The following is a 57671-nucleotide window of genomic DNA, read 5'->3' on the forward strand; positions in this document are numbered from 1 at the left end:
GAGAGGACGCTCCCAGTCCACCTTGGCGATTACTATCGTATAGTGCTTCCAGTGTCTGATCTATGCGTAGCTCATTTTCTGCGAGTTTGCATCCTGTACCATCGTGTTGATTGCCGCCAAGAATCAGGCGCCATCTTTTCAGTTCCTTTTCGTTACTCATGGATTACTTGATTTACTGTTTGACCATAGCCTAACAACTGCATGATGACAGGGATGCCTAGTTGTCCGCGTGTATCCTCCGTGCCTGCGAGTGCTTTATTGCTGGTAGATACATTATCACCTTTTTTGATTTTCTCCCCGATCTGGCGGCGCTCTGGACTGGAGAAGGCCGCAAAGGTGCGTCGGAGTAACGGTAACAATTGTATGAAGATGTCGTCTCCCAAATCATTGACCCAGTTCTGCAATAGGTGCAATAAGGTATTATCCACCAGTAGGAGGGAACCGCTGCCTCTAAGAAACCCTTCTAGCCAAGCTGCTGCATCGGCAGGATTGTTTCCTACGGACATGGCTACACTAAAAGTTGTGACCAATTCTTCATTGCCCAATACCCGCGCATCGCTGAGCAGCCTGGTCGCATAGCCAGCCAAGGATCTGGCGGCATGGGTATTCCGACAAATAATATGTAGCGCATGCTGCCAGGATGCGGTAATCTCTTCCTGCTGGAGGGTCTGTATAGCGTCGTTCATGTTGTACAGTTGGTCCAGCATAACGGAGGCAGCATCTTCTGCAACCCCAGTACAAGCGGGTGGCAACTGTATACAGATCCTGGTGATCATACTTTCTAGGATGGCCAGTACCATCCCTGCATCTGTTTTACGTACGTTACCATAGCGGGTAATAGCGACCAATGGCGGTAATACTTCAATCAACTGCAAAACGTCGCTGCTGGCGGCGGCCATATTATTGACACGGTTGATCAGCATATCCGTGGCTTCCGGTAATTCCGCTGGGATGGTGTCTTCCAATAACCGACAAACCTCACGAATAGTATTACTACGTGTAGCCATATCCGTTACATAACTAGCGGCAGCGGTAGCGACAGTGTTTCCCCAGCAGCTTTTATCGATGATGTCGACAGCCAGTTCTGGCGCCCACTGCAATCTCCACTGTTCGCGGAAGGTGCCTTTACCATCCGCGCGGTGTTGCTCGCCCCAGTTGATATCCAGCAGGTGCAGGCGATGTAGGAATATGCTACGCTGCAAATCATTTGGCTGACGAAGATCCAGTTGATAGTCCTTGAAATCAGCGGTAGCCTGCAAGCGCAGTTTTTTCTGTTGCTTTTCAATATCAGCTTGCAACGGTGCTTTCGGCACATCTTCCGGTACGCTACCGATGCGATTACTGATGATCAGTTCTTTTTCTATCAGTTGCATCGGAATTGTATCACCGTTGCATAGGATCGCGATGGTGGCTTCATTGAGTTCATCCAGTGCGGGTGCGGGCAACTGGCGCATAGCGGCCAACGCATTGCTGAGGCGTACTGCTTCCAATACATGTGCAGTGGAGATATCCATTTGTTTCTCGCGGAAAAGTCTGGCTACATTGGTGAGCCAGCGGGTGCCATCATCGGTAGGATGTTCCCATTTATGTTGGTACCATCCGGGTGATTTGATGCCGGCGCGGTATCCACTTTGAAAGCTGAGCCGATGAAATGTCCAGGGTGTCCAGCTACAGGCAACTTTCACTTTAGGAAGGCCTTTCAGTAGTTCATTGTCTACTTTGGCAGCCGGCATATCCTGTAATGCCGGGGCATGCCATGCGCCGCAGATAACGGCAATCTCAGGATACATTTCCTTTTCTGCCTGGCGGATCATTTTACGCATCCAGGCTTCGCGGAGTTCATTGCGCTCATCTTTATGTGCAGCGAGCTCTTGCCGCAGGGTTTGCATGGCTTCCATGATAGCTTCAAATACCTGCTCATTTTGTTGGCGATATTCGAACATGTGGTCCCACCAAGCTTCGCCATCCGTATAGCCGTCTGCGGTAGCGAGCAAAGCGATCGGATCGAAGGTCTCTGGCGCTTCTTCGGGAACAGCAGCGGCATTATTCAGGGTAGGATCTGTTTCGGCGGTAGTTTGATCTGTTTCAGCAGCGGCTTGTTGTTTTTCCTTATCCAGTGCGAAAACATGTATCAGTGGTAGATCCATGAACCGTACAGGGATACGGTGTTCCCGGGCATAGGAGATCGCCTGCCATTCTGGGGAATAGGCCGCAAAAGGATAGAAGGCGCTATGATGGGGCGCATCTGGCTCGTACGCCAAGATGGCGATGGGCGGTTGCAATTGTTCATTGCCTACCCATTCCAGGAGGCTATCTGCTTCCGGAGGGCCTTCTACCAGTATAATGTCGGGCTTCAGTTCTTCCAGGCGGGCCCGCACGTTACGTGCGGAGCCGGGGCCATGGTGCCTGATACCCATGATATGTGTAGCCATTGGGCAATCAGTTTAGGGTTATATGCCGAGGTCGCGGCAGGCACGGTAAATATCTTTCCAGTCTTCTCTTGGTTTCACTACTGTTTCCAGGTATTCCTGCCATACTAGTTTATCCTGCACAGGATCTTTAATCACTGCGCCAATGATGCCTGCTGCCAAATCATCTGCTTTCAGTTGGCCATCACCGAAGTAGGCTGCCAATGCCAGACCGTTGTTGACAACAGAGATCGCCTCTGCGGTGCTGAGTGTACCGGTAGGGGATTTAACTTTCGTTTTACCATCGGTGGTGATACCGCTGCGCAATTCTCTGAAGATGGTAACAATGCGGCGGATTTCCTGTAATGCTGGCTTTTCTGCTGGCAGTTCCATTACTTTTTCAAAGCTTTCCACTCTTCTTTTAACGATATCAATTTCTTCTTGCTCTGAAGTAGGTACCGGCAGAATAACGGTATTGAACCTACGTTTTAAAGCGCTGGAAAGATCATTCACGCCTTTGTCGCGGTTATTGGCGGTAGCGATGATATTAAAGCCCCTAGTGGCTTGTACGGATGTATTCAACTCTGGAATAGGCAATGATTTTTCAGAGAGAATCGTAATCAGGGTATCTTGTACATCGGCGCCGATTCTTGTCAGCTCTTCGATGCGGGCAATCTTACCATCGCGCATGGCACGCATTACAGGTGTTTCAACAATGGCATTAGGGCTAGGGCCTTCGGCCAGGAGGCGGGCATAGTTCCAGCCATAGCGGATACTTTCTTCACTGGTACCGGCAGTACCCTGTACAATCATGGTAGAATCTCCACTGATAGCGGCTGCCAGGTGTTCGCTTACCCAGCTTTTGGCCGTGCCTGGGAGGCCGTACAAGAGCAGCGCTCTGTCGGTAGCCAGTGTGGCTACTGCTATCTCCATCAACCGACGATTACCAATGTATTTAGGACTTACTTCAAAACCATTTTTCAGGGTACCGCCCACCAGGTAGGTCACAACAGATTGTGGGGACATTACCCAGTTATGCGGGCGTTTGTCGTTATCTTGTTTTTTAAGCTCTTCCAGTTCTGTGGCATAAAGGATTTCAGCATGCTGACGAAGAATAGTAGACATATAAATGAGTTTTTATTGTTGAGTGGTGATTTGAAATTGTTGAAGTATAGTTGCTTTGCAACGGATGAGCTCAAAGAGTTTATCTCTCAGGTTTTTCCATGCTTGTTGATTATAGAGGATATCGCCGAAGTAGGATTTCTCATCTACCTCTAAAATGGCTACCGGCAACAGATGCGCCAGCTCCAAGAAAAAGTTCATGTTATAGCTGTAAGGGTGCATGGCCACAAAGCGAAACACTTGTCCGGTGAAGGTGAGTCCCCACTCTTCTTTGGCGGCTCCCATGCGCAAAATAACACTACTGCCTTCTTTCTCTACAAATCGCAGGGCATAGGCTTCCAATACTTTTGCTGGTGCATGGTGAAATACATCCGGATAGAAAGTGTTTGTATTTTCCAGTATCGCGATGATCCATGCTTCTTCTTCAAAGCGAATGGCGGCTGTTAGCAGCGATTCTTCAAAACCGGCGGCAGTGAGCCATTGCAGACAGGTAGGCATATCCTCTTCCAGGTAAGTGGTAAAAAAGGAGCATGGAACATGTGCGACCAGTTGTTGGAGCTGGTAGGTTTCGTCCGTCATTTTAATGGCAGAAGGAGGGAGTTTATCTATGCCGGACTGATATACTTCCGCTGGCAGGGGTAACGTCAGGTCACTGGTAATAAGCTGTCCATTTACAGCTTGTATTGCTGTTTTGATCAGTTGCCAATAGGTTTGTACGATATCGCTTAGCGGAAGTCTGCGCAACAGTTTCCATGCTTTCTCTTTTACTTTCAAACTTTTTTCCGTCGTAGCTTCTTGTAGCCAGGCTATATCTGCTGCGGATAATCCGGTACGGAGACAGTCCATCAATTCCGCTTTGGTAGCGGCATTTTCCTGCTTCCATGTATCGATGAGTAGTTGGCGGCCTTCTTCTGGATGGGTTTCCCGCACTTTTGTCAGCACCTCACAACGTTGCGGTAAAGTTCCGGTGGTCCATGCATCTTCGGCGATGCTGGCGGTATCTGTGGGGAGCATGGCGTGCCAGTCGGCATTCAGGTTGGCGAGCCATTGTCCTCTGTTGCCATAGCAGGCTATCAGCGGTTCCCGGAGTTTCCTATTGCCTTTGGCTTCTTCCAGGAGGGTGGGTAATACCCTGGCTGGTACGATGCATCCTGCGTTGGCACAGTGTTCCATCCAATAGCGGGTGAGGGCGATGGAACCATGTGTGAGTGCCTGTGTGAGTGGGGGCACTGCATCAGGATGGCAGTAAGGTTTTGTTTCAGGGAGACACGCAGTCATCGTTGCTTCCGGCAGTACAATAGGCATCATACCTGCCTGACGAAAATTGAGGAGCAATGCGCCTGTTTTCAATAGTACCTCTTCTCGGTCATTTTCATTATCCTGTCGGATATGCAGGAGGGCATCGTAGAGGGCAGCAGTGGTTTGCAGCTCAGGCAATGCCTGTCTACCAGTACCCAATAGGGCTGTATTGATAAGTTGTTGCCAGCTTTCCATCAGCTATAAAGATTAATGATTAAAGCAATTGATAATGTTGATGATCCCAAACGCCGAGTGGCTCATACTGTTGCATACTGCCGGTGATGGCCATTGTCATGGGTTGGCCGCCGGTTACTGCCAGTAACTTCCATAGTTTGTTGAAGCCAGGTTTCAGGAGCATCAGGTTATTTTGATGATCGGCGAGGTACCAGCGGTCTTGAAATTGTACTGGTAAGAGTTGCTCTACGATGTATAATTGATCCGGGAATACCGGCAGTTCCTGACTGATAGCTGTTTGTGCATGTACTACCTCCATCCAAGAAGGCATGGCTTTCGCATGCATCGGCGACCAGGTTTGCTTATGCTCTTTTATCACCGCTCGCAGGGGATGAGCTGAAGGATACCAGGCCAATTCCCCTTTGATAGCGGTACCTGGCGAAAGGGTTAACACAGGTGTGGTGACCTGTTTGGTATAGAACTGCAATATGAGCGCAGTACGATGGGTACTTTCTCCGTATAGCCAGTACCGTTCGGTAGTCAGTTTATCTTGCTCAGACACTTGTTTTCCTAGGATCAACCAGTTGTCCTGTACACCGGGCAATGATCGCAAATAATCCTGGCTAATGGTGAATCCGCAAAGCTGGCGGATATCTTCCTGCAAGGGCTCTGGCAGTTGTTCCAGGTGATTATATCCTTCTGCTGTCACGTATAGGCGTAACAGTTGATGCATGAAATCCTGCTGCCATCCATCTGTGAAAAAGCTGGTTTCGCCGAGGTTACGTACCATGGCGGCGAGGCCAGGGGCTTGGGCATCTATCAAACGGCGACTGGTATTATCCCAGTAGGCACTCTTTTTTTCTGGTAGTTGTAGTAAGCCATTGCGAATCATGTCTTTCATCCATTTGTGCAGATCAGCAATGCCTTCACTGACTTTGGATTCACGAGCGGCCGTATTTTTCCTGGCAGTCACGTTGCCGGAAGCAATGGCCGCTTCCACCTTTTCCGCTTTCTTCTCTGCCGTAGACAGGCGTTTTGAAAGCCATTCGTTTACCCATTCCGGTGAGGACTCCTGAGGGATGGCTTGGGGTTGTCGGGAATAGATCAGTAATAGTCCCAGCCCATGTTTGCAAGGGAATTTTCTACTGGGACAGCTACATTTAAAAGCCAGTTGCTGCAGATCCACCTGGGTTTGATAAGGCTTGGAACCACTGCCTTTACAAGCGCCCCAGAGGGCCGTTTCACTGCGGCCTGTGCTCACCCATTTCTGTAAATTGGCCAGGTCCCGGCCGGATTTCCGGGAGGCATCATCGGGCGCAGATGCCAATACCTGTTCTTCCGTCATACTAATGGGCATAAGTGATAGAATATTGAGATTAGGTTATTTGTTGGACAAATGTCGGACTTCACTGCGCATTGTATATGTTAAATGAAAAATATTTTTCACTTAGGCGCGGAAAAATTGCTTCGGATGTAATAAGGTATGGTAGCTGGTTTGGAGAGATGAAAAGTGATATTTATTTTATCTAGTTATAAAATATATTTGTAAATATTGAAATCTGTTCTCATCTTTGCATCGTTAAAAAATTAAATCAAACAATCGTGATCCGCTATCAATACATATCAAAACAACTGATGGTCCTCTGGGGAGGCAATCATGGTGGCGGGGCATGTTATACGCTGAATTAGACTAATTATAAATCGTATTATAACAAGGCCTTCGCAGTGTACGCGAAGGCTTTTTTTTATACCATGATGTACAGCCTTTTTGATTTACATGCAATTATAATACTACTGCCAGGTGGCGGCAAACCTGCCGTGTGCCTAAGTTTGAGTAGTATATATAACGTTAATAGATATACGGAGTGATGATATATTCTTCAAGAATATAGCAGCGCCCTCCGTCACTACGGGGGGCTTTTTTGTATAAGGGGAATGGTGTCTCCCTAAAATAATATGCAGGTTCGATTCCTGCCTTATACACGAAGCAAGACGAGGATACAGTCTTAGGTCAGGGATTCAAAAATCCCGGCAGTACAGTGGCCGTAGCTGATTGTATACTGCTGTAGTCTGCGCTTGTTTTCAACAGGTTCGATTCCTGAAACAGATATTGAAAATCTGTTGCTGGTAGCCTAGGTGATACTTGTCATATCACGCTTAGCATCTACAAGGCTCATAATCTTGTAAAAACGAAGAACGCCACTTCGTAAAAAAATCGGTGAACACAGGCATACAGGCATATATGTAGTTGTATTATCAAAAGGATAAACAACAATCGGTGCCCTGCCAGCAGTTGTTGCCGCAACGGTAACTGATGGTCATATCATACAGCTCTTCCGCCCTGTACTGATATACGCAGTAAGACGGCCGCTACGACTCCGCAATGTAAAGATGCATCCGTCTGTTGCTTGTGAATTGTTGAACCCCATAAAAATCAATTATAAAAAATGAAAAGGATTGTAGTAGCCAGACATCAAGTAGGTCTGGTACTGAGAAATGGAGATTACAAACGTACAGTAGGTCCTGGTACCTACTGGTTCTTCAGCAATGAAAATGTGGTCATCTATGATGTTAACCAGACCTTCGTCGCGCCAGCAAAAATCCCTGTAGCTACTTTACTGGAAGATCCTGATTTCCTGGCGAGAGTCCAGGTATTGAAAGTGAAAGAGAATGAAGTAGCCATTATGTTGGAAGACGACGTTATCCTGGGTGCTTTGTCTGCCGGTATCCACGTGTTCTGGAAAAGCTTGCGTAACCTGCAGTTTATCCGTCAGGATATTAGCTCTTCCGAGATGATCAGGCACCTGGGCCGCGACATTCTGCATCACAAAGCATTGGCACACCTGTTTTGTACCTACATGGTGGATCATCATGAGAAAGCCGTGCTATTGGTGGATGGCCAATTTGAAGCCGTGTTGAGCGGTGGCGTATATACTTTCTGGAATAACAATTCTATTATTGAAATCAGGAAAGTGGATATGCGCATGAAGCATTTGGAAATCAGTGGGCAGGAGATGTTGACCAGCGATAAAGCCACCTTGCGTATGAATGCGCAGGCATGGTACAAAGTGACAGAAATTGATAAAGCCCTGTTGCTCAACCGCGAAGCGGAAAAGCAATTATATGTACAGGTGCAGATGGGATTGAGAGAATACATAGGTACGTTGACGTTTGATGAACTTTTGGAAAAGAAAGGAGATATTGGTCGCTTTGTACTGGAACAGTCCGCTGCCGGCGCAGCCGCACTGGGTATTCAATTGCTAGGATTTGGGGTGAAAGATATTATCCTCCCTGGCGATGTGAAAGAGATCATGAATCAAGTGCTGGTAGCGGAGAAGAAAGCGCAAGCGCAGATTATTATGAGAAGAGAGGAGACAGCCAGTACACGCAGCCTGTTGAATACCGCCAGATTGATGGAAGAGAATCCCATGCTCTACAAATTGAAGGAAATGGAATATGTGGAACGTATTGCAGAGAAAGTAGGACATATCTCCATCGGTAATGGCAGCGCATTTCCGGAACAAATGAAACAGTTGTTTGCCGTTAAATAAACAAATAGCAAGTCTGATTGTAATTAGATAGCAGTGCCAACAGATCGGCACTGCTTTTTTGTTACATGTCGCCGAATATGATAATTATCAGTGGGAAATAAATCAAGGATAGGTAAATTTGTTCTACCGGTAGAAACAATCAAGTTGCATGTGACTATTTATTTTACACACTAAAAAGCAATGACAATGGAACAATTGTTTAATGGAAAAGTAGCGCTCGTAACTGGCGCTGGATCAGGGATTGGAGAGAAAGTAGCTATGCTGTACGCAGCAGGTGGCGCTAAAGTAATTGTGAGTGATGTAAATGACCTGCATGGCGAACAAACCGTATCCGATATTAGGAAGAGTGGAGGAGAGGCCGCTTATGTAAAATGTGATGTAGGCAATCCGGAGGACTGCCGCATGCTAGTGGAAAAGACCATTGAACACTACGGTCGATTAGATATTGCTTGCAACAATGCTGGTATTGGGGGAGAAGCAAAATTCACCGCGGATTATTCCGTTGAAACGTATCAGAAAGTAATTGCCATTAACCTCAATGGCGTATTTTATTGTATGAAATACCAGTTGCCCGCTATGTTGAAAAATGGTGGTGGCGCAATAGTGAATATGGCCTCCATATTAGGGGTAGTAGGCACGCCTACCGCAGCCGCCTATGTAGCGGCCAAACATGGCGTTATTGGACTCACAGAAACCGCAGCAGCAGAATATTCCGCCAAAGGCATCCGAGTAAATGCCGTATGCCCCGGATATATCAATACCCCTTTGCTGGATGCAATGGATGCCAATACCAAAGCCGCATTGGTGGGAATGCATCCCATCGGGCGATTAGGGAAGCCTGAAGAAGTGGCCGAACTCGTCATCTGGCTCAGTTCTGACAAAGCCTCCTTCGTAACTGGTAGCAAATACCTTATAGATGGCGCCTATACCGCAGTCTGACCCAAACGTTGGATACAAGTAATTAAAGAAGATTTATCAAAAGGTGATGTTGGGCAGTCATGCATCAATATCGCCCAAAGGGAATGTCGCAAAACGCTGCTGTCTGTTGTCCCTGCCCGCAGGGCAGGGACAACGAAAAAATAAAAACTGAAATGGACGTCGACAGACGTCCATTTCAGTTTTTCGATACAGCTTTTTTATGCTGAATATTCGGAAATTTAGTATTTTAGCGTAGATTTTTTCCTTAATAACTATACGAATCCCAACCCGAATGCAAAATTTGTTTCCCATGGAAGTTAACCGCATAAAATCGTTTTTCTTTCCAGACCCCCAGAGTAAAAGGTATGTTACTCTTACCTATATTACTATTTCATTACTAGCATTGCTGGCAGTGGGCGTTACTTTCGTCTGGTTTCAAGTGCCGGATATTATTCCCATTCATTTCTCGCTAGGAGGCAAGCCCGATGTATATGGTAGCAAAAAGCATTTATGGGAACTGATGCTAGTGCCCTTCATTATATTCATCGTTATCTCCGCCATCCTGCAAAGTAATCTCATCAAAAAGACCTTTCGACATACCTACCCAGATGGTAGCCCCAATGAAAGATCCTACACAGAAGAAAGCAAACTGACACTATATATCCTGCGCGTTGGCGTAGTGCTGATATTCTGCGCTGTTACTGCTACTGCTTACTTCCAAAGTATCTGATCCCCCTGTCCCTTCTCTTTTTAATGCAAACGGTTTCCCTGCAAGCGTTTTAGGCCGCTAAAACGTGTTAGTATCTCGCTTTTTACGCAAAGGTTATGTGAATATAGTATCTGAATTTATTAATAAAATATCATCTATTATCTAGTATTTTCTATTGCTTTGTGATAGTACTGCAAACGATTGCAATAAAAGCAGCGAGCGTAGTATTTGTAACAACCAAAATGCGATATTACCCATTAACGGCGACCTATACACGTTAATGCGTAAGTAGAAGTTAGATAAATAGTAGCACTAACGACCCTTGTAGAAGAGGAACAATGAAACGGTTCTGTATTTTTTAACCACGTTTTGTACATCTGGCAGAAAGCGACTGTAGATAGATTAGCAGCATTGTACCGAATGTAATACCACGTATTTGAAATGGAATAACAAATTCCGTTAATGACTCCTTATTGTCCTGTATGCACAGCATTAACAGTCACGCAACCAGTTGGCGTCACTGAAGGGCATGCTGTTGCCATCCGCCAAATAAAAATTGCTATACCAACGTATAAACGGATCGTCCTGCCGTAAACTTTTCGCAAAACCAAAAGCTAAATCAGCATTCCATGATTAAATCGCTATGCAAACATGCTTACGTGTTGCTACTACTTGCGCCTCTACCGGCTGCCGCCGGGAATAAGGCCCACAAGTATGGCAGCATTCCTTCCCATCTTACGCCACCTATCCATTATGGTGTATCACGGGAACGAATACACGAAGACTTTTCTGTACTGAATAAGGAAATTAAAGGCCTTGTGACAGATTCCTCCGGTACGCCCATTCCTGGCGTCACCATCGTGGTGAAAAATAAAACTTCTACAGGTACGGTGACGGACATCAACGGTAGATATATTCTCGTAGTGCCAGATAACGCTACCATCGTATTTTCTATGATGGGATTCGAAGCCCGTGAAGTACTGGTGACCACACAATCCACCATCAATATGGTGATGAAACCAGCTACCAACACGCTCGGAGAAACAGTGGTAGTGGCCTATGGCACCCAAAAGAAAAAAGAAGTAGTAGGCTCCGTGACCTCTATTAATGTGGCAGATCTGAAAGTGCCCTCCAGTAACCTTACCACTGCCCTCGCGGGAAGAGCCGCAGGACTCATCGCCTTCCAACGCAGCGGCGAACCAGGCGCAGATAATGCCGACTTCTTCGTCCGCGGTGTAACCACTTTTGGCTATAAGAAAGATCCACTGATCTTAATCGATGGGGTGGAACTCTCCACAGAAGACCTGGCCCGCTTACGCCCGGATGATATCGAGAGTTTTTCCATCATGAAAGATGCAACGTCTACTGCTTTATATGGCGCCCGCGGCGCAAACGGAGTGATTCTCGTCACTACCAGGCATGGTAAAGAAGGCCCGGCAAAAGTAAATATCCGCGTAGAAAACTCTTTCTCACAAGCTACTAAGAATCTGCAATTCGCTGATCCGGTTACCTATATGAAATTAGGAAATGAAGCGGTGAAAACCCGCAACCCTAAGATTAACGAACCTTATAGCGAAGATAAAATTCGTGGTACCATCGCCGGTGAAGATCCGCTGCTATACCCAGCAAACGATTGGCAGCAACAACTGATGAAGAACTGGGCTACCAATCAACGCGCTAACCTAAACGTGAGCGGTGGAGGGAATATCGCGCGCTATTTTGTGTCGGGTTCCTATACGAATGATAACGGGGTATTAAAAGTAGACCAACAGAATAACTTCAATAGCAATGTAAAAATCAAACGTTATACCATCCGTGCCAATGTGGACGTGGATCTCACCAAATCTACTTTATTAACGGTGCGTACTTCGGGCAACTTCGATGATTATAAAGGTCCGATAGGTAGTGGCGCTACGACCGGCGGCGCTTGGATGTACCGCATGATCATGCATGCCAACCCAGTGCGATTCCCCGCTTATTATCCTAAAGATTCCGCGCATGAATACGTGAATCACATCCTCTTTGGCAACAATAACCAGGATGGCTCCCTCTATGTCAATCCTTATGCTGCGCTGATGATGGGGTATAAAGAGGAATCGAGGTCATTTATGTCGGCCCAAATGGAGCTGAAACAAAAGCTGGACGGCATTATCCCAGGTCTCTCTTTCCGTACCATGGTGAACGTGAACCGTACGTCCAACTTCTATGTATGGCGATACTATAATCCGTTCTTCTATATGGCTACCGGTTATAATTCGTATGATAAATCGTACCAACTGGTACCCCTAAACGAAAGCACTGGTACGGAATACCTGAACTTTGTCAATAACATTCCAGATATGAAGAAAGTGAACGCAGTCTTCTACTGGGAATCTTCTCTCAGCTACGGTCACTCTTTTGGCAAACATAATGTCAATGGGATGTTGATTAATATCATGCGTAGCACGGCCAACCCATCCGGTGAAACGCTGATGGCTACACTGCCCGGCAGAAACTCCGGTATATCCGGTCGCGTTACCTATAACTACGATAGCCGCTATTTTGGTGAATTTAACTTTGGCTATAATGGTTCGGAGCGTTTCTATAAAACGAACCGCTTCGGCTTCTTTCCATCCGCAGGCGTGGCCTGGACGATCTCCAACGAAAATTTCTTCAAATCCAGTAATGTCGCCCATTTCATTACGAACCTGAAACTGAGATCTACTTACGGGCTAGTAGGTAATGATGCCATTGGTAAAGAGGATGAACGCTTCTTCTATCTTTCTACTACTAACCCTAACGATGCTACGAAAGGTGCTTACTTCGGAACAGACAGGATCTACTATCAGCCTGGTTATTCTGTAAGTCGGTATTCCAACCCAGATATTACCTGGGAGAAATCCTATCAGGCCAATGCAGCGATAGAATTGAGTATCAAAGATAAACTGAACTTCACCGGGGAAGTATACAAATACCGCCGCACGAATATCCTCATGGGTAGAACCTATATCCCATCTACTATGGGATTGACGAATACGCCTAAAGCCAATATTGGCGAAGCGGAAAGCAAAGGGGTCGACTTATCCCTGGATTACAACCAACACTATAAAAATAGCTGGTTCCAGGTGATGGCCAATTTCACGTATGCGCGAGGTATCTATACGAAGTTTGAAGAACCGGAATACTTACCGAATGAGTCCTACCGATACCGCGTAGGGAAGCCTATCACGGCGCAATTCGGACTGCTGGCGGAAAGATTATTTGTGGATGATAAGGAAGCCATGAATGCGCCAAAACAAAATTTCGGTCCATATGCAGGCGGCGATCTCAAATACCTGGATGTAAACGGCGATGGCCAGATTACAGATGCGGATATGGTGAATATAGGTTATCCTACTACGCCTGAAATCGTGTATGGCTTTGGGTTTTCGGCGGGTTATAAAAACTGGGACCTCTCTGCGTTCTTCCAAGGGGTAGGCCGCGAGTCCTTCTGGATCGATGCGGATTCTACTGCGCCTTTTGTCAATGAAACACAATTGCTGAAAGCCTATGCGGATAACCACTGGTCTGAAGAAAACCAAGATGTATATGCGCTTTGGCCTCGCCTTAGCAATACTATGATGCAGAATAATACCCAGCGTAGTACCTGGTGGATGCGCAACGGCGCGTTCTTGCGACTTAAACAATTGGAACTCGGTTACACGCTTCCAAAATCCGTTCAGAAACGTTTGCACACGTCTACCTTCAGAATCTACGCCAATGCTACCAATCTCTTCTGCTTGTCGAAGTTCGATCTATGGGATGTGGAGATGGGAGGCAATGGGTTGAAATATCCTGTCCAACGGGTGTTTAACATAGGATTCAACCTCACTTTTAACTAGGCTAAACGAAGACAGATGAAACTAAAGAAATCCTTATTATATATCGTGATGGCGGGACTGATAGGTTCTGGGATGAGTGCCTGCAAAAAATACCTGGACGTAATTCCGGATAACGTGGCAACGATTGAAAATGCTTTCGCTATGCGCAAGGAGGCAGAGAAATACCTATTCACTTGCTATAGCTACCTGCCGTCTCACGGGACCATCAATGGTAATGTGGCGTTGGCTGCGGGAGACGAATGGTCCTTGATCTGGCCATTTGTATCCAGCGCTGCACAGCCGCAAGGCTACAACATCGCACAAGGCTTGCAAAATATGAATGAGCCTTATGTGAATTTTTGGGATGGCGCCACAGGTGCTAAAAGTATGTTCCAGGCATTGCGCGACTGCAATATCTTCTTGGAGAATATCAACCGGGTACCGGATATGGACCCTAGTGAAAAAGCCCGCTGGACGGGGGAAGTGAAATTCCTGAAAGCATATTATCACTTCTACCTATTACGCCTATACGGCCCCATTCCCTTGATTAAAAAGAATCTCCCTATAGACGCTACTTCTGAACAAACAAAGGTATACCGAGAGCCGGTGGATTCCTGCTTTAATTATATCGTACAACTGCTGGATGAGGCTACGCCTGCGTTACCAGAAATCCTCAGCAATCTGGCCGCTGAACAAGGACGTATTACACAACCTATTGCCATGGCGATGAAAGCTAAAGTGCTGGTGTATGCGGCTTCTCCACTCTTCAATGGAAATTCCGATTTCGCAGGTTTCATGGATAACCGTAAAACGCCACTGTTCAGTCCTCAGAAGGATGATAGCAAATGGCAGAAAGCGGCGGATGCCTGTAAAGCAGCCATCGATCTGTGTCATTCCCAGGGCATGAAACTGTATGTCTACACGCAGAATGTGGCGTCTAATTACTTGTCGACGCAACAGTACACGGAGATGAGTATACGTAATGCCATCTGCGATAGGTGGAATACCGAACAGATATGGGCCAATCCGAACAGTATGGTGAATGATTTGCAGGTAAACAGTATTCCACGCGGACTAGATCCACAATACAGCGATAACACCTCGCCTAAAGGGCAACTGGCGCCGCCTATCCGTATCGTAGAGATGTTCTACTCTAAAAACGGCGTACCGATTAATGAAGATAAAACCTATCCTTATAGCACCCGCTATAACCTGCGTACGGCTGTTACTGCGGAGAAAACAGACTTCGAAGATGGTTATGTTACTGCGGTGTTGAACTTCGATAGGGAACCGCGATTCTACGCTAATCTTGGTTTTGACGGCGGTAAATGGTACGGACAGGGAAAATATGATGAGAAAGGAACGATCTTAAGTGTGAAAGCCAAGAAAGGACAAGCCGCTTCTCAACAAGTACAATTTGCTTACTCTACTACTGGTTACTGGATTAAAAAATATGTACACTTCCAAGATGTGATTGGCGCCTCTTCTACACTCACCATTCAGCAGTATCCTTGGCCGGAATTCCGCTTGGCAGACCTGTACCTATTATATGCAGAAGCCCTGAACGAAGTCACTGGCCCTACTGGTGAAGCGCTGGACTATATCAACAAAGTGCGTGGACGTGCTGGTTTGCCTACCGTAGAAACAGCCTGGACGAACTTCTCCAACAACCCGGCTAAGTTCCAAACCAAGGAAGGATTCAGAAGTATTGTTCACCAAGAGCGGAACATTGAAATGGCGTTTGAAGGACAACGTTTCTATGATATCCGCCGCTGGAAAGAAGCGCCGCAGATCATGAACGGACCTATCTCTGGATGGGACATTCAGCAGTCGGCCCCGGAGTCCTACTACAAAGTAAAACCGATTTACTTCCAGACCTTCAGCCTGAAGGATTACTTCTGGCCAATCCGGGACAAGAACCTCACCATTAACCGCAATCTTGTTCAAAATCCAGGATGGTAAAAGATCCTGTAAAATATCAGCATATGAAAAAATTGCAATTGCTCGCAGTGGTCATCTTTGGGATACTCCTATATGCCTGTAAGAAAGAGGGCGTATTGATTCACCTGGATGAAAATGCTCCTGCACCAGCTCCTATTACTAAATTCAATGTTGTCAATACGCCGGGTGGTGCTATCATCACTTATTCCATTCCCAATGATCCTAACCTGTTATATGTGAAAGCGGTATACCAGGCCAATAGTGAGGTGACCAGGGAAACAAAGGCTTCTTATTATGGTGATACCTTGCTGATCAGCGGGTTTGGTGATACGCTTTCCCATATAGTGAAAATATATACCGTTGGTAGAAATGAAAAAGCTTCTGCTCCCGTGGATGTAACCGTAAAACCTTTGCTGCCACCAGTACTGTCTACCAAGAACCTCCTGAAATTCCAGGAAACCTTTGGTGGGGTAGTGGCGATCTATAGCAATGCGTCACAGTCGCCGCTCACTTATTACATCATGCTGGATACCACTGGCAAGAATACTTGGAAAACGGTGAACGTATATACCAGTACAGCTTTACAAGGGGCTGTTACTGCTAGAGGTTTCGACACGATCCCGCAAAGGTTTGCAGTGTATGTAAAAGACCGTTGGGGGAATAAATCAGATACGATTATTAAATTGTTGAAACCTGTATTTGAACTGCCGGTAGACAAAGCACCATTTAAGGAAGTGGACCTCCCCACGGATAACTATGTAGGGCATACCTGGTCTGGTCTTTCCCTCCGTGCGATGTCTTTTATGTGGAATAATATCTGGAATTCTGATAACGATTGCTTCCATACAAGAACAAGTATTGCGCTGATGCCGGCCTGGTTCACTTTTGATATGGGCTATCAGACAACGTTAAGCCGCTTTAAACTCTATCATCGTTCCGGTACTAGTGGCGCTTATGTAGGTGGTGATCCAAAAGTATTTGAAATCTATGGTAGCAATAATCCTAATCCGGATGGTAGCTGGGACGGCAGTTGGCAGTTGCTGGGTACTTTTAACTCTATCAAACCTACTCCTGGTACCGCCGTGTCTGCGGAAGATAAAACGTTTGCATGTGTAAATGGGGAAGACTACGATATGCCACCAGGTATCCCGCCGGTACGTTATCTGCGCGTGAAGATATTGCAGACATGGGGCGGATTTACCTATTTCTACATTTCGGAAATGTCCTTCTGGGGGGCACGTAAGTAACCAAAATTGAAAAGCTGATGAAAAAGATATTATTGGGTGCCGCCGCTGCTATGCTGTTGTTTGCCTGTACCAAAATGGATGATAATTATAAGAATAGGTTGGTACCTAACGGTATCACCTATACGGGAAAAGCGGATTCCTTGAAAGTATGGCCAGGACGAGAGCGCGTAAGGCTCTCTTGGCTGCGGGGTACAGATCCCAGTATTAAAGATGCTGTCATCTACTGGAATACCGGCAGGGATTCATTGGTGGTGACGGTGCCAGCGGGGAAATCCACCGACTCCGTATTCGCATTAGTAACGCCATTGCCGGAAAACAGTTACTCATTTTCTGTGATCACCCGCGATGGAAGTGGCCACAGATCTATCAAAACAGATATCCTTGGCAGTTCCTACGGAAGCGTATATGAATCTTCCTTACAGCCGCGTGTGGTGAAAAGCAGCAAGCAAATAGGAACGGATTTCTGCATCTACTGGTTTCGTAGTAATGATCCGAATAACTTTAATACGCGATTAAAGTACACAGATAATACCGGAACCGTCAGAAGTATAGACAATCCCGGAGATCCGGACTCTGTGTTGCTTCCCAACGCAACGAAGGGTACCTATGCTTCTTTCCGCACCATGTACCGCCCTGGTGATTTTGCGATAGATACATTCTATTCTCGTCGTGATTCTTTAAAAATTCCTTAATAAGTCCTGGTTTTATTCATTTTCATAGTCCCGGTCGTGCCTCCTGCGACCGGGTTTCTTTTTTACCGTTCATCCCAAAACATATTCAACTTATCATGTGTAATAGTGGAGATTTGGGGGGAAGTTCTATATTTAGGCCAAGATTTCCAGCAAAATAGGACAGTATAGCAAACTGTAGCAGCGATTTCAGACCCAGATCGACAGGTGAGTTTAGAGAGACAGCCTGCCCTATCAGACAAATTATTATCCGCCATGAAAGCTAAGATCTATAAGCCACATCCGGCCCTCCAGGAATTTGTGCATAATATCGGAGTGTATGGGGCCGATTTCAGCGAGAACCCCGATTTATCCAATATGTACCGCTTTGTACCCTCATATCAGCGTTACATCATGTTTTATGTGGAAGACCCGGTGAAAGTACAACGTGTATATTCCAATGATTTTGTGGAGAAGTCGGTCAGTCTGACCGTAGGTCCCCTCGAAAAAGCAGTATGGTTAGACATGGGGCGTAAGCACCTCGCGCTGGGAGTGGCCTTTAAGCCCGGAGGACTTTTCCGCTTACTCAATATCCACATGACGGAACTGCATGAACAAGATTTTGATACCCGTATGTTCCTGGGTAGTGAGATTGAGGATATCAACTGTCAACTGAAAGAAAATACCGAAAATTGGGACAAAATGGTCGAAATCGTGGAAAATTGGCTGTTGATGAAGCTTTCCCGATTGAAACCTTCTAACTCCGTAGATTTCGTGATAGAACACCTGATCCATCATTCCGGCAATATTACTATTGAAAGAATGGCTTACGATGCCAATATCAGTATGCGCCAGTTTGAAAGGAATGTGGTCCAACGCACGGGGATGTCGCCCAAACGCTATGCGCGACTCATCCGCTTCTGCAAGGCGTATCACTTAAAGGAGAGTTTCCCGGAAAGCACCTGGACCAATATTGCGCATATGAGCGGATATTATGACCAGATGCATTTTATCCGCGACTTCAAAGAGTTTGCTGGAATAACGCCTTCTATCATTACCCAGGAAGATCTCAAAAATACAGTGCGTTTGCACTCAATAATGACCTAATCCCTTAAAAATGTCGTATTTGTACTATTTGTTAAGGGCCAGACATGATAACTTTGGATTATTGTTTGCACATCTTTCCTTCCGCCATTTGGAAAGCTTTAGAGAGAAAATATTCCTCTGCCGTTGTTTGTTCTCCTCAGAAGAACGAAATTTCAGTCCATATCTATCAGTTCCCAATTACTGGCAAATTGTTGCTCAAAAGAGCACCGATTGCCGGTACTTTTATTATAAACATACATGACTACAATGAACTATATCGCTGAAAATCCCCAGATTGCTCACTTTTTCGCCGGAAAATCAGAGATTACCAAGGGGCTGTTCAATCACTTTGCTGCACAGTTTGAAAAATTTGGCCCACTGAGTTTCGTGTCTACCAAAACCATGGTAGCCATTACTGCTGGAGACGCAGACAGTAGGCGTATCGCCTGGGTAACCCAACTGGGTAAGAACTTCGTGCATGTTGTATTTCCTTTTCCAGAATTGTATCCCGACAATCTATGCTTCGTGAAGATGGGCCAGGTGCCCGGTAGCCAGCAGTTTAATCATCATTTCAGGATGTATCACAACGAGGATGTAAATGAAGAAGTGAAAAAATATATGCAGTTGGCCTATACTACCATCCGTTAATTTTTCCCGATATCAAACAGTTTGTCCGAAATCGAACAGGTTTTTAGGACGCCATTCCCACCAAACCCTTGATTTTACTGCATTCTTGCATGGCATTGCAATTGGATCATCTATCTGCAAAATTCATAGCAGATGGACAAGGCGATCAGCCACCAGGAATTATCCCGCAATAGGAAAAAACGATACCTCCTCATCGGAGCTATACTGATCATAGTAACAGTAGCGGCATTTTTTCTCCGAAAAGTATTCAAACCTAACGTCAACAGGCAATCGTTCACCACGGCAGTGGTGGAAAGAGGCAATGTCGAAAATACCCTGACCGCCTCTGGTACCGTTGTTCCTGAATTCGAAGAACTGATTACCAGTTCTGTACAGGCCTCTGTGCAGCAGGTACTACTAGATGCCGGTAGTGCCGTGGCGAAAGGACAGTCCGTTCTATTGTTGGATAAATCCGCTACGCAACTGCAATGTCAGAACCTGAAATTCCAACTGGAATTGAAAAGGAATAATATACGGAAGATGAAACTCGATCTGGACCGCAGTTTTTTCGATCTGCAATCGGGTAATAAAGTCAAACAACTACAGATTAACAGCTTAGAGGCAGCCGTTGAAAATGCAAAACGCCTGTTTAAAGCCGGCGGCGGTACCCGCGAAGATATTGAACAAGCTACTATGAATCTCCAGGTAGCCCAACAGGAAAAGATACGCCTGGAAAATGAGATCAACAGCAAGCAACAAACCATGCAGTTGGATATCCATGAAACGGAAATCGCCGCTAAGATCCAGGAAAATGAACTAAGAGAGCTGGAACGTAAACTACAACAGGCAGACGTAGTTGCCAGTAGGGCCGGCGTAGTTACTTGGATCAATAAAAATATAGGCGCCGCCGTGAGGGAAGGGGATGCACTGGCCCGCATCGCAGACCTAGGCAGTTTCAAAATAAATGGCAGTATCTCCGATTCTTATGCCGACCAAATTCATATAGGCCTTCCCGTTATCATCAACCTGAATGATACCTATGTGCGAGGCACCATTGCCAATATTCACCCGGCAGTGGAAAACAGTATTCTCTCCTTTGATGTACAACTGAGTGATCGCAACAATAAACTCTTGCGTCCGAATATGAAACTGGATATCTATGTGGTCACCAATCAGCATAATAATGTGCTGAGAGTAGCCAATGGTCCGGCTTTCCGGGGAGGCAGTGTGCAGGAATTGTTTGTGGTGAAAGGCAACAAAGCCTTCCGCAAGAAAGTCAATCTAGGCTTGTCCAACTTCGGATTTGTAGAGATCACAGCAGGACTACAGGCGGGCGAGGAAGTTATCATTTCCGATATGAAAGACTTCAACAACACCACCGAAATCACTATCAATCAATAACAGCGCCGTATGTCATCTCCCATAAAAAATACGATTACATTATTAGTGGCGCTCTTGCTATTACCCATGCTGTCTATAGCACAGGTAACGGATACGGTTACACTGACATTACCAGCAGTAATAGCCCTGGCAAAGGATAAATCTATTGCCTCCAAGCAGGCCGCCACTGTAAAGGAAACGAAGTACTGGCAATACCGCAGCTTTCGCTCCAATTACCAGCCGCAGCTCGCGCTGACAGGCGTTCTCCCCGGCTATACGAAATCATTTAACCAGGTGCAACAGCCAGATGGTACCATCTTGTTTCAACCGGTTCATAATAATAATTCAACGCTCGATCTCTCCTTCACGCAAAGCATTGCGGCCACAGGGGGCACTATCTTCGGGAGCACTACCATGCAACGCTTCGATGATTTTGACCGCAAGAATACCCTGTACAACGGATCTCCCTATGGTATAGGTTATAGCCAACCCCTGTGGCAGTTCAATGCTTTAAAATGGAATAAAAAAATTGAGCCACTAAAATACTACGAAAGTAAACAAGCTTACATCGAGGCCATGGAACAAGTGGCCATCACCGCTACCGGCTATTTCTTTGACCTCCTGCTAGCACAGGTAAACCTGCAAACTGCCGAAACCAACCTGGCCAATACCATGCGTATCCAGGAAGTGGCCAATGTGAAATTAGAACTGGGTAAGATCTCCCGCAATGAGATCCTGCAATTGAAACTGGAACAGCTCAAATCCAGCAAGGCAGTAGGAATTGCTACCCGCGATTTACAAATTGCCACGCTGAATCTCCGCACCTTCACCGGACTGGAACAGGTAAGTTATATCCGGCTGCAACTGCCAGGGGAAGCCATTCAAGCCAAAGTGCCTACAGATAAAGTATTGGCGGAAGCCTATGCGAACCGCTCCGATGCCATCGCCTTTACCCGCCGACTCGCAGAAGCAAAAAGGGATGTAGCCAAAGCTAGAGGAGATAATGGCATCAATGCTATGCTTACTGCGCGACTCGGCTATTCCAAAAGTGCCGCCACTTTCTCCAAAGTGTACCAAAACCCACAGGACCAACAACTGGTACAACTGGAGTTCACCGTTCCAATTCTGGACTGGGGCCGCTCCAAATCCCGTACCCGCACGGCCAGAGCCAATCTGCAGTTTACGGAATACGCTGTGGAACAGGATAAGCAGTTGTTTGTACAGCAGATCGTTACGCAGGTCACACTCTTCGACCTGATGAAAGATCAGCTACAACTGACCCTCAACGCAGATAGCATAGCCACCGAAAAATCGGATATCTCTAGGGAAAGGTATGTACTGGGTAATTTAAGTATCACTGACCTGAGTATCGCGTTCCAAGAAAAGGATCAGGCTCGCCGGGATTACATCGCGGCGCTGAGGGATTATTGGAGCGCCTGGTATGAACTCCGCTATTTGTCACTATATGATTTTCAACTGGATAAAAAAATAGATTATAAATAACTTACGTCATGATCAAGCTGCAAAACATCGAAAAGGTATACCGTACCGACACCATCGAAACGCTTGCCCTCAACGGCATCAATCTGCATGTGGCCAAAGGAGAATTCCTTTCCATCATGGGCCCCTCTGGTTGTGGTAAAAGTACTTTGCTCAATATTATGGGCCTCCTGGATGAACCCTCCAAGGGTGAACTCCATATAGACGGACATACTGTTACCCGGTTGTCTGATAAGGAGCTGGCAGGATTCCGTAATAAACGATTGGGTTTCATCTTCCAAAGCTATCATCTCATCAACGACCTCAATGTACTGGACAACGTGGAACTGCCTTTACTCTACAGAAAAGTGAATGCAAAAGAACGCCGTCGACTCGCTGCGGCTGCATTGGAGAAAGTAGGCCTGAGTAACCGTCTTCAACATTTCCCTTCGCAATTGTCTGGCGGACAAAAACAAAGAGTGGCCATTGCCAGGGCCATCGTTGGTGAACCGGAAATAATCCTGGCAGATGAACCCACCGGTAACTTGGATAGCGCCATGGGAAATGAAGTGATGGATATCCTGATACAATTGAATCAACACGATAAAACTACGATCGTGATGGTTACACATGATGAGCAGATGGCAAGAAAAACGCATCGCCTAGTACGACTCTTCGATGGTTCCCAGGTACAGTAATCATTGATCATAACTATTAAACGATGCTGAAAAATTATTTTAAAATAGCCATTGCTGTACTGAAACGAAGGAAGTTCTTCACCTTTATCAGCCTGTTTGGTATCAGTTTCACACTGGCCACCCTATTGGTGCTTACTGCTTTCCTTGATAGAATTGTCAATCATGAATACCCAGATGCAAAACGTAAACAATCCCTGTACATTAGTGGTATAGAAGAAAGAGGGGAGCGTGCCCGTTCCAATTCAGGACTCTCCATCAGCTATATCAAACGTTATGTACTACCGATGAAGCTGCCTGGTGCCATTGCTTTTTCTTCCAGGTCCAATGGTACAAATACCTACTTCCATGGCAAAAAAATTGGTATAGATTACAAATTCGTCAATAGTGTATTCTGGGATATTCTTGAGTTTGATTTCCTGGAAGGCAAACCCTTTACGGTCCAGCAGGAAAAAAACCTGGAGAAAGTGGCAGTCATCAGCCAGGATCTGCGGGATAATTATTTTGGTAAGGATGTACCCGCAGTGGGTCAATACCTGGAAGCCAATAATGAGAAATATCGTGTAACCGGTGTCGTTAGAAACGTACCAGCCTCTACGTATATGCTTAGCAGTGACATGTATATTCCTTATACGCTCACGAAAGATGATATGAATACCCCCTCTTATTTTGGTGAATATGCCGCTATTCTCCTGGCCAAAAAAACATCGGACATTCCCGCGATTAAAAAGGAGTATGAAGATATCGTCCGCCGGGTGCCACATACCCAGAAAAGATTTCTGAAAACAACCAGTTTAGCAGACTCCTACCTGGATGCATATATCCGTGGAGGTAGCCAGGAGAGTAAACAGAAAGTATGGGTATATACCGCATTGGGCATATTTATTTCACTGATTGTATTCCTGCCTATCGTTAACCTGGTAAATATTAATGTTACCAGAATAATGGAGCGTTCTTCCGAAATAGGTGTCAGGAAGGCATTTGGGGCTACCAGGAAGGCATTGGTATATCAGTTTATTGTAGAGAATATTATTCTAACGCTGATTGGCGGTTTGGTTGGTCTTGTGCTGGCACAACTGGTAATGATTATTTTGAATAATGCGGACCTTATTAAGAACCTTCACCTTTCATTGAACTTCACCGTATTGTTCATCGGCCTGCTTACATGCCTGGTATTCGGTTTTCTCTCTGGCGTATATCCGGCATGGAGAATGTCCAGGTTCCCGATTGTAAAGGCATTGAAAGCATAAATGTTAAGCTATGTTCAAACATCTTTTAAAACTCATTTGGAATAAGAAGAAGCATCATCTGTTATTGGTGGTGGAAATCCTTGTTTCCTTTCTCGTTATATTTTCACTGACCTCTATGCTGGTGTACTATTATCGCAACTATGCCCAACCGGTTGGTATTGATGATAAAAATATCTGGCAGGTAAACTATGACAATGCTGACAAGCCAAGCCAGCCCGACTCTCTGCAGCAGTTTTACGCTTTGTTTTATCAACAGTTGAAAACCCTGCCGGAAATAGAAGAAGTGACTTTTATTTCCAACAATGCTCCCTATTCCAGCAACATGCATAGGGAAGCAGTTTCCCGTGATGATAAAAAGGAAGATAATGTAGATTATTATGAGGTATCTGAAACCTATGGGAGGATGATACATCCGGATATGCTGGAAGGACGCTGGTACACAAAAGAAGATTTGGTGGGGAAAAATAGACCGGTTGTAATTGGCGAAAGTCTCAGGGATAAATTGTTTCCGAATGAAAACGCAGAAGGCAAACTGCTAACTTATGAGAAGGAAAAATTCAAGGTGGTGGGCGTTGCCCGGGAACCCAAAATCCGTGGTGATTTTATGGAAGTAAATCCATCCGTTTATTTTCCTCCAGACACCCTCTCCATGAAGTGGAATTCCAACATGCTGTTAAAGGTAAATTCCGCTGTATTCCATGATGCCACCTTCGAAGGCAAGGTGTATAAGCTGGTGGCAGGATTCCTGAAAGGGGCTAATGTGGAAATTCAACACCTGGACGATAAGCACCGCGCTGCCAATCGCCTCGCTATCATTCCGGTCATCCTCCTCCTGATAGTAAGTACCTTCCTGATCGTAAATGTCGCCCTCGGCACTTTTGGGGTACTCTGGTACAATATCAATAAACGAAAAGGGGAAATCGGCCTGCGTAGAGCGATAGGCGCTACCGGCGGCGATATGAACCGACAACTGATTGGTGAGTCGATGGTGATTGCCACTTTCTCCTTATTGTTGGGTACTTTCTTCGCTATACAATTCCCTTTGCTGAATGTGTTCAACATCGCAGCAAGCACCTATATCATCGCACTGGTTTTGAGTGTATTGTTTATATATTTGCTAGTATTGATTTGTTCCATTTACCCAGGACAACAAGCAGCCGCCATATTCCCGGCCACTGCGCTACATGAAGATTAAATTGAAGCATGATACTAATTGTTGATGATGATATTGCGGTAAGAACCTCTTTACACTTGATGCTGGAAACGCATAAATTTCCTGTTGTCAGTGCAGATACTGCGGATGCAGCCCGGCTTAAGCTGGCGCTGCATCCGGTGTCATTGGTGATACTGGACATGAATTTTAGCCTGGAAACCTCCGGGAAAGAAGGACTGACCTTGCTGCGCGAGATCCGGGAAGATTATCCGAGTATTCCTGTTATCCTCATCACCGGCTGGGCCACTATCCAACTGGCGGTGGAAGGCATGAAACTAGGGGCGTCCGATTTTATCAATAAACCCTGGACGAACGATCACCTCCTGCAATCCATCCGCACAGCCTTACAGTTAAAAGAATCTCCTACGGAGTCGCACTCCCGTAAAGAGCTGAGTGAACGCTTTCAGTTCTCTCAAATCATCGGCGAAGCGCCCCAGTTGCTACAGATCCTGGAAACCATTGGGCGCGTAGCCCCTACGGATGCGCCGGTGCTGATCACCGGGGAAAGTGGTACTGGCAAGGAATTGATCGCGGAGGCTATTCACCAGAACAGCTTACGCACCACCAAACCGTTTGTGAAAGTCAACCTGGGCGGCATTTCCGCCACCCTCTTTGAAAGCGAAATGTTCGGTCATGTAAAAGGCGCTTTCACCGATGCCCGGAACGATAGAATGGGCCGCTTTGAAATGGCAAATAAAGGCACCATCTTCTTGGATGAAATCGGCGACCTGGACCCTGCCAGCCAAGTGAAACTGCTCCGCGTATTACAGGATCGCACCTACGAAGTACTGGGTAGTAGTCGCACTAAAATGGTGGATGTGCGCGTAATATGTGCTACCAATCGCAATTTGGAGGAAATGGTAAGCGATGGTCTGTTTAGAGAAGACCTGTTATACCGTATCAACTTGATCACTGTAAAACTCCCTGCACTGCGGGAACGCGCAACAGATATTCCGTTGCTACTGGATTATTTCACTTCTAATCTAAAAGAAATTTATCGCCGTCCTGGATTGGGCGTTACACCCGCTGCGGTGAAATGGCTGCGTCAACAAGCATTCCCCGGCAATATCCGTCAGTTTAAAAACCTCGTGGAAAGAACTATTTTGTTAAGTCCACATGATATGCTGGATACCTCAGATTTCCAGGCGCAGTTATCCGCTTTATCCGTCAATAAAGCGAGGAGTGGCCTACCTGCTGTAGGGGAGCTGACCTTGGAAGAAATGGAGATATTGATGATTAAGCGCGCCATGGAATTCCATCGGAATAAAGTGGCCAAAGCCGCGTCGTCATTGGGGCTTACGCGAAGTGCACTCTATCGCCGACTAGAAAAATATAATATTCCTTACGATGAAACTGAAGACTAAATACCTCTTATTCATTAGCATACTGCACCTACTCACGTTGGTGCTAGCCTGGTATGTCTTCAAGGAAGAAAAGGTATTGTTCATTGTATCTGAGCTATTCATCCTATTGTCGGCGGTGATTGCGGCACGATTGTACCGTCAGTTGATACGGCCGCTGGGCTTTCTGATGCGCGGAGTAGATGCCATCCGGGAAAGGGATTTTAATGTCAAATTCCGCCCTACTGGCCAAGTGGAGATGGACCAGTTGATATTAGTTTATAACCAGATGATTGATGAACTGAGAAAAGAGCGCACCCGGCAGGAACAACAACATTTTTTCCTGGAGAAATTAATTCATACTTCTCCTACAGGCATCATTATTTTGGATTATGAAGACCAGGTGCAGCAGGCCAATCCGAAAGCCTTGCAACTCCTGGAAACCACGACAGACAACATTTACAAAAGAAGTATACAAGACTTTCAGCATCCTGTTTGGCAGGAGATTGCGGCACTTCATTCTGGTGAGTCGCGCACCATTACGATTAACAGTGTCTCCACCTATAAAATTCAAAAATCGCATTTTGTAGATCGCGGTTTCCCTCGGCATTTTGTGATGATAGAAGAACTGACGGCAGATATACTGGCAGCGGAAAGGAAAGCCTACGGTAAGGTCATACGCATGATGGCGCATGAAGTCAATAATACCATCGGCCCAGTGAATTCCATCCTGCAATCCGTGCAGCAAGCGCAGCCCGAACATGCCAGTAAATTGATGCTAGATAGTCTGCAAGTGGCTATAGATCGTAATTACAGCCTCAACACCTTTATGCGTAACTTTGCTGATGTAGTGAGACTGCCGTCTCCCCAAATCCGCCAGGTGAACATACATCAACTACTGGAGCATGTAGTTGCATTGATGCAGCCAACTGCCGCAGAAAGAAAAATTGGATTACACTTGTCATTACCACCTCATCCGCTGCATATTCCCGCAGATAAGCAATTGTTGGAACAAGCTTTGATCAATATCATTCGTAATGCGACGGAATCCATTGGGAAGGAAGGAAATATTCGTATATCCTTAGACGATAGTCATTTAACCATTACAGATGATGGCCCAGGTATTCCCCAGGATTTGGTAGATCAATTGTTTACGCCATTTTTCAGCAGTAAAAAAGATGGACAGGGTATAGGGCTTACACTGGTGAAGGAAATCCTCTTGCAGCATGGATTTACTTTTTCCTTACAGACGGTTGCTCCGCGGAAAACGGTATTCAGTATAGTGCTTAGCTAGTTACCTCCAATAGAAAATCGTATAGATTTATTTCTCCTGGGATATCCAGTTTCCTGCGTAGGCGGTATCTACTAGTTTCCACGCCTCGCACGGAGATGCCCATGGTTTGCGCAATTTCCTTTGTGCTTAAATTGATGCGTAAGTAAGCACAGAGTTTTAAATCGGTGGTAGTGAGTTCCGGGAATTTTTTCTTCAGCGTCAGGAGGAAATTATTATGTACCTCATCGAAGTGTCGGGAGAAATCTGCCCAACTGTCCTCATCGTTTTCTGCGGCCTCAAAGAGTTTCATCACTTTCCTGAACTTAGGCAGGGGCGTGGGATCGGATAATTTCTGCATCGATTCCAATAGTGCTTCTTTGATTTCTGCCAGGGTTTTTCCATTCTGTACAATATTCATGGCCGCGGTGGCCAGTTCCTTATTTTTGTGCTGTACATCTGCCTGTAATTTATCGTTTGTCAACTTTACCAACTGCATTTCATTTCTTTCGATTTCCAGTTGATGTTGGATAATCAATTGCTGCTGTTCTTGACGATGCTTTTCCTGCTGGGCGGCTAGTCGGTGGCGTTGGCGGCGTCTGATAGCCATTATTAGTAGTGCTAACAGTAACGTATATACGCACCAAGCATACCAGGACTGATACCAGGCGGGTGCGATATAAAAGCTGTAACTAGCGGCGGTAGAGATATTGCCGAGATTATCGCGGGCTACTACGCGGAACGTATAATGTCCGAAGGGAATATTCGTATACTCTTTCTCCGTTTTGGAAGTCCAGGTGGAGGGTTCTTTATCGAAGCCCTGTAACTGGTAACTGTATTGGATATTATTGCCTGCGGCGGCAGATGGAGAGGCAAATTCGAAGCGGAAATTACGCCAGGCATTGGGAAGCTGGATGTCTGGCGATGAGTGGTCGTTGCCGTATCCGCCGTAGAGGAGACTATCTTGCTGTTTGTTGGTGGCGGTAATGGTCCCCATCAGCACAACCGGTCCGGTATGTTGCTGACTATATTTGCGGTAATTGAGGTGAATGATGCCTTTTACGCCTGCGAGAAAAATATTTTCATCATTGTAAGGATAAATGAATTCGAATCCAGTGATGATCTTATCTGAGAGCTCCGGGAAATAGATAATTCGTTTGGTCTGGATATTGGCGAAGCCTACTTTCTTATCAGCTATAAACCAGATATTTCCGTGTGGATCTGGTTGCAAGTACTGGATGGCGAGGTTGCCGAAAATCGCCTGCCAGCGCGGAGAAGGCCGAAACCGATGACTGTTGCTATCAAATTCGTATATCCCTGCAGGTGTGGCGGCCACCATTTTTCCCGCCAACGTATACACGAAGTTATTGTAGTCCGAGGGGAGGCCGTCTCCCTGGGTATACAAGGTATACTGCAACGAATCGCCGATGAATCGCAGGTGGTAGATGCCGCGGTAAGGATGGGAAGACCATACATTGCCGTTGCCATCGGGCGCAAGAAAACGCAGGGATTCATACAAACCATTGATATGTGGCTGTAAGTGGAATTGGTGCTGCTGTAGTTGCAAGGTGAATAATCCGGTATAACTGCCTGCTATCAAGCGATTGCCTACTGGCAGGTAAGTCCAGCTACCGATATCTTTCAGCAGGGGAATAGCTTTGTTTTGAACGATATCATAAGTACCGTCGCTGTGGCCCATGAGCAGGTGATCTTCGTATAGGCTGAGTCGCCATACTTGGCCCGAAGTATTCGGGATGCGACTAAAACTACTGCGGGAAAGACTATAATCCGTATTGCTGTCTAGGGGCGTCACATAGAGGCCATCGATGGTACCGATATAGAGCTGATTTTTGAAAACCGCTGCCGCATAAGCGCCTATGAGGTTGTTTTTATCCGGTGCGATGCGCTGGATAGCTGCATTGTATTGGATATGATCGATACCGTTTTCCAGGGCCAGCCACAGTTGTTGATTGCCGTCTGCAAATATTTTCAGGACATTGTTATTCTGCATGCCTTCATCGCGGGAGAATTGTTGTAATATCCTACCACTCGGCAGATCGATGATATAGCAGCCGTTCGAGAATGTCCCGATGGCATATTGGTGTTCATCTAGTTTTAGTCCACAGTAGATATGAGAATTTCGGAAGACGACATCTGCACTGGTATTCACGGGAATCACTAGGTCGCGGTATATTTTGACTAGTCCGTCTTTTACAGTGGTCACTAACAACGTATCGTTGCTTTCATCCAAGAAAGCAGTAATCACCAATTGCTTATCAGTCACAGCTTTGGAGTATAGTTTCCAGCTATTGTTTTCGTATCTAAATAAGCCGGTGTTATTGTCTTCCGCGTAAAGATGTTTGTCAGTATTGCCTATTATTTTCCATTCTACTTTCGCAGGGGAAACGTCAATTTTACCTTTATTGTCCAGTCGGAAAATCTTGTCATTGGTACGAAAGAAATGGTCTCCATTAAAGGGAATGATATTCCAGACATCTGCAAACTGTCGGTAAATGGCGGGGATATTGGGTTTAAGCGAAGTGTATTGCAAATTTCCCTGTTGATCTGGCGCAAAATAACCGAATTCGTCTTGCGCGCCTACATAGATGCGCCCATTTTCACCCACTTTCACACTACGCACCCTGGTTTTATTAGGGACCTGAAAAATATGCCAATTGTTGCCATTGAAAGTGATGAGCCCTTCATTATTAGCGAAGTAGCGCATCCCTTTTTTGTCCATATCGATATCCCAGGTTTGTCCATTGCCTTTATACGTCATGCGATCGTAGCTCGCAATGGCTGGTAAGCCGATGGTATGCTGAGCAGATAACGGGACGTGGATTAAAAACAGCACTAGGACTAACAGGTACCGGGTAAACTTCATAGTAGTAAATGTAAAATATTTTTACTGTAGTAGGGAGCTTCCCTTGTTTGTTGGCAGTTTCCGAGGGATGTAGTAGAAATGACGTAGTGCCGAAAGTAAATAATTTCAATGGATTACAGATTTTAGCAGCATCGATTTTTGTACAAAGCAACAAGGCTCATTTTATGCGATTTCACGTTTATGGTACTTCCTGGTCCAGGAGGTGGGTAGTATTGTCAGTCATTATTTTAGGGTTCGGTATGTTGGCTAACGGTCAGGGCTATCTGAAAGCCAAAGGGCATATCATTGTCAATGAGAAAAATGAGAAGGTCATCCTACGGGGTATGGGCTTGGGAGGATGGATGTTGCAGGAAGGGTATATGTTCCGACTCGGTAATATTGGCCAGCAGTATAAGATTCGAGCAAAAATTCAAGACCTCGTAGGGCCGGCGCGTACCGACACCATTTACCAGGCTTGGTTACAAAATCATACCCGGAAAGCGGATATGGATTCGCTAGCGCGATGGGGCTTCAATTCTGTCCGACTCCCTATGCATTACCAGTTATACACCTTGGCGGTGGAAGAGGAGCCTGTAGCGGGTCAGCAAACATGGAAGGAAGAAGGATTTGCGCTCACGGATTCCCTCCTAGCTTGGTGTAAGGCCAATCATCTCTACCTGATCTTGGACCTGCATGCCGCGCCTGGAGGGCAGGGGCATGATCTGCCGATTTCGGATCGTCATCCGGAGAGGCCCTCGCTTTGGGAGAGTGAGGCCAATCGACAGAAAACCATTGCCTTATGGCGCAAACTAGCGGAAAGATATGCCAACGAGCCATGGATCGGGGGCTACGATATCATCAATGAGCCTAATTGGGGATTTGAGGACCCAGCGGATAAAATCGGCAATAAAGAACAAACCAATGTTCCACTGAAGCGATTAATGCAGGATATCACTGCTGCAATCCGGGAAGTGGACAAAAAACATATCATCATCATTGAAGGAAATGCCTTCGGTAATAACTACAACGGCATCTTACCTGCCTGGGATAACAATATGGTGCTCAGTTTCCATAAGTACGGCAATTTCCCCGACAGGGCTTCTATCGCCAGGTTCCTGGAATTACGGGAGCAGTACAATGTTCCGTTATGGATGGGCGAATCGGGAGAGAATTCCAATAACTGGTATCAGCAGGTGATCAGTCTTGTAGAGAATAACGACATCGGATGGGCATGGTGGCAGCAGAAAAAAATAGGCATTAATCAGCCTATGGAGATAAAAGTCGCTCCCGGTTACCAGGCTATTCTCGATTATTGGAATGGGAAAGCCCCGGCGCCAGTTGCGGATGCAGCCTATGTATCTCTTATGGAGTGGGTATCCGCTACCAGGGCGGAAAATACCCTCGTGCACCCGGATGTAATAGACGCCATGTTCCGGCAGATTCATAGTACCGCTGCAATCCCTTTCAAAAAACATGTGATTACCGATAACACCACCATTGCTGCAGTGGATTATGATCTGGGTCGTAACGGTTACGCCTATAACGATTTGGATACTGCGAGTTATCATTATACGCCTGGCGTCAACACGAGAGGCAATCGGGGCGGCGCTTACCGCAATGATGGCACCGACATCCGAATGGCAGATGGACAATATGAAATATTCAGTATAGAAGATGGAGAATGGCTACAGTATACCGTGCAGGTACCGCAGGCAGGTAATTACCGCATTAGTGTAAAGGCCGCGAAAGACAGTGGGGATGCCGTATGTAGCATTTGGGTCAATGACCGCAAGGCAACCGGAGATGTGGCGATGCCCGTGGTGCAGGGATGGCAGGACATTCCAGTGGGACAGGTAAAACTGACGAAGGGCAGTAACCGTATCCGTATTTATTTCAGTAAAGGAGGCTGCCTGTTGCGTCAGTTGACATTTAAAAAAGTATAGTATGAACTTAATATATCACCCCTCAATTGTTAACTTTTATAAGTGTAAAATCCATGAAAGCAAATCCATTCCACGTGGGCGCATTGCTGATGCTCGCCCTGGTTTCCTGTTCCAAGGAACCTAATAAAGCAGTACTGCAGCCTGTCGCTAGTACAACAACCAAAGCAGCCACAGAAGCAGTAACGTATAATCTGATCTGGTCGGACGAATTCAATGGCACCAGCGTAAATACAAGCAACTGGAATTTTGAAACGGGTCCCAATGGGGCTAACAACGAAAAAGAATATTATCAGGCAGCCAATGCCACTGTCAGCAATGGCAACTTGGTCATCACCGCTAAAAAAGAATCCGTAGGAGGGATGCCTTATACCTCTGCGCGATTAAATACTGCGGGCAAATTCTCTGTCACCTATGGCCGTATAGAAGCCAGGATTAAGCTTACCTCCGGACAAGGCCTCTGGCCTGCCTTCTGGATGTTGGGTAGTAATATTGGCCAAGCAGGAGTAGGTTGGCCTAAATGCGGAGAAATAGATATTTTAGAACGCATTAATACCAGCAATACCGTTTACGGTACTATTCACTGGGATAACAACGGACATGTATCTTATGGCGGTAATATGGTCACTACACCAGATGATTACCACGTATATGCGGTAGAGTGGGATCCGAATGGTATCCGCTGGTTTGTAGATGGCACGCAGTATGTGGCTGCCAATATCCAAAACAATATTAATAACACCGGCGCTTTCCATAATCCGTTTTTCATCATATTGAATTTGGCGGTAGCGGGCGACTGGCCTGGTCAAACGGTGGATGAGAGCAAACTGCCGGCGAATATGTGGGTAGACTATGTGCGCGTTTACTCCATGACACAATCTGGTGGCGGTGCTCCCATTGGGCAGACCATCACCCTGAAAGGCTTCAACAATGCCTTTGTGAGCAGTGAAAACGGTACCCAGGCCATGACCTGTAACCGTGCCACTGCACAGGCTTGGGAGCAATTCACCGTAATAGATGCTGGCGGCGGAAAAGTAGCCTTACAGGCAATGGGAAAATATGTTTCATCTGAAAACGGCGTCAGTGCGATTACGTGTAACCGCACCACTATTGGCGACTGGGAAAAGTTTGACTGGATCGTGAATGCAGACGGCACCATCGCGTTACGGGGCAACAATGGGCGGTATATCTCCTGTGAAAATGGGACACAGCCTATGACTTGCAACCGGACAACGATATCCGGCTGGGAAGCTTTTCGTATCTAGTTATTTTTGGGTGATGTATCAGGCCACGCTTTCCAGCGTGGCTTTTCTTTTTGTAGGAATAAAAAATGCCGGGCTGTATCAGCCCGGCATACCTAAATTTTTATTTGGCTATTACTGCTGTTGTGCAGCTTTTTTCTTTTTCGCATGGTCTACAATCGCACCAGTACCGGCACCTACACCAGCGCCAATGAGTGTACCAATCGCAGCGCCTTTCACGTGATCCTTGTTAACGATAGCACCTGTAACTGCACCTGCTCCAGCGCCTACAACGGCACCTTTAGCAGTGTGGCTCCAGGAACCAAAACCTTTCTTCTTCTTAGCAGCAGTTGGTGCTGGTGCAGGAGCTGCTGCTGCTGTGGTTCCTTCTTCAGGAGCATTATAAGTAGCAGGGCTATAACCCGCTTCGCTACCTTTTCTGTGGTGACTGCCTACATGCTTCATCGAATCGATGACTTGTTGTTTTACCAGATTGACATTGTTGATAGAGTCAATGGTGGCTTTTTTTGCATTTTCGATGGCTGCCTGATCTGGCTGGCCTTTACAGGAGAACAGTACTACAGCGGCAGCTACGGCTACAATTGTTTGTCGCATTTGGTTAAAATTTTTTGTTTTTTCCCTCTAACCATGGGGATTGGCCAAAATTATGCCATTTTTCGGACTGTAAAGATAATATATTATAAAAAATTTGCAAGACATAGGGCGTTCGGAGTAAAAACAGTGATTTCTAATCATTTTGAATACCTTTACAGCTTCAATTTTACGGTGGTATATGAGTTTTTTAACGGTAAATGGAATCAGCAAACAGTTACAGGATCAAGCTGTAGTAAAAGATGTTAGTTTTAATCAGCCACAGTTTCAGAAACTAGCCATTGCAGGCGCCACGGGCTCGGGGAAGAGTACCTTGTTGAAGATTATATCTGGCCTGTTACAAACAGACGAGGGTACCGTTGATTTCCTGGGGAAACGGGTAAAAGGCCCATTGGATGTACTGATACCTGGTCATCCGGGGATTGCTTATTTGTCCCAGCATTTTGAATTGCGTAATAACTTCCGGGTAGAGGAAATCCTCGAACGAGATAATAAACTAACAGCGCAAGATGCCATGCATGTGTATGAGGTCTGTCGGATCACGCATCTGTTTAAAAGAAAGAATGACCAGGTTTCCGGGGGGGAACGTCAGCGGGTGGCCTTGGCGCGTTTGTTGACTACCGCACCGCAGCTCCTAGTGTTGGATGAACCGTTTTCCAACCTGGATATGATCCATAAGCAGCAGTTAAAGGATGTCATTGCAGATATTTCCAGTGAACTATCCATTACTTGCTTACTCACCTCCCATGATCCATTGGATGTACTGTCTTGGGCGGACCGTATTATGATTATGCGGCATGGGGAAGTGATCCAGCAAGGAACGCCACAAGAGGTATATTTACATCCACAAGATGATTATTGTGCCGCACTCTTTGGAAAATTCAATCATTTGTCGGACGTACAGGCAGCAGTATTAGGCATACAAACCACTGATACAGCGATCTATATCCGTCCGGAGAAAGTAGTACTGGCCGATGGTAACGGTATTGCCGCGAAGGTATTATCTGTGAAATTCTTTGGCAGTTATGAAGAGGCACTATTGCAGGCCGGAGACATACAGTTGTTGATGAGCATGCATCCTGGTGCTGTGAAGCAGGGAGAAGGAGTGAGGATACGTGTCGAACTATAATATAAAAAACTAACGGTGTTGCACAAACGTTGTCAACCCCCCAAGATAGCGTTGGCCGTTTAACCCTGTCAGTCTCCAATTATGTATCTACCGCTTGCATTAACGAGTAATTTTCGCGAAGTTCGTTAGCATAATCCGCTATATGAGAAGATACATTTTGTTATTGACTGCTATCCTGGGATGTACTGCCGTTAAGGCCCAGGAGCTGTACATGCCCCGTAATATCCAAAATGCCTATAAGGCCCAAACCAGGGATATGAGTGGTAAACCTGGTGTTAATTACTGGCAGAATAAAGGGAGATACGATATCCAACTGAAGGTAGCGCCTCCTACCCGCACCGTGTATGGTAAAGAAACCATCACATATGTGAATAATAGTCCCCATGACCTTTCCAGACTACGTATTCGCATGAACAACAACCTGCATAAATTTCAAGCTCCTCGCGATGGTTATCACAGCATGAATTTCCTGGATAGCGGCGTGGTAGTGGAACGTTTTGTATGTAATGGCGCCGAAATATCCTTTCCCAATGATGTAGGCACTGTAGGCGTCGTGCCGTTGTCGTCTCCCATAAAATCACACGACAGTGCCAAAATTGAAATTACTTGGCGTTATGACCTCTCCAAAGAGAGTGGTCGCGAAGGGATGATTGACAGTACTACCTGTTTTATGGCCTATGCTTATCCGCGTGTATCCGTATTCGATGATTATAATGGTTGGGACGATATTCAGCATACTGATAGAGCAGAGTTTTATAATGATTTCAATGATTATACCGTTGCAGTTACGGTACCGAAGAATTTTATCGTATGGGGAACAGGAGAGCTGCAGAATGCCGGAGAAGTATTGCAGCCGGAAGTTGCACAGCGTTTGAAAGCCTCACTTACCGCCAATGAAACCATGCATATTGCCACCCAGGAAGATCTCCAAGGGCATAAAGTGACTGCGCAGCAGGATTGGAATACCTGGAAATTTGTCGCCAAGCATATCACAGACGTCACTTATGGTGTGAGTGATCATTATGTATGGGATGCTTCTAGCGCTTTGCTGGATACCGTTAGTGGCCGTAGAGCGAGTGTGCAGGCCGCGTATAAAGCTAATACCACTGATTTCCAGCATTCCGTAGAATTTTCTCGTTATGCATTGGGATGGTTTTCCAATCACTGGCCTGGCGTGAAATATCCTTTCCCGGTAATGACCGCCTTCCAGGGATTTGCAGATATGGAATATCCTATGATGGTGAATGATGCCACCGTAGGAGGTAACCTGAGTTTTGCCCAGTTGGTGCAGGATCATGAAATTGCGCATACTTATTTTCCTTTTTACATGGGCATCAACGAAACCCGCTATGCCTTTATGGACGAAGGTTGGGCTACCACCTTTGAATACCTGATTGGTATTTCAGAGAAAGGGCAGCAGGCCGCAGATGATTTCTACAAGCGCTTTAGAGTGCAGTATTATATCGCGGATCCGTCTACAGAAGAAGATCAACCGATTATTAGCATGTCTACACAGGTGAGTGAAATGGGTTATGGCAGCAATGCTTATGGTAAGCCATCCTTGGCATATTTGGCATTGAAAGATTTATTGGGAGACGAATTGTTCAAGAAATCGCTGCATGTATACATGGATACGTGGAATGGCAAGCATCCTATTCCATGGGATTTCTTCCATATCTTCAACACCGCATCTGGTAAGAATTTGAACTGGTTCTGGAATAACTGGTTTTTCTCCAACAACTACATAGACCTGGCCGTGAGCAATGTGAAAAGTGGGAATGTTACCATCAAGAATGTGGGTGGATTTGCCATTCCGTTTAACTTGGTAGTTGTAACCAAAGATGGGAAAGAATCACAATTTCATTATACGCCATCTGTATGGCAGGCTAATCAGAAAGAACTGGTGCTGAAACTGCCAGTGAAAGAAGCTGTGCAAGAAGTACGTTTGGAAGGTGGGCTATACATGGATGCCACGCCGAATGACAATATCTGGAAAGCAAAATAATTTCGTTTATAATGGGAATGTCCCCAAGAAGCAATAGGCTTCTTGGGGACATTTTATTTTTACTGTAGGAGCCCGAACTCCAGAATTTCCCTGATTTCAACGCTGCCATCTTCTTCAATAGCGGGGCATCCAATGGCTAGATCCACTGTTATAGTAGAAGGCCATCTTTGAATTGGATGGCAGCATGGGATCCATCGCAGAAAGGTTTGTTTCTGGAGGCGCCGCAGCGGCAGAGGGTAACGCGGTTACGTATTTCGTAAGGGATTCCTTTTTCGTCGTAGATGGTGATGCCACCCTGTACGAAATAGGGGCCGCTGATATTTTTGGATGGATCTTCCACTATGCCGATGGCAGGGGAGAGTTTGGGTTCTATGGGCGTTTGTGTTTCCTTATTCCAGGCCATGAGTCGCCCGCTGGGGCAATTATGCACTTGTTTAAGGAATTGTTTTTTTACCGCAGGATCGTCTGTATTTTCCACCATATGCCATACTTGACCGTTGGGATCGCAGAAGCGGGCGAAGGCGCAGAGGTTTTCCGCGTCAGTCAAGAGGGTGTCGGGGCCTTCGTATAGAGAAGCTTGTTGCAGATAAGAGCGGTGGTGTGGGTTGGTGGTACCGTCGAATTTGATTTGCAGGTGCGTATTATCGCAGAACGGTTTGTTGCCGGAGTGTCCGCATCTACATAAAAACACTGGCTCTTCTTTTGTCTCAAATGTTTTCCCAGGGACCCATTCCATCGATTCCCCTTTCTCATTCGTACCGATGGTCATCAATTGCAGGGGGATATTGCCTTTCAGTTCGTAGGGGCCAAATGTGACGGACACAGACATGTTGTTTGGCGCAGTGGGATTCGTTTTCATGCGGTGAGAATTTAGTAGAGGAACAAACATTTTAAAAAAAAGTTGTTATTTCTAAATGACTACTGACATAGGGTTGTCACTTTCGCCTTTTTACTTTGTATCAACAAAACAGAAGTACTATGAACATCATTGAAATTCTCCAGAAAGAAATGGAACAGGAAGCGGTAACTACTCGTAAAATGTTGCAGCGGGTACCATCGGACAAGCTTGACTGGGCGCCTCATGAAAAAAGCATGCCTATGGGGAAGTTGGCTACACATATTGCAGAACTGACAGGCTGGGTACCGATGACGTTGAATACTTCAGAGCTTGATTTCGCGAATAATGATTATAAACATGTCACTGTTACGAACAATGCTGAGTTAATGGAATATTTTGAGTCGAACCTGGTGGCGGGTCGTGAAGCGTTGGCAAAGGCGCAGGAATCGCAGTTGCCGGAGCATTGGGTACTTCGTAATGGGGATACGATTATTGAAGAATACAATAAGCAGGAAGTTATTAGAATGGCATATTGCCAGATTGTGCATCACCGTGCGCAACTGGGTGTTTATCTGCGGCTGTTGGATATACCAATTCCAGGCAGTTACGGGCCAAGTGCAGATGAAGCATGGGCTGCAAAGTAGGAACAAAAATCGTGATGAGGCAATGTTGTACGGGCACAACATTGCCTTATTACGTTGATGTATATACGCAGATTTGTAAAAAAAATAAATCCACCGAAATGGGCTACAGTATTTTGTTTGGGTGTTTTTGTAATAAAAATGCTTTAAAAATATTTTGCAGAGATGAATATTTTTCTATCTTTGCACTCCCATTGAAAAAGGGGAGTCGCGGTGAAAGCAGCGATTTGATTCCGTAGCTCAGTTGGTAGAGCAATACACTTTTAATGTATGGGCCCTGGGTTCGAGTCCCAGCGGGATCACAACAAGAATATCAAAGGAAATTAAAGCCGCTTGAATCGTAGGATTTAAGCGGCTTTTCTGCTTTTGGTATAGAAAGGTAAATCATACAAAACGAATCTGAAAGGATACAAAAAAGGATGCACAAAACAGTTTTACTTTTAGTGTATCCTTTTTTCTGGTAAAGGCATACCAGCAAATAATATTACTTGATCCCAAATAAGGAAAAGTACCTTACTCGTCCATTAATTCCCTTTCCATTTCTTCAATTGTGGGCAGTTGAGTTTTAAGGTCATCAGGTATAATTTCTGATAACTCAAAAGAACTAATACCTATGGGTTTATTTAAATCGCGAAGTGCATATTCCACTTCTATTTTATCTTTTAATCGGCATAATATTATTCCGATGGATGGGCTATCGGTTACGTGTTTTAATTTACTATCTACCGCAGAAAGATAAAAATTCAATTTCCCTGCATATTCAAGTAGAAATTTTCCTGCCTTTAATTCAATGACTACGAAACAGCGTAGGTGGAGATGATAAAATAATAAATCCAGGAAATAATCAGAATCACTGATTTCTAATTTATATTGACGGCCAACAAAAGCAAAACCCTTTCCTAGCTCCAGCATAAAGTGGGTAATCTTCTGCGTTAGGGCCAGTTCAATCTCTCGCTCCTGGGCATTCTCTTCCAATCCGAGAAAATCAAAATGGTATGGATCTTTAATAGTCTCTGCTGCCAGATCAGACTGTGGCTTAGGAAGAGTTGATTCGAAATTGTGATCAGCCTTTCCTTGTCTTAAATGATAATTATGTTTAATGTTAATTTCTAATTGATTCCTGGACCAACCATTTTTGTGAGTGGCTTTGGCATATAAAACAACTGTTTCCAGGTCTTTGATTTTTAGAAATTAACAGTCGCTGGTACGACCAGGGTAATTGTGCCACAGCCTGTGGCACAAATTCAAATTGATGAGAAAAGAAAATATACCATTGTCTGATTGTATACAGATTTCGGCGAGAGAAACCATTTATCTGGGGGAAACTTTTTTTGAGATCGATAGACAGTTGTTCCAGAAAATTCTCCCCCCATTTGTATTCAGTTTGTTTGGAGATAATTTCCTTCCCCAGTTCCCAATAAAGTTCTATTAAAGCTATATTGAAATTAGATACTGCCTTTAATTGGGCTTGTTTTACCTTGTTTTTTATTTCCACCAGCCATTCTCTATAAGCTTTATTAGTCATTTTAATTGTTGCATTTCGTTTCAATCATTTTCTTTACAGGCGAAAATTAATAAGTAGTTGTGCCGGAAATGTCTTAGTTATGTGAATAAAAGAAGGTTAACTCACCAATAACATTTTTTATTGTAAAAATGATAATTGATGTATGAAGTTGAGTATGAGTTTTCAATCTGGTACAAAGTAAGCTAATCCAGAAGTCTCGCTTCGGTAGCCACATATTTTAAAGAATTGCGAATCTGATGGACAACACAGCTTTGGATTTCTGTTTTTGGGTATATAAACCTCGCGCATGGCGCGGGATGAAATTTTGTTTTTTAGTCTAGTGTTTAGTCGCGATCCTTTTTGAATGTTTAACAGCATTTATCCTCTTGATTACTGTTCGCTCTTTATTTCTCAAGATAACGCTAATCTATATCCCTTTATCAAGATTATAAAACCTGAAAACTTCCTTCGTTATCAACATGCAATTCTCAGCCAGTTGAGGAAGTGTACAATACATGCTTTGGTGCAGAAAGGCAAAATCATCTTTTGTTTCCATCAGGTTCATTCTGAGAAACCCTTCCGGTAAAGTTCTGCCTGCCAGCACGTCAAAAAGAGAATTGGCAAACGCCTGATCATATCCGAGATTAATTTTAGCGTAGGTTATCCAACCGTTGGCTACTTTGAAATGGACATCGATATAAAAGCGTTCTTCCATTTATCACGGGTTTGTGCCAGTCGGAAAGGCGGATCTATGGGAGTGACCCGCCTTCCGCTGGGCTTGACAAAAAATATTTAGCGCACGATTAGTGAATGGCAATCTGGCGTGGCGCCTTTTTCTTTACCTCTTCTTTTTTAGGAATTTTCAGCGATAGTAATCCGTTGTCATATCGCGCCTGGATCTTTTCTTCATCCACCACATCGGAGGGAAGGGTGATGGTGCGTTTAAAAGACTGGTAACTAAATTCCTTATAGGAATATTTCCCGTTACTGGGTTCCTCTTCACTGGCATTTTTTTCAGATGAAATGGACAGATTGTTGCCATCAAGATGGATTTTGAAGTCTTCTTTTTTCATACCGGGTGCGGCGAGTTCAACGAGAAAATCCTCATCTGTTTCTTTAATATTCATCGTGGGGATAGTGGTGCCACTGATGGAATTATTAAAGTTGTCGCGGCTGAAAAAACCACGGTTAAAAAAGTTTTCGAACAGGGTCGGCAAATTTGTAAGTGGTTCCCTGTAGCTTCTTACGAGTGACATAGTAACCTCCTTTTTAAAGATTAACAAATAGCTAAAATGGGGCGATCAACCTATATGCCAGTCGTGAAAAAATAAATGTTTGACTGTCATTTTTTCATCGCATGAAACTAACATGCCGGATGCTGAAATATTGACAGCTTTGGACGATAAGGGCTTACTGACAAAGTGCCAATTATTACCCATTTTAACATTATCGTAACAATTGAAGATTTAATTTTCGGCTTACAAATTGTCTGAAATTTGACTTCTCCTGAATGGAGCATTTATATTTTTTCTATTTGATCTTGTTTTAATGCAATTCAATTTCATCTAGCATGACAAATATTTTAAAAACCAAAACATTACACCACAGGGCCTTTATATTGCCTGTGCCTACAGAAGAAACCACCATTGCTGTTATCAAAGCAAACCTGCTCAGAACGCATTATTCCGGTACCGACGGACCATTTGCGTAATCATCACTGTTGATTTATTTGCTAATTCTCTGCTTCAATGGCTTTGCTACTGAAGCTAACTGTTATTCCTAAGGCTGTCTTCGTAGCATGAAGAAAGGCCGTATGCACTATTGTCAAAAACTATCATTCAATATTATGTTATCCAACTACCGGAAAGTTTATTGTATTTCATTTTTTTTGCTGGCCCTGACCTTGGGCGCCCATGCACAGAAGGGTAAAGGAAAATCCGCATTTTCTGCAAGGCTCATGAATATAGAATCCACTGCGAAGGAGCCGTTTCGTTACAATCTGAGCCTGTCTAACGGCAGCGGGCATACGGAGTTATATGGATTAAGGGCGGATGTGCCGGAAGGATGGACAGTGGCATTCCGCGCGGAAGGTACCCAGGTGGCGGGTCTGCGTCTGGATTCTGGCAGAACACAAGATATTTCCCTGGAAATAACGGCAGCGCCTTTGGTGAAGCCTGGTAAATACAACATCCCGGTGATGGCCATGTCACAGGCCGATACACTCCATGCCGATGTAGAAGCAGTGGTGAAAGGCAGCTATAGCGTAGAACTAACCACGCCTACAGGGCGATTGAGCGATGATATTACAGAAGGCCGCAGCCGGAAGCTACAGTTGACGGTGAAAAATACCGGTACCCTGTCGCTGGAAGCGTTGGAGCTTTCAGCTCAGGCGCCGGCCTCCTGGAGCGCTGTATTTGAACCTTCCAAAATCGACCGCCTCGATGCAGGTAAAGAACAGCAGGTAACAGCTACCCTTAGCGTTCCGGATAAAACCATCGCCGGTGATTATGTGTCGAATTTTACGGTAAGGAATAATAATGTCAACAGCAACGCGGCTTTCCGCATGACGGTCAAAACCTCCATGCTGGCCGGCTGGATAGGTACGCTGGTGATCCTCCTGTCGCTGGGCATCGTGTATTACCTGATACGTAAATACGGAAGGAGGTAGACATGACGACAAATCCTATTATAGAACTGGACAGACTCACCAAAAATTACGGTACCAAAAAAGCAGTAGATCATCTCTCCCTGAAAGTAAACAAAGGAGAAATATTTGGCTTGCTGGGACCTAACGGCGCCGGTAAAACCACCACTATCCTGATGATGCTGGGACTGGCGGAACCTACCTCGGGACAAGCCATGGTATGCGGTATCAATGCTACACGCAACCCGGTGGGGGTACGGCGGAAAGTTGGCTATCTGCCGGACAGCGCCGGCTTTTACGATAACCTCACGGCATTGGATAATCTGATGTACATCGGCCGCCTCAATGGCATCCCCGAAAAAGATATCCGCTCTCGGGCCCACAACACCATGGAGATGGTGGGACTGGGAGCAGAAATGCATAAAAAAACGGCGGCTTATTCCCGTGGTATGAAACAGCGATTGGGCCTTGCCGACCTGCTGATTCGTGAACCAGAAGTAATGATACTTGATGAACCTACGTTGGGCATAGACCCTGCTGGTATCCGCGAATTTCTCACGCTGATCCGTCAACTCAGCCGGCAGCAGGAGTTGACGGTGCTGTTATCTTCCCACCATCTTCACCAGATGCAACAGATCTGTGATCGTGTGGGCATCTTCGTAGAAGGGAAATTATTGACGGAAGGTAATCTCGAAACGCTGGCCGGTAAACTGTTCGGGGAGGATTCCTATGTGGTACAGGTGTCCGTCAGGACGCCGCTTACAGCGCCAGGGGAAATAGAACGGCAACTGCTGGCACTGCCTGGCGTTACCAAGGTGTCGATAATGGAAGGTAACGTAGACGTGTCCTGCAGTACAGATATCACACCGGATATTGTCCGCCTTTTTGTACAGAACGGGTTAAACGTAACCGGTGTACATAAAAAGGAATATGGTTTGGATGAGATCTATCATCGTTTTTTTGAGAAGAATACTAAAAAGCATATTTTGAATGAACAGGCTGTTTAACCTTTTTTTCACCGGAGCGGCCGTTCCTGGGCCGTTTTGGGTGATGGTGCGTAAAGAGGGAGGGGATCATATCCGTAGCTGGCGGTTTATAGTGATGCTGCTGCTGATCCTATTTACCTTCCTCGGTGCGATGCACGTATCGTTATCAAACATCAGGAGAGTGGTGACAGATTTTAATGATCCGGACCACGTGTTCGTCTATCTAAAATTATTAACCACTTCGGATAATTCACTTCCTACGTTTTATATTTTTATCAGCTTCCTCGGCCCCTTGCTGGGTATCGCACTGGGCTTCGATGCTATTAATTCGGAAAAGAATAATGGCACACTGGTACGGCTGTTGGCGCAGCCGGTATACCGCGATAATCTCTTGCTGGCTAAGTTCTACGCTGCGCTCACCATTGTGGGTGTGCTTTTTCTCAGCCTTGTGTTACTTATGATTGGGGCCGGACTCCTCATCACAGGTGTGCCAATGGAGGCCGCGGAGCTGTTCCGCATCCTGACGTTTGTGGTGTTGAGCATGATCTATGTGGGGTTCTGGCTTAGCCTGTCGATAGCGCTATCCGTGTTGTTTAAGCATGCGGCTACCTCTGCCCTCACCGCTATTGGTATCTGGTTGTTCTTTACCGTGTTTTACCAGTTGATCGTTAATATGGTCGTTAGGACGGTATTACCCGATCCTGCATCGTTGCAGCCGGAGCAGGTGGTAATTTACAACAATATCATTTTGTCCTGGTTTCGCCTGGCGCCCAGCCAACTGTATACCGATGCTGCCACTACGTTGCTGATGCCTTCGGTGAGAAGCCTGGGACCATTGACCATGGAGCAGATGGCCGGCGCTATTCCGGCGCCGTTATCCTTCAGGGAAAGCCTGATGGTGGTATGGCCACAGGTAACAGGGTTGGTGGCCGCTACGGTGGTTTGTTTTGCGGGCGCATATTATTTTTTTATGCGCCGGGAAATAAGGACCTGATTGTGATTGGTGGAGACGCTTCCAATAAGCCTTTATTACAGTAACAGGGGAGAAAACGATGTATCGTCACTTGCAAGAAGCCGCATTCTCTTTTTATACTTTCCCGGATTCTCCCCTGTTTGTTTTTTGAAGAAACGGTTAAAATAAGCATTGTTCGCGAATCCAAGGCTGTAAGCTAGGTCCTTGATGCTCATGTCTTTCGTCATCATCACCCGTTGGGCCTTTTCTATCTTCTTTTCATTGATATACTTTCCTGGCGTACAGCCTATTTCTTTTTTGAAAAGGCGAATGAAGTGGTCTTTGGTGAGAAAACAGGCCGCTGCCAATGCGTCCACGCTGATAGGCTTATGTAAGTGGGTACGTATGTAGTGCAACGATTGCAGGATACGTTTGTCTATATGCAGGTTCTTATCCGTGGCTAGTAGTAGGAACCGGGATAAGACCTGTTTGATGATGCCTTGTGCCTCCATTTCGTAGCCGAGTGGCACGGCTTTCTGGCGCGCTATATTTCTGACAAGCGTGGGAGGGTTGTCGTATGACCATGGATCGAAGTGGGGCAGTTTCCTCTCCGGATTAATGCCAGCAAGGCGTTTGATTAGTTGGACAATCAGCGGATCTGCTTTTATTTCTACAGGAGCATCTATTAGGTCAAAGATGCCGGTCTGATTGCCCACTTCTTCATAAATATGAATGTAGTACAAAGATAAATGCCCTTCGCATTTGTATCCGTGAATGGTATATGCCGGTGTAAGATACAGATGGTTCTTTTTTAGTTCATAGGTTTTGTCTTCCCGAATAAGGCTGGCTGTCCCGTTTTCTACAAAGTGTACCCGGATAAAAGGGCTACAAACGTTGCGCCAGTTCCAGTCAGCATTATGTACAGCATGGCCGATATTCAGCAGGATAAAATTGAGAGATGACTGTTCTTTGCTCATAGCTGATAATGTCCGAATAGTAAAATATCGATAAAGTACAATTTTTTATCGATATCGGTAAAGTCTGAGAATTATAAGATAGGTACTTTTAAAAAAAATGGCAACGTTATTTTTCGTGAAGGGGCGGGATCTGATGATCTTGTTTTGTTGTCTTTGGTCATCTATGCCAACAACTACTGTTCCGGAACAATATCGCTTTTTAAACAGATGTTCATGAGGATTATTTCTTGTATTAAGCCGGGGGAGTTGGCATACCGTGATGCCCCGGAGCCGGTATGTTTACCTGGTTACTCCATCATAAAAATCCGGCGCATCGGGATATGTGGTACCGATATCCATGCATTTGGAGGTACACAACCTTATTTTAGCTATCCTCGTGTGTTGGGGCATGAACTAGCGGCCGAATTTGTGGAAGGCGACGCGCGGTGTTGGCGCAAAGGAGATATGGTCACCATTATTCCCTATCAGCATTGCGGCAACTGTATTGCTTGTCGCAGTGGGCATACCAATTGCTGCCAGCATATGCAGGTGATTGGTGTACATACGGACGGTGGAATGGCAGAATTCCTGATGGTGCCCTCACACCTGCTACTGTCTGCCGAAGGACTGGACCCTGACCAGTTGGCACTGGTGGAACCTTTTGCTATTGCGGCGCATGGTGTTGGACGGGCGGCAGTATTGCCACAGGAAAATGTGCTGGTGGTAGGAGCAGGGCCAATTGGGCTGGCAACAATGGAGATGGCAGCTATTGCAGGAGCAAATGTACTGGCTATCGACGTGAATGATAGCCGGTTGGCCTGGGCGAAAAAGGTAGCAGGTGTAAAAGCGGCCTTCAACGCGCAGGACAGGCGCCTGGAAGAACTGCTCAGAGATGCCACTGATGGTGATATGCCCACTGTTGTAATGGATGCTACTGGCAATCAGCATGCGATCAACAATGCTTTCCGTTTCATGGCGCACGCAGGAAGGTATGTGTTGGTGGGGCTGCAAAAAGGCGACATTACTTTTAGTCACCCAGAATTCCATAAACGCGAAGGTACGCTGCTCAGCAGTCGAAATGCTACCCGGAAAGACTTCGATTGGGTACTGGAAAATATCCGTGTTGGCAGAATCACTCCCAAAAAATACATTACGCACCATATACACTTTAACGATATAGTGGAGGAATTCCCTCACCTGATTGCCGATGCGAATATTGTAAAGGCAATGATCTACCTCGATTAAAACAGTTTTCATGCGTTCTCCACTGCTAATAAACGGCGGCAGTTGATTACAGAAAGCTGGATAGCGATCGTTCAGAAAGTGATCGAAAAATTATAATTGTAAAATTGACAAATATTATGTTATTTTGAAGCAATCACTCATTTATTGCTATAATTCCACGTTATGAAAAATAAGGTCCATTCTTTTTGTTTGGGGATCTGTTGTCTGTTGATAGCTTCACCGGCATTGCAGGCCCAGAATAAAATCACTTTCCGTACAGATAAGCCAACACAGACAATCAACCGAAATATCTTTGGTCATTTTGCTGAACATTTGGGTAATTGTATCTATGGCGGCTTCTATGTGGGAGATACTTCCCATATTCCCAATATCAATGGGGTAAGGAAAGATATTATCGCCGCGTTGAAAGCGCTGAAGATACCGAACCTACGCTGGCCGGGCGGTTGTTTTGCAGACACTTATCACTGGAAAGATGGTATCGGGCCTAAGGAAAAAAGGCCTGCAATCGTCAATACTTGGTGGGGAGGCGTTACGGAGAATAACAGTTTCGGTACTCACGATTTCCTGAACATGTGCGAAGAGCTAGGTGCAGCGCCTTATCTGGCCGGCAATGTGGGCAGCGGTACCGTACAGGAGCTGGCCGACTGGGTACAGTATGTCAACTTCTCGGGTAAAAGCCCAATGTCTGACCTGCGGCAGCAAAACGGCCGGCAACAACCCTGGAAGGTGCAGTATTGGGGCGTTGGTAATGAAGCATGGGGCTGCGGCGGAAATATGAGACCTGAATATTATGCCGATATCTATAGAAAGTACGCCACGTTTATGAGCGGCAATCTTTTCAAAATTGCTTCAGGGGCCAATTCCTCCGATTATAACTGGACAGAAGTACTCATGAAAAACATTCCGCTACATATGCTGGATGGTATGGCCCTGCACCATTATTCCGTGATCGAATGGAATAAAAAAGGGGATGCAGTTGATTTTTCTGAAGAGCAGTACTTCCAGACTATGCGCAGCGCCTGTTTTATGGACACGCTGATCCGCCGGCATTCTGCCATCATGGACAAATATGATCCGAAGAAAAAAGTAGCACTGGTGGTGGATGAATGGGGCGGCTGGTATAACGTGGAAGCAGGTACGAATCCCGGTTTTCTCTTTCAGCAAAACACCATGCGGGACGCGATGATTGCAGGCGTTACCTTAAATATCTTCAACAATCATTCCGACAGGGTACGTATGGCCAATCTTGCACAAACGGTAAATGTGCTGCAGGCGGTGGTCCTCACCAATGGAGAACAACTGATACTGACGCCGACTTATCACGTCATGGAAATGTATAACGTGCATCAAGATGCCACGCTGATCCCCATTGATATTCAATCTAACAAGTATACTTACAAAAATGAACAACTGCCCGCAGTGACGGCTTCTGCGTCAAAAGACAAATCGGGTGTTACTCATATTTCTCTGGTAAATATCGATGCCTCCAAAGCGCAGGAAATAACAGTACAAACCGGAGCGGCTTATAAAGCTGTCGCCGGTCGTATCCTTTCCGCTACCAAACTACAGGACCATAATAGCTTTGTGCAGCCGGATAAGATCAAACCGGTGGCATTTAATGGTGCTATGTTGAAAGAGAATACGCTGACAGTAAAGATGCCTCCATTCTCTGTGGTAGTGCTGGAACTGAAATAATAATTGACCACATGGCTTATTACGACTGCACAATGGTGTGGTCCTGCTATTCCCATGCCTTTTAAAAATGAAACATGAGCGTATCCTTTGTAATAGGTGTTGACTTTGGGACAGATTCCGTAAGATCTATTATTGTAGACACCCGCAATGGCGATGAGGTGGCGGCTGCGGTGTTTTACTATCCGCGTTGGAAGGATGGATTATACTGCAACGCCGCCTATAGCCAGTTTCGCCAGCACCCACAGGATTATATAGAAGGACTGGAAGCCACTATCAGGCAATGTCTGCAACAGGCAGGCGCCCATGTGGCTCGACATATAAAGGCAATATCCGTGGATACCACTGGCAGTACACCAGTAGCGGTAGATGAAACCGGTATGCCGCTGGCGATGCAGCCGGCATTTAAGGATAATCCCAACGCCATGTTTGTGTTGTGGAAAGACCATACGGCCATTCGTGAAGCGGCGGAGATCAACGCAGTAGCAGCAGCTTTCCCAGGCAATTATCTGCGTTTTGTTGGCGGTGTTTATTCCGCTGAATGGTTCTGGGCGAAATGGCTGCACATCTGGCGTGTAGACGAAAACGTTAGAACTGCCACTTACACCTGGGTAGAGCATTGCGACTGGATTCCCTTTCTGCTGACAGGCGGTACGCATGTCAGTCAGCTTAAGCGTGGCATCTGCTCCGCCGGCCATAAGGCGCTATATGCAGAAGCGTTTGGGGGCTTGCCGCCCGACAGCTTCTTCTCGGCTATCGATCCATTATTGCAACATATCGACAGACAGTTGTTCAGCCAAACCTACACCTCTGGTGAAGCAGCCGGGCATTTGTCTAGAGAATGGGCAGAACGGCTCGGGCTGAGTACGGAGGTAATCATCGGCATCGGCGCTTTTGATGCACATATGGGCGCCGTAGGCGGACAAATAGCACCTTATCATCTCAGCAAGGTAATGGGCACTTCTACCTGTGATATGCTGGTGGCGCCGTTAGAAGAAGTGAAAGATACACTGGTAAAAGGCATCTGCGGACAGGTACCGGGGTCCGTGATTCCTGGTATGATAGGCATGGAAGCGGGGCAGTCTGCCTTCGGAGATGCATACGCATGGTTCAGTAATTTATTGTCATGGCCTCTAAGGCATCTTTTCCCAGATGACACCAGGTTGTTACAGGAGGCCAATAGCAGGATGCTTATTGAACTGTCGAGAGAAGCAGCTACCATCATACCTGACGCATATAGTGAATCGGGAATTGACTGGCTCAACGGTCGCCGCACACCAGATGCAGACCAGTCACTCAAAGGAACGCTCACCGGACTGACCCTAGCATCCGACGCACCCAGCGTCTTCAGGGCCGTGGCAGAAGCCACCTGCTTTGGCGCCAAGGCCATCGTGGAGCGTTTTGAACGGGAAGGGGTGCCGGTAAAAGGATTGATAGGCATCGGCGGGGTGGCTAAAAAATCTCCCTTTATTATGCAGATGATGGCTGATGTAATGGGAATGCCTATACGCATTCACCGCTCAGAACAAACCTGCGCTCTGGGCGCGGCCATGTTTGCCGCTACAGTTGCCGGTATTTTTCCTAAAGTGGAGGTGGCCATGCAGGTAATGGGGCAAGGCTTTGAGACCACTTATTCTCCTAATGTACAACGTACAGGAATATACGAAGACAGGTACAGAAAATACACAGCGTTAGGTGCTTTTACTGCTAACATGAACATTGATTAAGATGAGCACACAAAAATACCAAGCCATCCGCAAGGCTGCCTACGAAGCTAACATGCAACTGCCCGCATTGGGGCTTGTCATTTTTACCTTTGGCAATGTGAGTGCGGCCGACAGGGGCGCGGGAGTATTTGCTATTAAACCCAGCGGCGTCCCTTATGAGGAGTTGTCCCCGGAAATGATGGTCGTCGTGGATTTTAATGGGAAAGTGATAGCAGGGGATTTACGGCCTTCGTCCGACACGCTTACCCATGCGGTATTATATAAGCACTGGGAACATATTGGGGGTATTGTGCACACCCATTCCACCTATGCTACTGCCTGGGCCCAGAGCCAGCGAGATATCCCTATCTATGGTACCACCCATGCGGACCATAATACGCTTGACATTCCATGTGCGCCTCCGATGCCAGATGAGTTGATAGCCGGTGATTATGAATACCAGACTGGTTTTCAGATCATGAATACCCTGGAGGAGCGGCATTTGACATATGAAGATATTGAGATGGTCCTTGTAGGAAACCATGCGCCTTTCACCTGGGGTAGCACCCCTGCAAAGGCCGTCTACAATAGTGCGGTACTGGAATCCATCGCTCAAATGGCTTATCTCACGGAATCTATCAATCTCCACGCACCAAGGTTAAAGGATTCCCTGATAAAAAAACATTACGAACGCAAACACGGCCCTAATTCTTATTACGGGCAATAAAATCATATGGTATGGTTGATCTGAAAAAATTAGAGATCTGGTTGATCGTCGGAAGCCAGCATCTGTACGGAGAAGCGGCCTTAAATCAGGTGGCAGGGCATAGCCTGGAAATAGCTACAGCACTGAATAGCGCTAGTCATATACCCGTTTCCGTTATCTACAAACCGATTGTCACTACCCCGGAAGAGATCTATGCCGTATGCATGGAAGCCAATGCGGCGGTGAACTGTATCGGTGTAGTGATGTGGATGCATACTTTTTCTCCCGCTAAAATGTGGATACGGGGCCTGAAAGCGCTGAAGAAGCCGGTTTGCCATCTGCATACACAATACAATAGGGATATTCCCTGGAGCGAAATAGATATGGACTTCATGAACCTCAACCAGAGCGCGCATGGCGACAGGGAGCTGGGATTTGTGATGAGCCGTATGCGGATGAACCGCAAAGTGATTACTGGTCACTGGAAAGATACAGCAGTGCTGGCAGAGTTGGGCGCGTGGAGCCGTGTGGCTGCCGGTTGGCACGACTGGCAAGGCGCACGTTTCGTCCGCTTCGGTGATAATATGCGGTACGTGGCGGTTACAGATGGGGATAAAGTAGAAGCCGAATCGGTATTCGGTTTCTCCTGTAATACGCATGGTATTGGCGATCTGGTGGCGGTAATCAACAGCATCCCGGACCATGCAGTGAATACGCTAGTAGAAGAGTACGCGGACGCCTACACGATTGCTACTATGCTGCTGAAAGACCCTGCCCTAAAAGATGCAGCCAGGATAGAATTAGGACTGAAAGCGTTTCTGGAAAATGGTCAGTATAAAGGGTTCTCCGATACGTTTGAAGATCTGCATGGAATGGTGCAATTACCGGGCCTCGCGGTGCAGCGGCTGATGAAGGCAGGTTATGGCTTTGCCGGCGAAGGAGACTGGAAAACGGCGGCGCTGGTACGCGCCATGAAAGTAATGGGCAGTGGGCTGGCTGGAGGAAACTCATTCATGGAAGATTATACGTATCATTTTGACCCGCAAAACCCGATGGTATTGGGCGCGCACATGCTGGAAATATGCGAATCCATTGCCGATGGTAAGCCGTCGTGCGAGAAACATCCACTTGGTATAGGCGGGAAAGCAGATCCTGTGCGGCTGATATTCAACACGGCCGGAGGCCCGGCTATTAACGCCTCTATTGTGGATATGGGCAACAGATTCCGCCTGCTGGTGAATGAAGTGGAGGCTGTGACGCCGCCGCATGATTTGCCGAAATTGCCGGTTGCACGCGTATTATGGAAGCCGTATCCTGATATGAAAAAAGCCTGTACAGCCTGGATACTGGCAGGAGGCGCGCACCACACCTGTTTTAGCCAGAACCTCACGTCTGTTCACATGCAGGACTTTGCAGAAATGGCAGGCATTGAACTGGCGCTGATTGACAAACACACCGACCTAAGAACATTCCGCAATGAACTGCGCTGGAACGATACGGCTTATTAATCTGATATATCCCCTAATATGAAAAATATATTTTCTGTAAACGATATCCTTTGTTACTGATTTCCATCCTGTATATAGGTTTTGGGTAAGGAGATGGAGAATCGGGATCTGGTTTGTACTTTTGTTGTCTAATTGTTTTGTATGAAGAGATATGCACAGCAAACAAGGTTGCTAGTCGCTGTTGACTGCATTATTTTTGGTTTCGACGGACAGGAGATAAAGTTGCTGCTGATCCAACGTGGTTTTGAGCCATGTAAGGGCAAGTGGAGCCTTGTAGGCGGATTTGTGCAGGAAGAGGAGAGTGCAGAGGATGCCGCTGCCCGCATACTGAAAAACCTTTCCGGCTTGGATGGTATCTATATGGAACAATTACATACTTTCAGCGCGCCGAACAGGGATAGTGTGGAAAGGACAATATCAGTGGCTTATACCGCCCTGATCGACATCAAGCGTTACAAGCAGTTGCATGATGATTTCCACGCAGTTTGGTTCCCTATCAATCATCATCCTGAATTAATATTTGATCATGATGCGATGGTAAATCAGGCCAAGGAGAGATTGCGTTATAAAGCCGCATTGCATCCGCTATTGCTGGAGCTATTACCTCCGAAGTTTACACTTCCCCAACTGCAACAGCTATACGAATCAGTATACAATACCACTTTTGATAAGGGGAATTTTAGCCGGAAGATCCTGTCAACCGGCTTGTTGGTGAGATTGGCAGACAAAGATAAGCTGAGCTCCAGGAAAGGTGCGTTTTATTATAAGGTGGATAAGAAGAAATATAATAGCAACTTACATTCTTTTCTGAATTTCGTGCCGGATGCACATTTGAAAAAATCTGCATCTGGACGTTAGTCAACTATATGCTTTAAACCCTATATCCTTCCACGTTATATCAGTATCCCTTAAACGGCTACATCATGCATCCGGTATTGTTCTTGCCTGTTTTCTTTTGCTCCATATAAGCAATCACCTGTTTGCGCTGGGCGGTACTAATGGTGCTAATTTATATTTCAGATAAAATAATTGTAAAATTGACAATTTTTTATTTTCTTGCAGGTAGATAGAATTCCACGTTATGAACGCAGGTTATTTTCCTGCAACAGTAGTCGCTTGAAAGGTGTTGTTAACTTACCACGCTGTTGCAGGAAAATTTCTAACCGCTTCGCAAAAATAGATCCCGCTTCCTATTTCCTAAAATTACCAGCTCCGCATAACGATTCTCCCGCAGCGTATTGCGTTTTACCAAACAGGAATAAATGAAGCGATTACTTTTTGATGCTATTTCCTTTTAAAGACAGAAAAATATTGAAACCGTGAATAGAAGATCACTTATCAAATATCTGGGGTTAACTGTTCCAGCTTATTTATTGTCAAAGCAGGCTGGTGCATCATTGGGTGGGCAACTGGCTCCATATGCCGCACCGGGACCTTTTACCGCCAGTTGGGATTCTTTGCAGCAGTATGTAGTACCTGAATGGTACCGCAATGCCAAGTTCGGCATATGGGCACACTGGGGGCCGCAGTGTGAGCCGGAGTATGGTGATTGGTACGCACGTGGCATGTATATAGAAGGGAGTGACCAGTACAAATACCACCTGCAACACTACGGACATCCTTCTCAGTTTGGATTTAAGGATGTTGTCCATCGGTGGAAAGCAGAACAATGGGACCCAGAGCAACTGGTAGCTTTATACAAACGGGCCGGCGCAAAATATTTTTTCGCCATGGCTAATCATCACGATAACCTTGATCTCTGGAACTCTCGTCACCATGCATGGAACGCAGTGAACGTAGGGCCTAAAAAAGATCTCATTGGTGGTTGGGCCAAAGCTGCCAGGAATAACGGGCTGCCTTTTGGGGTGAGCATACATGCGGCCCATGCCTGGACCTGGTATGAAGTAGCACAACGTGCAGACAAAAATGGACCGCTTGCTGGTGTGCCCTACGACGGCAAACTGACAAAAGCAGATGGTAAAGGCGCTTGGTGGGAAGGACTGGACCCGCAACTGCTCTATGCGCAAAACCATCCACTGAGCGAAAATAGCCTGGATAATGGGACCGTCATCCGGCAATGGGATTGGGGCAATGGCGTAGCAGCGCCGTCAAAAGCTTACTGCGATCAATTCCTGAAAAGAACGATTGATCTGATAGATAGATATGAACCGGAGCTGGTTTATTTTGATGATACCGTCTTACCATTGTATCCAGTCAGCGACGTAGGACTGCAGATAGCGGCCTATCATTACAATAAAAGTATCATACGTAATAAAGGTAAGCTACAGGCAGTGCTGAACGGTAAAGTACTGAATGAAATGCAGCGCAAATGCATGGTATGGGACATAGAACGAGGACAGAGCAATGTGATTGAGCCATTCGCGTGGCAAACAGACACCTGTATCGGTGGATGGCATTATGACAAGCGGTTCTTTGATGGTAAATGGTATAAGTCCGGCAAAACCGTGATCCAGACGCTGGTAGATGTGGTGAGTAAAAATGGAAACCTCCTGCTCAATATCCCGGTAAAAGGTAATGGGACTATCGATGAGCAGGAGAAAGCCATTCTTGAAGAAATAGCCGCCTGGATGACCATCAATGCAGAATGCATATTCGATACAAGACCCTGGAAAGTACTCGGTGAAGGGCCTGCGATGGAAGGAGCTGCACCCATTGCTGCACAGGGATTCAATGAAGGTAAAGGGAAACCATTAACCGCTGGTGATATCCGCTTTACTACCAAGGGAGATGTGCTATATGCTGTATTACTGGGTTGGCCCGATGATAGAAAAATGAAAATCAAAAGTCTCGCTGCAGGAAATGCACTGTGGCCTGAAAGCGTCAACAGAATTGATTTGTTAGGAGGCGGTGAGTTGCATTTTCAACAGAACATGGATGCTTTGGAGGTCGTATTACCGGAAAATAGACCTGCATTCCCATATGCAGCAGTTCTAAAAATCAGATAATAACTGTTGAAATGAAAAGATGGATGATATTTTATAAAAAAGCGTATAACCGTTCAAGTTCCAGCGGGTCACTGGAATATAACAAAGCTCGCGTTAGTCGCGGGCTTTGCTGTAATTGAAAAAATGAATCGGAATGGTTTATAAGTTCCGATTAATCAGTTCTTTTAATTTAGGATCACCAGGGCGTGGGGCATTACCGTCAATTATTTTCCCGTCATTACTCATGAGAATATATCGGGGAATACTACCGATACGGTGTTTCATCACGAATGGCGATTTGAAATTACCTGCTACCAGGAAGTTGTTGTTCTTATTCATAAAATCGTAATCGCTACTACCTATTTCCCATTTAGTGGAGATGTTATCCAATGAAAAAAATAGGAAAGTGATATTTTTTTCAGCGTATTCTTTTTGCAGTTTTGCTGAAGAGGGCATTTCACTTTTACAAGGAGCACACCAACTAGCCCAGCAGTCAATATAAATGAGCTTTTTCTGCCTGCTGATCAGCGAATCAAAGTCGAGCAGATTACCATGCAAGGTGAGTAGCTGTGTAGTCCCAGCGGATAAAACTCTTTCTTTTGCCATCAGATCGAAGTTTTGCTGGATAACCTTTTTATAGAGCGTATCGGAGCAAATTAGTTTAAAGGAATCTACATACATCGCATAATCCTTATAATCTTTATTCTTCCCAAGATTCAGTACCTGGTAGAGCAGAAAATTGCTAACGGGTAATGACCCTTTGAAATTCTTGGCAACTGCAAATTGACTGGCAAGTGTGGAGTGGCCACTGTTCGTATCGGTAGCAACATAGCGGTGATAATATATTAATGCTCCTTGAAAGGTGTACAGGCGGAGCAAGGATGAATCATGGAATGCATGTTGGTACTGACGTATTGTATCTACATACCAACCAGGTATTTTTTTAGGATCAAAATTAGTTTTGTAAAAGGGCGTCAGTCTTTTTCCTATGAAGTCGTAGTAAATATATGCATGTAATAACCTATATCCTTCATCGGATATGTTCCCTCTTTTTCTGTATTCATCCAGCAATGCAATACGTTGATTTTTCAGCGATATCAGGAAAGAGTCCAATGATCTATCGTATTGACCATTTGGCGAGAAATATTTATTTGCATTTTTTTCAGATGATAAGTCAAATCCCAAGGTGGCGGCAGTTATATCTTTCAATGCATTGCATTCAAATTCCTTGTGTTTATCTGCACATTTAAAATCAATAACGGTTTCACCTGCCTTTATATCGGCTGTATAGTTATATCCTGGATAAAAGAGATAGGGTATACGAACTTTATGCTGACTGAAT

46 protein-coding genes and 1 tRNA gene (2 of these 47 only partly in view) are annotated in these 57671 nt (G+C 45.7%); 33 read left to right on the plus strand and 14 right to left on the minus strand.

Translation table 11 applies throughout. The annotated features are described in order from the left end of the window. The 5 genes in view from JO154_RS05050 to JO154_RS05070 are tightly spaced (at most 19 nt apart) and all read right to left on the minus strand, a layout consistent with a single transcriptional unit that may run on beyond the window. A protein-coding gene (locus JO154_RS05050; protein ID WP_291942504.1) for a VWA domain-containing protein crosses the window boundary here: on the minus strand, positions 1-160 show its beginning. Its footprint begins 971 nt before the window's first position; 160 of the gene's 1131 nt are visible here — the first part of the coding sequence; its start codon is at positions 158-160; the stop codon falls past the left edge of the window. Further along, positions 153-2432, minus strand: coding sequence for a DUF5682 family protein (locus tag JO154_RS05055; protein ID WP_291942505.1), 2280 nt, complete (start codon positions 2430-2432; stop codon positions 153-155). The genes JO154_RS05050 and JO154_RS05055 overlap by 8 nt, the downstream gene beginning before the upstream one ends. 18 nt (positions 2433-2450) lie before the next feature. Next, on the minus strand, positions 2451-3533 hold the full coding sequence (locus JO154_RS05060) for an AAA family ATPase (protein WP_291942506.1): 1083 nt from the start codon (positions 3531-3533) through the stop codon (positions 2451-2453). Positions 3534-3545: 12 nt separating this feature from the next. Beyond that, positions 3546-5024, minus strand: coding sequence for a DUF5691 domain-containing protein (locus JO154_RS05065; protein WP_291942508.1), 1479 nt, complete (start codon positions 5022-5024; stop codon positions 3546-3548). 19 nt (positions 5025-5043) lie between these two features. Beyond that, positions 5044-6360, minus strand: a complete 1317-nt coding sequence (locus JO154_RS05070; RefSeq protein ID WP_291942510.1) for an SWIM zinc finger family protein — start codon at positions 6358-6360, stop codon at positions 5044-5046. A 1090-nt stretch (positions 6361-7450) separates the two neighbouring features. On the opposite strand from JO154_RS05070, the gene JO154_RS05075 reads away from it, so the two are divergent. The 16 genes from JO154_RS05075 (at position 7451) to JO154_RS05150 (ending at position 28240) form a co-directional block, all read left to right on the plus strand. Beyond that, positions 7451-8554, plus strand: coding sequence for a slipin family protein (locus tag JO154_RS05075; protein WP_291942511.1), 1104 nt, complete (start codon positions 7451-7453; stop codon positions 8552-8554). 186 nt (positions 8555-8740) lie between these two features. Next, the gene (locus JO154_RS05080; protein WP_291942512.1) at positions 8741-9493 is read left to right on the plus strand and encodes a glucose 1-dehydrogenase; all 753 of its coding nucleotides are present in this window, start codon (positions 8741-8743) and stop codon (positions 9491-9493) included. Positions 9494-9782: 289 nt separating this feature from the next. Further along, positions 9783-10202 (plus strand): DUF1648 domain-containing protein, encoded by a 420-nt coding sequence (locus tag JO154_RS05085; protein WP_291942516.1) that lies wholly within the window; start codon positions 9783-9785, stop codon positions 10200-10202. Positions 10203-10810: 608 nt separating this feature from the next. Further along, entirely contained in the window at positions 10811-14041 is a 3231-nt protein-coding gene (locus JO154_RS05090; RefSeq protein WP_291942517.1) for a TonB-dependent receptor, read from the plus strand. 15 nt (positions 14042-14056) lie between these two features. After that, positions 14057-15982, plus strand: coding sequence for a RagB/SusD family nutrient uptake outer membrane protein (locus JO154_RS05095; protein WP_291942518.1), 1926 nt, complete (start codon positions 14057-14059; stop codon positions 15980-15982). A 23-nt stretch (positions 15983-16005) separates the two neighbouring features. Then, a complete protein-coding gene (locus JO154_RS05100; RefSeq protein WP_291942519.1) occupies positions 16006-17208 on the plus strand; it encodes a DUF5000 domain-containing lipoprotein in 1203 nt (400 codons plus the stop codon). 17 nt (positions 17209-17225) lie between these two features. After that, positions 17226-17900: a DUF4998 domain-containing protein gene (locus JO154_RS05105; protein ID WP_291942520.1), complete on the plus strand. Its 675-nt coding sequence runs from the start codon at positions 17226-17228 to the stop codon at positions 17898-17900. Between the two features lie 252 nt (positions 17901-18152). Further along, complete coding sequence (locus JO154_RS05110) at positions 18153-18983, plus strand: helix-turn-helix domain-containing protein (protein ID WP_291942521.1); 831 nt, start codon at positions 18153-18155, stop codon at positions 18981-18983. Between the two features lie 237 nt (positions 18984-19220). Further along, positions 19221-19610, plus strand: a complete 390-nt coding sequence (locus tag JO154_RS05115; RefSeq protein WP_291942523.1) for a DUF5655 domain-containing protein — start codon at positions 19221-19223, stop codon at positions 19608-19610. 132 nt (positions 19611-19742) lie between these two features. Beyond that, positions 19743-20990, plus strand: a complete 1248-nt coding sequence (locus JO154_RS05120; protein WP_291942524.1) for an HlyD family efflux transporter periplasmic adaptor subunit — start codon at positions 19743-19745, stop codon at positions 20988-20990. Between the two features lie 9 nt (positions 20991-20999). Continuing rightward, on the plus strand, positions 21000-22472 hold the full coding sequence (locus tag JO154_RS05125) for a TolC family protein (protein ID WP_291942526.1): 1473 nt from the start codon (positions 21000-21002) through the stop codon (positions 22470-22472). 8 nt (positions 22473-22480) lie between these two features. Then, positions 22481-23146, plus strand: a complete 666-nt coding sequence (locus tag JO154_RS05130) for an ABC transporter ATP-binding protein (protein ID WP_291942528.1) — start codon at positions 22481-22483, stop codon at positions 23144-23146. A gap of 23 nt (positions 23147-23169) precedes the next feature. After that, a complete protein-coding gene (locus JO154_RS05135) occupies positions 23170-24393 on the plus strand; it encodes an ABC transporter permease (protein ID WP_291942530.1) in 1224 nt (407 codons plus the stop codon). Positions 24394-24403: 10 nt separating this feature from the next. Next, a complete protein-coding gene (locus JO154_RS05140; protein WP_291942531.1) occupies positions 24404-25588 on the plus strand; it encodes an ABC transporter permease in 1185 nt (394 codons plus the stop codon). Between the two features lie 8 nt (positions 25589-25596). Then, positions 25597-26970, plus strand: coding sequence for a sigma-54 dependent transcriptional regulator (locus JO154_RS05145; RefSeq protein WP_291942532.1), 1374 nt, complete (start codon positions 25597-25599; stop codon positions 26968-26970). Next, entirely contained in the window at positions 26954-28240 is a 1287-nt protein-coding gene (locus JO154_RS05150) for an ATP-binding protein (protein ID WP_291942535.1), read from the plus strand. The genes JO154_RS05145 and JO154_RS05150 overlap by 17 nt, the downstream gene beginning before the upstream one ends. Here the strand turns inward: JO154_RS05150 and JO154_RS05155 are convergent. Then, entirely contained in the window at positions 28233-31100 is a 2868-nt protein-coding gene (locus JO154_RS05155; protein ID WP_291942536.1) for a triple tyrosine motif-containing protein, read from the minus strand. The genes JO154_RS05150 and JO154_RS05155 overlap by 8 nt on opposite strands. A 164-nt stretch (positions 31101-31264) precedes the next feature. On the opposite strand from JO154_RS05155, the gene JO154_RS05160 reads away from it, so the two are divergent. Together JO154_RS05160 and JO154_RS05165 are read left to right on the plus strand one after the other, a co-directional pair. Next, positions 31265-33022, plus strand: coding sequence for a cellulase family glycosylhydrolase (locus JO154_RS05160; protein WP_291942538.1), 1758 nt, complete (start codon positions 31265-31267; stop codon positions 33020-33022). Between the two features lie 53 nt (positions 33023-33075). Next, complete coding sequence (locus tag JO154_RS05165) at positions 33076-34284, plus strand: family 16 glycosylhydrolase (protein WP_291942539.1); 1209 nt, start codon at positions 33076-33078, stop codon at positions 34282-34284. 111 nt (positions 34285-34395) lie between these two features. Here JO154_RS05165 and JO154_RS05170 read toward each other — a convergent pair whose 3' ends face one another. Further along, positions 34396-34875 carry a glycine zipper domain-containing protein gene (locus JO154_RS05170; protein ID WP_291942542.1) on the minus strand — a complete coding sequence of 160 codons (480 nt, stop codon included), beginning with the start codon at positions 34873-34875 and terminating at the stop codon, positions 34396-34398. A 178-nt stretch (positions 34876-35053) separates the two neighbouring features. Between JO154_RS05170 and JO154_RS05175 the strand changes: the two genes are divergently transcribed. Beyond that, positions 35054-36001 (plus strand): ABC transporter ATP-binding protein, encoded by a 948-nt coding sequence (locus JO154_RS05175; protein WP_291942543.1) that lies wholly within the window; start codon positions 35054-35056, stop codon positions 35999-36001. Between the two features lie 142 nt (positions 36002-36143). Continuing rightward, a complete protein-coding gene (locus JO154_RS05180) occupies positions 36144-38006 on the plus strand; it encodes a M1 family metallopeptidase (RefSeq protein ID WP_291942544.1) in 1863 nt (620 codons plus the stop codon). A 148-nt stretch (positions 38007-38154) separates the two neighbouring features. Here JO154_RS05180 and JO154_RS05185 read toward each other — a convergent pair whose 3' ends face one another. Next, positions 38155-38865, minus strand: a complete 711-nt coding sequence (locus tag JO154_RS05185) for a CDGSH iron-sulfur domain-containing protein (RefSeq protein WP_291942546.1) — start codon at positions 38863-38865, stop codon at positions 38155-38157. A 119-nt stretch (positions 38866-38984) separates the two neighbouring features. Between JO154_RS05185 and JO154_RS05190 the strand changes: the two genes are divergently transcribed. Then, the gene (locus JO154_RS05190; protein WP_291942548.1) at positions 38985-39488 is read left to right on the plus strand and encodes a DinB family protein; all 504 of its coding nucleotides are present in this window, start codon (positions 38985-38987) and stop codon (positions 39486-39488) included. Positions 39489-39714: 226 nt separating this feature from the next. After that, positions 39715-39787 (plus strand) — tRNA-Lys (locus JO154_RS05195). A 211-nt stretch (positions 39788-39998) separates the two neighbouring features. Here the strand turns inward: JO154_RS05195 and JO154_RS05200 are convergent. From JO154_RS05200 to JO154_RS05215, 4 genes are all read right to left on the minus strand, one after another. Continuing rightward, complete coding sequence (locus JO154_RS05200) at positions 39999-40460, minus strand: PDDEXK nuclease domain-containing protein (RefSeq protein WP_291942550.1); 462 nt, start codon at positions 40458-40460, stop codon at positions 39999-40001. 127 nt (positions 40461-40587) lie between these two features. Next, entirely contained in the window at positions 40588-41010 is a 423-nt protein-coding gene (locus JO154_RS05205) for a DUF1016 N-terminal domain-containing protein (RefSeq protein WP_291942553.1), read from the minus strand. 406 nt (positions 41011-41416) lie between these two features. After that, positions 41417-41704, minus strand: a complete 288-nt coding sequence (locus JO154_RS05210; RefSeq protein ID WP_291942555.1) for a hypothetical protein — start codon at positions 41702-41704, stop codon at positions 41417-41419. A gap of 88 nt (positions 41705-41792) precedes the next feature. Further along, positions 41793-42245, minus strand: a complete 453-nt coding sequence (locus JO154_RS05215; protein ID WP_291942557.1) for an Hsp20/alpha crystallin family protein — start codon at positions 42243-42245, stop codon at positions 41793-41795. Between the two features lie 314 nt (positions 42246-42559). On the opposite strand from JO154_RS05215, the gene JO154_RS05220 reads away from it, so the two are divergent. The 4 genes from JO154_RS05220 to JO154_RS05235 all read left to right on the plus strand — a co-directional run bounded on the left by JO154_RS05220 (position 42560) and on the right by JO154_RS05235 (position 45613). Then, a complete protein-coding gene (locus JO154_RS05220) occupies positions 42560-42700 on the plus strand; it encodes a hypothetical protein (protein WP_291942559.1) in 141 nt (46 codons plus the stop codon). A 135-nt stretch (positions 42701-42835) separates the two neighbouring features. Beyond that, a complete protein-coding gene (locus JO154_RS05225; RefSeq protein WP_291942561.1) occupies positions 42836-43657 on the plus strand; it encodes an NEW3 domain-containing protein in 822 nt (273 codons plus the stop codon). Positions 43658-43659: 2 nt separating this feature from the next. Continuing rightward, positions 43660-44640: an ABC transporter ATP-binding protein gene (locus JO154_RS05230; RefSeq protein ID WP_291942562.1), complete on the plus strand. Its 981-nt coding sequence runs from the start codon at positions 43660-43662 to the stop codon at positions 44638-44640. Beyond that, positions 44624-45613 (plus strand): ABC transporter permease subunit, encoded by a 990-nt coding sequence (locus tag JO154_RS05235; protein WP_291942563.1) that lies wholly within the window; start codon positions 44624-44626, stop codon positions 45611-45613. Before JO154_RS05230 ends, JO154_RS05235 begins: the two co-directional genes overlap by 17 nt. 35 nt (positions 45614-45648) lie before the next feature. On the opposite strand, the gene JO154_RS05240 is transcribed toward JO154_RS05235, so the two are convergent. Continuing rightward, positions 45649-46548: an AraC family transcriptional regulator gene (locus JO154_RS05240; protein ID WP_291942564.1), complete on the minus strand. Its 900-nt coding sequence runs from the start codon at positions 46546-46548 to the stop codon at positions 45649-45651. A gap of 213 nt (positions 46549-46761) precedes the next feature. On the opposite strand from JO154_RS05240, the gene JO154_RS05245 reads away from it, so the two are divergent. From JO154_RS05245 to JO154_RS05275, 7 genes are all read left to right on the plus strand, one after another. Further along, positions 46762-47772 (plus strand): zinc-binding alcohol dehydrogenase family protein, encoded by a 1011-nt coding sequence (locus JO154_RS05245; RefSeq protein WP_291942566.1) that lies wholly within the window; start codon positions 46762-46764, stop codon positions 47770-47772. A 162-nt stretch (positions 47773-47934) separates the two neighbouring features. Further along, the gene (locus JO154_RS05250) at positions 47935-49467 is read left to right on the plus strand and encodes an alpha-L-arabinofuranosidase C-terminal domain-containing protein (RefSeq protein WP_291942567.1); all 1533 of its coding nucleotides are present in this window, start codon (positions 47935-47937) and stop codon (positions 49465-49467) included. Between the two features lie 74 nt (positions 49468-49541). Next, positions 49542-51191, plus strand: coding sequence for a ribulokinase (locus tag JO154_RS05255; protein WP_291942569.1), 1650 nt, complete (start codon positions 49542-49544; stop codon positions 51189-51191). Position 51192: 1 nt separating this feature from the next. Then, positions 51193-51897, plus strand: coding sequence for an L-ribulose-5-phosphate 4-epimerase (locus tag JO154_RS05260; protein WP_291942570.1), 705 nt, complete (start codon positions 51193-51195; stop codon positions 51895-51897). 11 nt (positions 51898-51908) lie between these two features. Further along, positions 51909-53384, plus strand: a complete 1476-nt coding sequence (gene araA, locus JO154_RS05265; RefSeq protein WP_291942572.1) for an L-arabinose isomerase — start codon at positions 51909-51911, stop codon at positions 53382-53384. Between the two features lie 141 nt (positions 53385-53525). Beyond that, a complete protein-coding gene (locus JO154_RS05270; protein ID WP_291942575.1) occupies positions 53526-54242 on the plus strand; it encodes an NUDIX domain-containing protein in 717 nt (238 codons plus the stop codon). 461 nt (positions 54243-54703) lie between these two features. Continuing rightward, positions 54704-56350 carry an alpha-L-fucosidase gene (locus JO154_RS05275; protein ID WP_291942577.1) on the plus strand — a complete coding sequence of 549 codons (1647 nt, stop codon included), beginning with the start codon at positions 54704-54706 and terminating at the stop codon, positions 56348-56350. A 138-nt stretch (positions 56351-56488) separates the two neighbouring features. Here the strand turns inward: JO154_RS05275 and JO154_RS05280 are convergent, their stop codons facing one another. Beyond that, positions 56489-57671, minus strand: the 3' portion of a protein-coding gene (locus tag JO154_RS05280) for a TlpA disulfide reductase family protein (protein WP_291942578.1). It continues 257 nt past the right edge of the window; 1183 of the gene's 1440 nt are visible here — the last part of the coding sequence; its start codon lies beyond the right edge, outside the window; the stop codon is at positions 56489-56491.

It is taken from the genome of Chitinophaga sp., from assembly GCF_019236475.1.
Lineage (GTDB): Bacteria > Bacteroidota > Bacteroidia > Chitinophagales > Chitinophagaceae > Chitinophaga.

Bases quoted from the DNA above. Each gene is read 5' to 3' on its own strand.
- JO154_RS05055 (WP_291942505.1), bottom strand. From the start codon at position 2,432: ATGGCTACACATATCATGGGTATCAGGCACCATGGCCCCGGCTCCGCA.
- JO154_RS05060 (WP_291942506.1), bottom strand. From the start codon at position 3,533: ATGTCTACTATTCTTCGTCAGCATGCTGAAATCCTTTATGCCACAGAA.
- JO154_RS05065 (WP_291942508.1), bottom strand. From the start codon at position 5,024: ATGGAAAGCTGGCAACAACTTATCAATACAGCCCTATTGGGTACTGGT.
- JO154_RS05070 (WP_291942510.1), bottom strand. From the start codon at position 6,360: ATGCCCATTAGTATGACGGAAGAACAGGTATTGGCATCTGCGCCCGAT.
- JO154_RS05075 (WP_291942511.1), top strand. From the start codon at position 7,451: ATGAAAAGGATTGTAGTAGCCAGACATCAAGTAGGTCTGGTACTGAGA.
- JO154_RS05080 (WP_291942512.1), top strand. From the start codon at position 8,741: ATGGAACAATTGTTTAATGGAAAAGTAGCGCTCGTAACTGGCGCTGGA.
- JO154_RS05085 (WP_291942516.1), top strand. From the start codon at position 9,783: ATGGAAGTTAACCGCATAAAATCGTTTTTCTTTCCAGACCCCCAGAGT.
- JO154_RS05090 (WP_291942517.1), top strand. From the start codon at position 10,811: ATGATTAAATCGCTATGCAAACATGCTTACGTGTTGCTACTACTTGCG.
- JO154_RS05095 (WP_291942518.1), top strand. From the start codon at position 14,057: ATGAAACTAAAGAAATCCTTATTATATATCGTGATGGCGGGACTGATA.
- JO154_RS05100 (WP_291942519.1), top strand. From the start codon at position 16,006: ATGAAAAAATTGCAATTGCTCGCAGTGGTCATCTTTGGGATACTCCTA.
- JO154_RS05105 (WP_291942520.1), top strand. From the start codon at position 17,226: ATGAAAAAGATATTATTGGGTGCCGCCGCTGCTATGCTGTTGTTTGCC.
- JO154_RS05110 (WP_291942521.1), top strand. From the start codon at position 18,153: ATGAAAGCTAAGATCTATAAGCCACATCCGGCCCTCCAGGAATTTGTG.
- JO154_RS05115 (WP_291942523.1), top strand. From the start codon at position 19,221: ATGACTACAATGAACTATATCGCTGAAAATCCCCAGATTGCTCACTTT.
- JO154_RS05120 (WP_291942524.1), top strand. From the start codon at position 19,743: ATGGACAAGGCGATCAGCCACCAGGAATTATCCCGCAATAGGAAAAAA.
- JO154_RS05125 (WP_291942526.1), top strand. From the start codon at position 21,000: ATGTCATCTCCCATAAAAAATACGATTACATTATTAGTGGCGCTCTTG.
- JO154_RS05130 (WP_291942528.1), top strand. From the start codon at position 22,481: ATGATCAAGCTGCAAAACATCGAAAAGGTATACCGTACCGACACCATC.
- JO154_RS05135 (WP_291942530.1), top strand. From the start codon at position 23,170: ATGCTGAAAAATTATTTTAAAATAGCCATTGCTGTACTGAAACGAAGG.
- JO154_RS05140 (WP_291942531.1), top strand. From the start codon at position 24,404: ATGTTCAAACATCTTTTAAAACTCATTTGGAATAAGAAGAAGCATCAT.
- JO154_RS05145 (WP_291942532.1), top strand. From the start codon at position 25,597: ATGATACTAATTGTTGATGATGATATTGCGGTAAGAACCTCTTTACAC.
- JO154_RS05150 (WP_291942535.1), top strand. From the start codon at position 26,954: ATGAAACTGAAGACTAAATACCTCTTATTCATTAGCATACTGCACCTA.
- JO154_RS05155 (WP_291942536.1), bottom strand. From the start codon at position 31,100: ATGAAGTTTACCCGGTACCTGTTAGTCCTAGTGCTGTTTTTAATCCAC.
- JO154_RS05160 (WP_291942538.1), top strand. From the start codon at position 31,265: ATGCGATTTCACGTTTATGGTACTTCCTGGTCCAGGAGGTGGGTAGTA.
- JO154_RS05165 (WP_291942539.1), top strand. From the start codon at position 33,076: ATGAAAGCAAATCCATTCCACGTGGGCGCATTGCTGATGCTCGCCCTG.
- JO154_RS05170 (WP_291942542.1), bottom strand. From the start codon at position 34,875: ATGCGACAAACAATTGTAGCCGTAGCTGCCGCTGTAGTACTGTTCTCC.
- JO154_RS05175 (WP_291942543.1), top strand. From the start codon at position 35,054: ATGAGTTTTTTAACGGTAAATGGAATCAGCAAACAGTTACAGGATCAA.
- JO154_RS05180 (WP_291942544.1), top strand. From the start codon at position 36,144: ATGAGAAGATACATTTTGTTATTGACTGCTATCCTGGGATGTACTGCC.
- JO154_RS05185 (WP_291942546.1), bottom strand. From the start codon at position 38,865: ATGAAAACGAATCCCACTGCGCCAAACAACATGTCTGTGTCCGTCACA.
- JO154_RS05190 (WP_291942548.1), top strand. From the start codon at position 38,985: ATGAACATCATTGAAATTCTCCAGAAAGAAATGGAACAGGAAGCGGTA.
- JO154_RS05205 (WP_291942553.1), bottom strand. From the start codon at position 41,010: ATGACTAATAAAGCTTATAGAGAATGGCTGGTGGAAATAAAAAACAAG.
- JO154_RS05210 (WP_291942555.1), bottom strand. From the start codon at position 41,704: ATGGAAGAACGCTTTTATATCGATGTCCATTTCAAAGTAGCCAACGGT.
- JO154_RS05215 (WP_291942557.1), bottom strand. From the start codon at position 42,245: ATGTCACTCGTAAGAAGCTACAGGGAACCACTTACAAATTTGCCGACC.
- JO154_RS05220 (WP_291942559.1), top strand. From the start codon at position 42,560: ATGACAAATATTTTAAAAACCAAAACATTACACCACAGGGCCTTTATA.
- JO154_RS05225 (WP_291942561.1), top strand. From the start codon at position 42,836: ATGTTATCCAACTACCGGAAAGTTTATTGTATTTCATTTTTTTTGCTG.
- JO154_RS05230 (WP_291942562.1), top strand. From the start codon at position 43,660: ATGACGACAAATCCTATTATAGAACTGGACAGACTCACCAAAAATTAC.
- JO154_RS05235 (WP_291942563.1), top strand. From the start codon at position 44,624: ATGAACAGGCTGTTTAACCTTTTTTTCACCGGAGCGGCCGTTCCTGGG.
- JO154_RS05240 (WP_291942564.1), bottom strand. From the start codon at position 46,548: ATGAGCAAAGAACAGTCATCTCTCAATTTTATCCTGCTGAATATCGGC.
- JO154_RS05245 (WP_291942566.1), top strand. From the start codon at position 46,762: ATGAGGATTATTTCTTGTATTAAGCCGGGGGAGTTGGCATACCGTGAT.
- JO154_RS05250 (WP_291942567.1), top strand. From the start codon at position 47,935: ATGAAAAATAAGGTCCATTCTTTTTGTTTGGGGATCTGTTGTCTGTTG.
- JO154_RS05255 (WP_291942569.1), top strand. From the start codon at position 49,542: ATGAGCGTATCCTTTGTAATAGGTGTTGACTTTGGGACAGATTCCGTA.
- JO154_RS05260 (WP_291942570.1), top strand. From the start codon at position 51,193: ATGAGCACACAAAAATACCAAGCCATCCGCAAGGCTGCCTACGAAGCT.
- araA (WP_291942572.1), top strand. From the start codon at position 51,909: ATGGTTGATCTGAAAAAATTAGAGATCTGGTTGATCGTCGGAAGCCAG.
- JO154_RS05270 (WP_291942575.1), top strand. From the start codon at position 53,526: ATGAAGAGATATGCACAGCAAACAAGGTTGCTAGTCGCTGTTGACTGC.